The organism is Alteromonas sp. G4i35 (assembly GCF_054960375.1).
The window spans coordinates 57,672-115,342 of the sequence record NZ_JBHNZD010000006.1 but is presented as its reverse complement, the minus strand read 5'-3'; the positions used below and the strand labels follow the sequence as shown (position 1 = coordinate 115,342).

Annotated in this window: 55 protein-coding genes and 1 pseudogene (2 of these 56 cut by a window edge); 33 read left to right on the top strand and 23 right to left on the bottom strand. The window is 46.0% G+C overall.

Going from position 1 to position 57,671, the window contains the following annotated elements; all coding sequences use genetic code 11:
• From ACFI6L_RS05135 to ACFI6L_RS05055, 17 genes and pseudogenes are all read left to right on the top strand, one after another.
• Positions 1–766, top strand: partial view of a DUF3450 family protein gene (locus ACFI6L_RS05135; protein WP_427270401.1) — the 3' portion only. It extends 11 nt beyond the left edge of the window; only the last 766 of its 777 coding nucleotides appear in the window; its start codon lies beyond the left edge, outside the window; the stop codon is at positions 764–766.
• Positions 763–2,139: a MotA/TolQ/ExbB proton channel family protein gene (locus ACFI6L_RS05130; protein ID WP_427270400.1), complete on the top strand. Its 1,377-nt coding sequence runs from the start codon at positions 763–765 to the stop codon at positions 2,137–2,139. Before ACFI6L_RS05135 ends, ACFI6L_RS05130 begins: the two co-directional genes overlap by 4 nt.
• Positions 2,139–2,525, top strand: coding sequence for a MotA/TolQ/ExbB proton channel family protein (locus ACFI6L_RS05125; protein WP_014951025.1), 387 nt, complete (start codon positions 2,139–2,141; stop codon positions 2,523–2,525). Before ACFI6L_RS05130 ends, ACFI6L_RS05125 begins: the two co-directional genes overlap by 1 nt.
• Positions 2,526–2,527: 2 nt before the next feature.
• Complete coding sequence (locus ACFI6L_RS05120; RefSeq protein WP_014951024.1) at positions 2,528–2,935, top strand: ExbD/TolR family protein; 408 nt, start codon at positions 2,528–2,530, stop codon at positions 2,933–2,935.
• Between the two features lie 18 nt (positions 2,936–2,953).
• Positions 2,954–3,574 (top strand): energy transducer TonB, encoded by a 621-nt coding sequence (locus tag ACFI6L_RS05115; protein ID WP_462573546.1) that lies wholly within the window; start codon positions 2,954–2,956, stop codon positions 3,572–3,574.
• An 88-nt stretch (positions 3,575–3,662) separates the two neighbouring features.
• Positions 3,663–5,036 carry a tetratricopeptide repeat protein gene (locus ACFI6L_RS05110; RefSeq protein ID WP_156087048.1) on the top strand — a complete coding sequence of 458 codons (1,374 nt, stop codon included), beginning with the start codon at positions 3,663–3,665 and terminating at the stop codon, positions 5,034–5,036.
• Positions 5,033–5,335 carry a hypothetical protein gene (locus ACFI6L_RS05105; protein ID WP_049589007.1) on the top strand — a complete coding sequence of 101 codons (303 nt, stop codon included), beginning with the start codon at positions 5,033–5,035 and terminating at the stop codon, positions 5,333–5,335. Before ACFI6L_RS05110 ends, ACFI6L_RS05105 begins: the two co-directional genes overlap by 4 nt.
• A gap of 1 nt (position 5,336) precedes the next feature.
• Positions 5,337–6,953 (top strand): PepSY-associated TM helix domain-containing protein, encoded by a 1,617-nt coding sequence (locus tag ACFI6L_RS05100; protein WP_348670751.1) that lies wholly within the window; start codon positions 5,337–5,339, stop codon positions 6,951–6,953.
• Entirely contained in the window at positions 6,950–7,300 is a 351-nt protein-coding gene (locus ACFI6L_RS05095; RefSeq protein WP_462573545.1) for a DUF3325 domain-containing protein, read from the top strand. The genes ACFI6L_RS05100 and ACFI6L_RS05095 overlap by 4 nt, the downstream gene beginning before the upstream one ends.
• Positions 7,301–7,444: 144 nt before the next feature.
• A complete protein-coding gene (locus ACFI6L_RS05090) occupies positions 7,445–8,044 on the top strand; it encodes a PepSY-associated TM helix domain-containing protein (protein ID WP_039227019.1) in 600 nt (199 codons plus the stop codon).
• 46 nt (positions 8,045–8,090) lie between these two features.
• The gene (locus tag ACFI6L_RS05085; protein ID WP_014977604.1) at positions 8,091–8,621 is read left to right on the top strand and encodes a DUF2271 domain-containing protein; all 531 of its coding nucleotides are present in this window, start codon (positions 8,091–8,093) and stop codon (positions 8,619–8,621) included.
• A gap of 55 nt (positions 8,622–8,676) precedes the next feature.
• Positions 8,677–9,510: a DUF4198 domain-containing protein gene (locus ACFI6L_RS05080; RefSeq protein ID WP_014951017.1), complete on the top strand. Its 834-nt coding sequence runs from the start codon at positions 8,677–8,679 to the stop codon at positions 9,508–9,510.
• A gap of 112 nt (positions 9,511–9,622) precedes the next feature.
• The gene (locus ACFI6L_RS05075) at positions 9,623–11,020 is read left to right on the top strand and encodes a flavodoxin domain-containing protein (protein ID WP_462573544.1); all 1,398 of its coding nucleotides are present in this window, start codon (positions 9,623–9,625) and stop codon (positions 11,018–11,020) included.
• 370 nt (positions 11,021–11,390) lie between these two features.
• Positions 11,391–13,082 carry a carbon starvation CstA family protein gene (locus ACFI6L_RS05070; protein ID WP_014951015.1) on the top strand — a complete coding sequence of 564 codons (1,692 nt, stop codon included), beginning with the start codon at positions 11,391–11,393 and terminating at the stop codon, positions 13,080–13,082.
• A 271-nt stretch (positions 13,083–13,353) separates the two neighbouring features.
• Positions 13,354–14,523, top strand: a pseudogene (locus ACFI6L_RS05065) (SO_0444 family Cu/Zn efflux transporter).
• A 147-nt stretch (positions 14,524–14,670) separates the two neighbouring features.
• Positions 14,671–15,750, top strand: coding sequence for a CNNM domain-containing protein (locus ACFI6L_RS05060; protein ID WP_014951013.1), 1,080 nt, complete (start codon positions 14,671–14,673; stop codon positions 15,748–15,750).
• A gap of 51 nt (positions 15,751–15,801) precedes the next feature.
• Positions 15,802–16,980, top strand: coding sequence for an energy transducer TonB (locus tag ACFI6L_RS05055; protein ID WP_462573543.1), 1,179 nt, complete (start codon positions 15,802–15,804; stop codon positions 16,978–16,980).
• A 21-nt stretch (positions 16,981–17,001) separates the two neighbouring features.
• Here the strand turns inward: ACFI6L_RS05055 and ACFI6L_RS05050 are convergent, their stop codons facing one another.
• From ACFI6L_RS05050 to pdsR, 4 genes are all read right to left on the bottom strand, one after another.
• Entirely contained in the window at positions 17,002–18,135 is a 1,134-nt protein-coding gene (locus ACFI6L_RS05050) for an outer membrane beta-barrel protein (RefSeq protein WP_462573542.1), read from the bottom strand.
• A 95-nt stretch (positions 18,136–18,230) separates the two neighbouring features.
• A complete protein-coding gene (locus ACFI6L_RS05045) occupies positions 18,231–18,998 on the bottom strand; it encodes a methylamine utilization protein (protein ID WP_069945077.1) in 768 nt (255 codons plus the stop codon).
• Positions 18,999–19,225: 227 nt separating this feature from the next.
• On the bottom strand, positions 19,226–21,394 hold the full coding sequence (pdsS, locus tag ACFI6L_RS05040) for a proteobacterial dedicated sortase system histidine kinase (protein ID WP_462573541.1): 2,169 nt from the start codon (positions 21,392–21,394) through the stop codon (positions 19,226–19,228).
• 61 nt (positions 21,395–21,455) lie between these two features.
• Positions 21,456–22,145 (bottom strand): proteobacterial dedicated sortase system response regulator, encoded by a 690-nt coding sequence (gene pdsR, locus ACFI6L_RS05035; RefSeq protein ID WP_014951008.1) that lies wholly within the window; start codon positions 22,143–22,145, stop codon positions 21,456–21,458.
• 741 nt (positions 22,146–22,886) lie between these two features.
• Here pdsR and ACFI6L_RS05030 point away from each other — a divergent pair.
• Genes ACFI6L_RS05030 through trmB form a run of 3 tightly spaced genes read left to right on the top strand, consistent with a single transcriptional unit; the run spans position 22,887 to position 25,329 of the window.
• Positions 22,887–23,819 (top strand): ABC transporter ATP-binding protein, encoded by a 933-nt coding sequence (locus tag ACFI6L_RS05030; RefSeq protein WP_014951007.1) that lies wholly within the window; start codon positions 22,887–22,889, stop codon positions 23,817–23,819.
• Between the two features lie 26 nt (positions 23,820–23,845).
• On the top strand, positions 23,846–24,661 hold the full coding sequence (locus ACFI6L_RS05025; RefSeq protein ID WP_014951006.1) for an ABC transporter permease: 816 nt from the start codon (positions 23,846–23,848) through the stop codon (positions 24,659–24,661).
• Positions 24,661–25,329 carry a tRNA (guanine(46)-N(7))-methyltransferase TrmB gene (gene trmB / locus ACFI6L_RS05020; RefSeq protein ID WP_014977596.1) on the top strand — a complete coding sequence of 223 codons (669 nt, stop codon included), beginning with the start codon at positions 24,661–24,663 and terminating at the stop codon, positions 25,327–25,329. Before ACFI6L_RS05025 ends, trmB begins: the two co-directional genes overlap by 1 nt.
• 96 nt (positions 25,330–25,425) lie before the next feature.
• Here the strand turns inward: trmB and ACFI6L_RS05015 are convergent, their stop codons facing one another.
• Positions 25,426–26,157, bottom strand: coding sequence for an EAL domain-containing protein (locus ACFI6L_RS05015; RefSeq protein WP_014951004.1), 732 nt, complete (start codon positions 26,155–26,157; stop codon positions 25,426–25,428).
• Between the two features lie 563 nt (positions 26,158–26,720).
• Between ACFI6L_RS05015 and panP the strand changes: the two genes are divergently transcribed.
• The gene (panP, locus tag ACFI6L_RS05010) at positions 26,721–28,355 is read left to right on the top strand and encodes a pyridoxal-dependent aspartate 1-decarboxylase PanP (protein WP_014977595.1); all 1,635 of its coding nucleotides are present in this window, start codon (positions 26,721–26,723) and stop codon (positions 28,353–28,355) included.
• Between the two features lie 115 nt (positions 28,356–28,470).
• Here panP and panC read toward each other — a convergent pair whose 3' ends face one another.
• The 7 genes from panC to sfsA all read right to left on the bottom strand — a co-directional run bounded on the left by panC (position 28,471) and on the right by sfsA (position 34,498).
• Complete coding sequence (panC, locus tag ACFI6L_RS05005) at positions 28,471–29,322, bottom strand: pantoate--beta-alanine ligase (protein WP_462573540.1); 852 nt, start codon at positions 29,320–29,322, stop codon at positions 28,471–28,473.
• 11 nt (positions 29,323–29,333) lie between these two features.
• Positions 29,334–30,128, bottom strand: a complete 795-nt coding sequence (gene panB, locus ACFI6L_RS05000) for a 3-methyl-2-oxobutanoate hydroxymethyltransferase (RefSeq protein WP_014977593.1) — start codon at positions 30,126–30,128, stop codon at positions 29,334–29,336.
• Positions 30,129–30,185: 57 nt separating this feature from the next.
• Positions 30,186–30,683 (bottom strand): 2-amino-4-hydroxy-6-hydroxymethyldihydropteridine diphosphokinase, encoded by a 498-nt coding sequence (folK, locus tag ACFI6L_RS04995; RefSeq protein ID WP_049588998.1) that lies wholly within the window; start codon positions 30,681–30,683, stop codon positions 30,186–30,188.
• Entirely contained in the window at positions 30,676–31,995 is a 1,320-nt protein-coding gene (gene pcnB / locus ACFI6L_RS04990; protein ID WP_014977591.1) for a polynucleotide adenylyltransferase PcnB, read from the bottom strand. The genes folK and pcnB overlap by 8 nt, the downstream gene beginning before the upstream one ends.
• A gap of 98 nt (positions 31,996–32,093) precedes the next feature.
• Entirely contained in the window at positions 32,094–33,017 is a 924-nt protein-coding gene (gene gluQRS / locus ACFI6L_RS04985; RefSeq protein ID WP_131138234.1) for a tRNA glutamyl-Q(34) synthetase GluQRS, read from the bottom strand.
• A gap of 73 nt (positions 33,018–33,090) precedes the next feature.
• Positions 33,091–33,540, bottom strand: coding sequence for an RNA polymerase-binding protein DksA (gene dksA, locus ACFI6L_RS04980; RefSeq protein WP_014950997.1), 450 nt, complete (start codon positions 33,538–33,540; stop codon positions 33,091–33,093).
• A 241-nt stretch (positions 33,541–33,781) separates the two neighbouring features.
• A complete protein-coding gene (gene sfsA / locus ACFI6L_RS04975) occupies positions 33,782–34,498 on the bottom strand; it encodes a DNA/RNA nuclease SfsA (protein WP_202285987.1) in 717 nt (238 codons plus the stop codon).
• Between the two features lie 224 nt (positions 34,499–34,722).
• Between sfsA and pepB the strand changes: the two genes are divergently transcribed.
• Positions 34,723–36,006, top strand: coding sequence for an aminopeptidase PepB (gene pepB / locus ACFI6L_RS04970; protein ID WP_061486687.1), 1,284 nt, complete (start codon positions 34,723–34,725; stop codon positions 36,004–36,006).
• Between the two features lie 184 nt (positions 36,007–36,190).
• Here the strand turns inward: pepB and ACFI6L_RS04965 are convergent, their stop codons facing one another.
• Complete coding sequence (locus ACFI6L_RS04965) at positions 36,191–36,373, bottom strand: hypothetical protein (protein WP_014950994.1); 183 nt, start codon at positions 36,371–36,373, stop codon at positions 36,191–36,193.
• Positions 36,374–36,810: 437 nt separating this feature from the next.
• Here ACFI6L_RS04965 and ACFI6L_RS04960 point away from each other — a divergent pair, with 437 nt between their 5' ends.
• Positions 36,811–37,413, top strand: coding sequence for a YhgN family NAAT transporter (locus ACFI6L_RS04960; protein WP_014977587.1), 603 nt, complete (start codon positions 36,811–36,813; stop codon positions 37,411–37,413).
• Positions 37,414–37,992, top strand: coding sequence for a YjaG family protein (locus ACFI6L_RS04955; RefSeq protein ID WP_014977586.1), 579 nt, complete (start codon positions 37,414–37,416; stop codon positions 37,990–37,992). It abuts the gene before it with no gap.
• Positions 37,993–38,125: 133 nt separating this feature from the next.
• On the opposite strand, the gene rsmD is transcribed toward ACFI6L_RS04955, so the two are convergent.
• On the bottom strand, positions 38,126–38,809 hold the full coding sequence (rsmD, locus tag ACFI6L_RS04950) for a 16S rRNA (guanine(966)-N(2))-methyltransferase RsmD (protein ID WP_462573539.1): 684 nt from the start codon (positions 38,807–38,809) through the stop codon (positions 38,126–38,128).
• Between the two features lie 66 nt (positions 38,810–38,875).
• Between rsmD and ftsY the strand changes: the two genes are divergently transcribed.
• From ftsY to ftsX, 3 genes are read left to right on the top strand one after another with little or no spacing between them, the layout of a single operon-like run.
• A complete protein-coding gene (gene ftsY, locus ACFI6L_RS04945) occupies positions 38,876–40,657 on the top strand; it encodes a signal recognition particle-docking protein FtsY (protein WP_462573538.1) in 1,782 nt (593 codons plus the stop codon).
• A 26-nt stretch (positions 40,658–40,683) separates the two neighbouring features.
• A complete protein-coding gene (gene ftsE / locus ACFI6L_RS04940; protein ID WP_049589056.1) occupies positions 40,684–41,397 on the top strand; it encodes a cell division ATP-binding protein FtsE in 714 nt (237 codons plus the stop codon).
• Positions 41,394–42,374 carry a permease-like cell division protein FtsX gene (gene ftsX / locus ACFI6L_RS04935; protein ID WP_061096014.1) on the top strand — a complete coding sequence of 327 codons (981 nt, stop codon included), beginning with the start codon at positions 41,394–41,396 and terminating at the stop codon, positions 42,372–42,374. The genes ftsE and ftsX overlap by 4 nt, the downstream gene beginning before the upstream one ends.
• 97 nt (positions 42,375–42,471) lie before the next feature.
• Here the strand turns inward: ftsX and ACFI6L_RS04930 are convergent, their stop codons facing one another.
• Both ACFI6L_RS04930 and ACFI6L_RS04925 read right to left on the bottom strand, forming a co-directional pair.
• Entirely contained in the window at positions 42,472–43,707 is a 1,236-nt protein-coding gene (locus ACFI6L_RS04930; protein ID WP_462573537.1) for an EAL and HDOD domain-containing protein, read from the bottom strand.
• Between the two features lie 196 nt (positions 43,708–43,903).
• A complete protein-coding gene (locus ACFI6L_RS04925) occupies positions 43,904–45,130 on the bottom strand; it encodes an EAL and HDOD domain-containing protein (protein ID WP_239247420.1) in 1,227 nt (408 codons plus the stop codon).
• A 604-nt stretch (positions 45,131–45,734) separates the two neighbouring features.
• Here ACFI6L_RS04925 and rpoH point away from each other — a divergent pair.
• Positions 45,735–46,589 carry an RNA polymerase sigma factor RpoH gene (gene rpoH, locus ACFI6L_RS04920; RefSeq protein WP_014950987.1) on the top strand — a complete coding sequence of 285 codons (855 nt, stop codon included), beginning with the start codon at positions 45,735–45,737 and terminating at the stop codon, positions 46,587–46,589.
• A 129-nt stretch (positions 46,590–46,718) separates the two neighbouring features.
• Here rpoH and ACFI6L_RS04915 read toward each other — a convergent pair whose 3' ends face one another.
• The 3 genes from ACFI6L_RS04915 to pip form a co-directional block, all read right to left on the bottom strand.
• Positions 46,719–47,633 (bottom strand): bifunctional GNAT family N-acetyltransferase/hotdog fold thioesterase, encoded by a 915-nt coding sequence (locus ACFI6L_RS04915; protein WP_014950986.1) that lies wholly within the window; start codon positions 47,631–47,633, stop codon positions 46,719–46,721.
• A gap of 115 nt (positions 47,634–47,748) precedes the next feature.
• Positions 47,749–48,186: a D-aminoacyl-tRNA deacylase gene (dtd, locus tag ACFI6L_RS04910; RefSeq protein WP_456251827.1), complete on the bottom strand. Its 438-nt coding sequence runs from the start codon at positions 48,184–48,186 to the stop codon at positions 47,749–47,751.
• Positions 48,183–49,160 carry a prolyl aminopeptidase gene (pip, locus tag ACFI6L_RS04905; protein WP_371342321.1) on the bottom strand — a complete coding sequence of 326 codons (978 nt, stop codon included), beginning with the start codon at positions 49,158–49,160 and terminating at the stop codon, positions 48,183–48,185. The genes dtd and pip overlap by 4 nt, the downstream gene beginning before the upstream one ends.
• A gap of 188 nt (positions 49,161–49,348) precedes the next feature.
• Here pip and ACFI6L_RS04900 point away from each other — a divergent pair, with 188 nt between their 5' ends.
• Both ACFI6L_RS04900 and ACFI6L_RS04895 read left to right on the top strand, forming a co-directional pair.
• The gene (locus ACFI6L_RS04900) at positions 49,349–49,591 is read left to right on the top strand and encodes a hypothetical protein (RefSeq protein WP_014950983.1); all 243 of its coding nucleotides are present in this window, start codon (positions 49,349–49,351) and stop codon (positions 49,589–49,591) included.
• Complete coding sequence (locus tag ACFI6L_RS04895; protein WP_014950982.1) at positions 49,588–50,226, top strand: DUF2959 domain-containing protein; 639 nt, start codon at positions 49,588–49,590, stop codon at positions 50,224–50,226. The genes ACFI6L_RS04900 and ACFI6L_RS04895 overlap by 4 nt, the downstream gene beginning before the upstream one ends.
• Before the next feature lie 67 nt (positions 50,227–50,293).
• Here ACFI6L_RS04895 and ACFI6L_RS04890 read toward each other — a convergent pair whose 3' ends face one another.
• Together ACFI6L_RS04890 and metF are read right to left on the bottom strand one after the other, a co-directional pair.
• Complete coding sequence (locus ACFI6L_RS04890; RefSeq protein WP_171337430.1) at positions 50,294–51,178, bottom strand: virulence factor BrkB family protein; 885 nt, start codon at positions 51,176–51,178, stop codon at positions 50,294–50,296.
• A gap of 225 nt (positions 51,179–51,403) precedes the next feature.
• Complete coding sequence (gene metF / locus ACFI6L_RS04885) at positions 51,404–52,291, bottom strand: methylenetetrahydrofolate reductase (RefSeq protein ID WP_171337429.1); 888 nt, start codon at positions 52,289–52,291, stop codon at positions 51,404–51,406.
• Between the two features lie 161 nt (positions 52,292–52,452).
• Between metF and metJ the strand changes: the two genes are divergently transcribed.
• Positions 52,453–52,785: a met regulon transcriptional regulator MetJ gene (gene metJ / locus ACFI6L_RS04880; protein ID WP_014950979.1), complete on the top strand. Its 333-nt coding sequence runs from the start codon at positions 52,453–52,455 to the stop codon at positions 52,783–52,785.
• 163 nt (positions 52,786–52,948) lie between these two features.
• Here the strand turns inward: metJ and ACFI6L_RS04875 are convergent, their stop codons facing one another.
• Positions 52,949–54,184 (bottom strand): malic enzyme-like NAD(P)-binding protein, encoded by a 1,236-nt coding sequence (locus ACFI6L_RS04875; protein ID WP_014950978.1) that lies wholly within the window; start codon positions 54,182–54,184, stop codon positions 52,949–52,951.
• A gap of 679 nt (positions 54,185–54,863) precedes the next feature.
• Here ACFI6L_RS04875 and ACFI6L_RS04870 point away from each other — a divergent pair.
• Positions 54,864–55,181, top strand: coding sequence for a hypothetical protein (locus ACFI6L_RS04870; RefSeq protein WP_287498598.1), 318 nt, complete (start codon positions 54,864–54,866; stop codon positions 55,179–55,181).
• Between the two features lie 206 nt (positions 55,182–55,387).
• Here ACFI6L_RS04870 and rpmE read toward each other — a convergent pair whose 3' ends face one another.
• Positions 55,388–55,600 carry a 50S ribosomal protein L31 gene (gene rpmE / locus ACFI6L_RS04865; protein ID WP_014977577.1) on the bottom strand — a complete coding sequence of 71 codons (213 nt, stop codon included), beginning with the start codon at positions 55,598–55,600 and terminating at the stop codon, positions 55,388–55,390.
• Positions 55,601–56,050: 450 nt separating this feature from the next.
• On the opposite strand from rpmE, the gene priA reads away from it, so the two are divergent.
• Positions 56,051–57,671, top strand: the 5' portion of a protein-coding gene (gene priA / locus ACFI6L_RS04860) for a primosomal protein N' (RefSeq protein WP_462573536.1). 569 nt of this gene lie beyond the right edge of the window; the window shows 1,621 of its 2,190 coding nt (coding positions 1–1,621); it begins with the start codon at positions 56,051–56,053; its stop codon lies off the right edge, out of view.

Sequence of the window (57,671 nt, the reverse complement as noted above, 5' to 3'; positions counted from 1 at the left end):
AAGAAGTGCAGCGCTTTCTTTTTTACTGGTATCACTTGCCGTGGCCTCATCAGGTATTGTGATGGCAGCAACAAAAGCCAGCGATATCGACGGGCTCACTGAAAAGTGGATTAGCATTGAGCGCCAGACGCAAAAGCTAGAAAACGAGTGGCGTGAATCAGAGCCTGCATTGCGTCAGCGTATTCAACTGCTTAAAGCTGAACGTACTCAGCTGCAGAGTATGATTGACGAAAGTAAGGCTGCAACCACCGACGTAGAAGCCCAGCGAGAAGCACTGCTTTCTGAGCAAAGTGAGCTTGAAGCACAACAGGGTGGGGTAGAGCGTGCATTGACTGGAGTAATAGGTCAAGTAGACAGCCTTTACTCGTCGCTGCCTGAAATTATTCGCCAGACGTGGGATAAAGAGCAAGCCGAATTAGCGGCTGACGCCGACACGTCAAATAAGCTTCAGGTCACCCTTGCAAAACTTTCATCCCTTGCGCAATTCAATAGCAAACTTCTGGTTAACGAAACCGTAATGCGTGCTCCCGATGACAAAGATGTATTAGTTAAGCAGTTCTTTGTTGGCAGCAGCTATGCGTGGTTTACCAACGCCGATGGTCAATATCAGGGGGTCGGTCACGTTAAAAATGGCGAGTGGCAGTGGCAATTTAGTGACAATGTCGATAGCGAATCGGTAGCGCTTGCCGTCGCTATTTTTGAGAAAAAGCATGAACCTGATTTTGTTTCTTTACCACTTACGCTGGCTAAAGGAGAAAGCGAATGAAATGCTTATCTCACGTTCTCACAGCATTTAATCCAATGTTGAGATCCTCTCTCATCGCAGCATGTGTTGCTTTGTGTGCTGCTGTGGTTTGTGTACCGGCAGTGGCAGCGCCTGAAGATAGCATGCTGGCCAATATTAAAGAGGCGAAAGCGCGTCTGGATCGCACCGAAAGCAAAATTAGTAAAGAGCGGGTAGCGCTGGCTAATGAATTGCGTGCGCTTGAACAGCAGGTAATGAAACTACGCAATGAAACCACGGTAGCCCGCCGTAAAATGGACGAAAGAACCCTTAGTCTTTCACAGTTAGAAAATCGCCTATCGAGCTGGAGCGAGCAACAAGAGTTCCAACAAAATTTGTTGAGCCGTTTCCTGCTTCAAACTGGTGTAGACAGTCTGTCATTAAGCGAAATGAGCTTGTCTGACAAAGTCCAGAAACTGGGTGAAAAAGCGAAAGAGTTTGCCAATCAACAAACCCCTAGTTTCAGCGCAGGAAAGGTTGTACTGGCGAATGGCGAAGTGACCCAAGCAAAAGTGCTTACCCTTGGCCCGGTGACGTGGTATCTGGCGCAAGCACAAAACGTTGCGGGTACGGCAGAGCGTAAGCAAGACCTGTTTACCTCTACGTCCACTTTTTCAGATACGGATACCGAAAGCCTTGCAAGCTTGGCAAGCAGCGGCAATGGCAGCATTAAAATAGATCCTACCCTTGGCCGCGCAGCAACGCGCGAGCAAGCGTCAGAAGGGGTAATTGAACATGTTGTGAAAGGCGGAGTGTGGGTGATCCCTATCGTTTTGTTTGCCCTTCTCGCTACGCTTATCGCACTGTTTAAAGTTATTCAGCTATGGCGCTTGCCGAAGGTTAAGCAAGTAGCATCAGGCAAAGCTCTGGTGAACATGGTGGGCAGTTCAGGTGTGGGCTTCTTTGATGGCATGCAGCGCGAGCTGTATGACATAACTAAGCGTGCAAGCACGCCAACTGAACGCGACGATGAACTGTTTTCTGCACTCCAGCAAGACAAAATCAAGCTAGAAAAATACAACGGTACCATTGCTGTAACTGCTGCCGTTGCACCCTTGCTAGGTCTTCTAGGTACGGTAAGCGGCATGATTGAAACCTTTAGAATGATGACGGCATTTGGCTCAAGCGACCCCGAAGTTATTTCTGGCGGGATCGCTAAAGCCTTGGTTACGACAGAGTTAGGCTTAGTTGTGGCCATACCGGCATTAATTCTAAATGCCGTACTCTCTCGCAAAGCGCGACATTACTACGAAGAGCTCGAAAGTTTCGCGCTTGTACTTAGCAATGACGAGCCTGACGTTGCTGAGAAAAGCGACCAAAAGAGTGATGGTCAAAAGCAAGCGAGCGCAAGCTAATGATTGAACAGCTAGCGGGGAATGCATTGTGTTGGTTAATGCTGCTGGTGGCATGGTTTGCTTACCAGCAAATCTTTGTGTTGTTTACTACACGCAAAGAGATAGCCCAAGTGCGTGATGGAGAGAAAGAGCTAACAAAGCGAGAAATGGTACCTGCCGTGCTGGTTAGTGCTCTTCCCTTGATGGGCCTGCTAGGAACAATAGCAGGCCTACAAGTGAGCTTCACCGGAATGATGTCGTTAGGTGTCGATAGTCAAGTCGTCACTGGTGGCATTGCCGATGCACTTTTTACCACTCAGCTTGGCTTAACCTTGGCTATTCCTGGCTGGCTTTTGTTGATGTTTGTTAATGGTGCGGTAAAGCGTGCCGTAGCAAGGGAGGCGTAAACATGGCAAGTCGATTACAGCGACGCCTTGAAAACCAGCAAGCGCAAGGCATTGATATGTCTCCGCTACTAGACGTGGTTTTTATACTTTTAATTTTCTTTATCGTTTCAACAGTGTTTGTAAAAGAGACTGGGGTAGAGGTAGATAAACCACAGGCAATATCAGCACAAAAGCTCGATCAAATGGCCATTATGCTGGCAATTACCCGAACCGGTGAAGTGGTGTATGACAGTGCCAATATCGGTGTGAGCGGTGTGCGCTCTACCGTTGAGCAATTGTTGATGAAAGAACAACGCCCAGTAGTCATTCAGGTAGATAAAGCCGTTCGCTCTGAATTACTGGTAGAAGTCATAGATGAAGCCAAACTGGCGGGTGCCGACACGGTAAATATCGCCACTTTGAAGCCATAGCGAACGAGGCAAAATTCAATGAAATACAATCTTCAACCTTCTCTACTTAGCGGTGCGGTGCTCGTTTGTGCGCTCGGCGTTATGTGGCTAGGACACTTTTTGTCTAATCTGCAGCCCGACACTATGGTTGTGCGCAAGTTAGACATTGCGGTAACGCCTCCACCGCCGCCGCCCCCTAAAACGCAAAATGTAGTGGAAGAGACTGAACTTGTTATGCAGGTAGAGGGCAGTGGCGCAGCCATGACCATGGCGGATTTAAGTGTTGAGCCAGATATTCAAGTGCCAAAGCCCGACATGCCAAATGTCAAAGTGACCCAAACCCAATGGGATATGCCTGATATTGAATTGGACGCCTTTGGGCTAAGCGAACTGGATTCAAAGCCTACCTTGCTGACACCGGTCAAAATACGTTTCCCCAAGCGACTTAAAAAGCAAGGTATCAAGCGGGTGATTGTAAAGCTCGACGTCATTATTGACGAACACGGCAACGTAAAGCTGATGGACATTGTCGAGAACCCGCATCACGAGCTCAATAAAGAAATAATGCGTTTTGTTAAAGCCAGCAAATTTACATCGCCCTACAAAGAAGATGAAGCGGTGAAGGCGCGTTTTATTTGGCCTGTAGTTATAGAGGCCTAATAGAAGCTTAATAGAGGCTTTATAAAGGCCTGGTTTTATCGCAATAAAGCGAAATAGAAGCTAAAGAATTTAGAGGTTGATTGAGACAATGTTAAACAAGATTACAGCCGTAACTGTCCTCAGCTGTGTAGTGAGCGCGCTGGCTTTTGTTAAGCCGGTAAGTGCGAAAATAACGGTGGAATTGGAAGAACCCGATTGGCAGTTTGTCATGCGTCAGCATCATAGAGATGATCATCGTGAACGTATATCCCGTGAAGAAGGTGAGTTTATCGGGCGCATTCAGGCCGACTTGCAAGCAGGCAATTATTCAAACGTTGCCAGCGCATTTGCAACCCAGGATATTTCTCAATTTAGTCCACGCTTGCGTGAGCTTTACGGACAAGTGCTATTGAATGAGAAAAACTACTCACTTGCCGAAAAAGTGCTGTTGGACGTTATCGATGCTATGCCAAACCTTCCATCGGCGCACAGAAGTTTGAGCATGGCGTATTTAATGACAGATAAATTGGCCAAAGCACGCACTCATTTAACGAAAAGCGTAGAGCTAGGTATTCAAGATGCCCAACTTTTCGGGCAGCTAGCCTATACCAATGTTCAGCTTGGCAAACCTGTCACCGCTATTGGTGCTTATCAAAATGCGTTAATGCTCGAACCTGAAAACAAGCAATGGTATCAAGGCTTATTGTTCGCGCTTATTGAAAGTAATGCACTTGCACAGGCGGAAAGCTTGCTAAGCGAAATGTTGGTAGATGATGAAAGTGATCAGCAGCTTTGGCTCCAACGGGGACAAATAGCGTTAAAGCAGGGTGACATGGTAAAGGCGCTGAGCAGCTTAGAGACTGCCCTTTCTTTAGGTGACCGCTCGCTGTCGAACTTGATTTCAGTGGCTAAATTGCACGTATCTGACGGCAGTCCGCGGCGCGCAGCAGACATACTGGCTACCCATGCGAAGACTTTCATTACCGACAAAGATGGGGAAGGCTTCGACGCTTACTCCAAAATAGCGGCTTACTTAGCGGCTAATGAGCAGTGGTCTGATTTAGGTAAATTAACGCAAGCTGCTGACAACAATGTGAAAAAGCTCACGACCACTCAAGCAGCTACGCTTAATGTACTTAAAGCTCAGTTGGCTATGGGCAAAGGGCAAAGCAAAACGGCAATTTCCCTTTTGACCAAAGCCATTGCTGACGCCCCTGACAATGGAGAGGCGCTGTTGTCTCTTGCTTCACTTTATCGTCAACAGAACAACGTCGAACGTGCCAAAATGACCTATCTACGAGCTGAGTCACTCGCCGACGTTAAACAGCGCGCCATGCTCGGGCGTGCGCAAATTGCCATAGATCAGCGTCAGTACCAAGATGCACTTACGCTTTTACGACAAGTCTATAAATCGTACCCATCCCGTTCTGATTTACTTGGCAACATCCAGTCACTAGAAAACCTAGTGAAGAACACAATATGAAAAGCCAAACGGTGAACCGCGTCGCCATAAATCGTGAACGATTGGATGTCGCACTTAGAACGCTGATCGCTGTGGCACTGGGCTACGCTTTTTCAGCGTGGCTAAGCAGTGCTATCGCCAATTTTATAGGGGCTGACGGACGAGAGCACGAAGTGCTGGTAAGAATGCTGTTCTTTTGTGTTTACTGCACCTTCATCCTTTTTACGTTCATCTTTGATACGACGAAAAAGGCGTCCATCATAATGACAGCGCTCTCTGCGTTAGCCTTATGTCTTTATTCAATCAGTACAGGGCTTTAACATGAAAGGGAATGTCAGAAAGTCTATGACGTGGCTTCATACTTGGAGCTCGATACTTGTTGGTTGGTTACTCTTTGCGATTTTTTTTACCGGTACGCTGTCGTTTTTTAGAACCGAAATAACCTATTGGATGCAGCCAGAACAACACGCCGCAGTACCCAGCGAAAAGGCGCTAGAGCACGGTTTACGTTATCTTGCGATCAATGCGCCCAATGCAAGTGAATGGCAACTCTCACTACCAGATGCGCGCTCGAATACACTCGACTTGTCGTGGCGCGACGCTAATGCAGGTAACGAGCGTCGTCGAGGTCCACGGGTCATGTTGAACCCGTCCACGGGTGAAGAGATAAAAGTAAGGGAAACGGCCGGTGGCAACTTCCTTTATCGTTTTCATTTCGAGTTATACGGTATCGACAGAACCATTGGACGCTGGATAGTAGGCGTAGTCAGTATGATGATGTTTGTTGCTATTATCAGCGGCGTCATCATGCACAGAAAAATCTTTGCCGATTTCTTTATGTTCAGGCCAAAGAAGAAGCTGCTGAGCTGGATAGATGGGCACGCCATAAGTGCGGTATTAGCACTACCATTTCATATCATGATCACCTTTTCTGGTTTGATTCTATTAGGCGCCACGCTATTGCCTTTTAACAGCGAGGAGCGCGTGCGGCACCGTCCTCAAGGTACAGAAGTACGCCAGAATGCGCAGCAGCAAAATCTAGCTTCGCCAGACATTAATGCCTTATTGGCCTTACCCATCTCTTCGATGATTGCTCACGCTGAGCGCACATGGCAGGTGCCGGTTGAAAGCCTATCTATTACTCACCCGGGTAAAGCTAACGCTCAGTTTACGCTAAGTGGGAACAACAGAACGCAGTTAAGTGCGGGGCGTGGAGGAAGTAGTGCGCTGGTATTTAACGCACAAGGCGAAGTCATTAACGAGCGCCCAGCCTCAGTAGCCGCTAACGCCAGCCAGGCGACGTATAACTATTTGGATATGCTACATCAAGCGCGCTTCGCCGATACCCTCACTCGCTGGTTACTATATTTTGCCGGTATTCTGGGTACCATTATGGTGGGAACGGGCTCTGTTTTGTGGGTAGTGAAACGGGCAAAGCAGCAGCTTGGAGAGTTTGGTTTTGAATTGGTCAGAGGCAGTAATATAGGCAGCATTGCAGGATTAATGTGTGCGACCGGTGGCTACTTTTGGGTAAATAGACTACTTCCTGCTGATCTAACGTCTCGAAGCTTATGGGAAATTAAGGTTTTTTTCGCAATATGGCTGGTGTGTGTGGTTGCAGGGTTTATTTGGCGAGACAAAAAAGGGTGGGTAATTCAACTTGGCTTTGCAGCAGTGTTGTTTGCGCTTGTCCCTTTGCTTGACCACCTCACCTCAGCAACAGGCTTAGATTTCGCGGTTGCAAATGGTGATAGCCTGAGAGTGGGTTTTGACCTTATGTGCATAACACTTGCGGCAGTACTTGGCTATGCTGCTTACCACGTCACAAAAGCCAAAGCCGTGAAAGCAAAACGGGTAAACAGCGCACCTTCACCAAAGCGAAAAGACACAGCTCGCCAAAATAAGCCGCAAGGTGACAACAGCGAGGCATTAATATGAGTGTCATTCTGGATGTGGTGTTCGCATTTGTGCTTACTTATTTGAGTTTCTTACTACTCTCGCTTGGCAACAAGAAGCATGCCGGTATCACTCGACTAACCAGTACACCTTCACCACTACTTTTAATTGTGCTTCATAGTTTGGCGTATTTGCTTATGGCAATAAGCCTCATGAACTGCATAGACGTGTGGAAGACCGAAATTGGCGTGGTGGTATGGATAGGGCTTTTACAGCTTGCAAGCGTGATGGTTTCAGCAACGTTTACCTATTTACCTTCCCTTTACACCGTGATGTGTAATTACCTATTGCTTGTCGCTTTTTGGGGGCCTCGTTTACGCGAAAAGTGAAGCAATACTTAAAGGTTGTTGAGCAAAAAATACAATAATGAGAATAAATCTCATTTACATTGAAAAGGGTGGAAATATCTGTATTATCTAGCCCGTTGAATTAATCAATATCACCGAGTAGTACAGAGAGTTAGCAACGAAATTATGAGTTTTTCTTTAGGCGGCATCCGCCAATGGCACTGGATTAGTGGCGCAGTCTGTCTGGTCGGGATGATGTTATTTGCCCTAACGGGGATTACGCTAAATCACGCTGCAGACATTCCGGCGAACAGAACTGTAACGTCAGCTGAATCAAGCCTACCACCGTTGGTTGTCGAACAATTGGTTTCTCTGGACACCGGTGACATAGCCATTCCAAGCGAACTCGTCGCGTTTATGCAGTCGCAAGAGGGCATTTCACTACCTTCATCGGTGACGGGAGAGTGGGATGGTATTGAATTTTATGCCGCTTGGCCTGGACCCGGTGCTGACAGTTGGATAGCAGTAGACGCTGAACTTGGCACAGTAACTTATGAAAACGTTGATAGAGGATGGATATCTTATTTCAATGACCTGCATAAAGGGCGGAACACGGGAAATGCCTGGCGCTGGTTTATCGATATCTTCGCTGTTGCCTGTATTATTTTTAGCGTAACTGGGCTGCAACTATTAATGCGTCACTCGAAAACGCGCGCGTCTACTTGGCCCATTACTACGCTCGGTGTGCTCATCCCGTTTGTCATTATTTTACTGTTTGTGCACTAGCGCGACGCTAGTGGCACTTACCTACACAATTTTAAGGAGTGTTTACATGAAAATGCGAAAAGGCGCAGTTATCGCATCGACTTTATTAAGTATGACATTTGCCTCTGGCGCTATTCACGCTGCAAGCCAAGCCAAGCTTGACGTGGCCTTACCGCAACTTGATGTGGCTGAATATCACAAACCTTATCTTGCCGTGTGGATTGAAGACAGTAAACGCAAGGCTACTCAAGTCGCCGTATGGTACGACGTTGAAATGCGTGAAGACAAAGGGAAAGAGTGGCTTAAAGACTTGCGCCAATGGTGGCGTCGTGGTGGACGAAGCCTTGATTTGCCTTATGACGGACTTACCAGTGCAACAAAAGGCCCAGGCGATTACAGTCTTGATTCGCAGCTAAATAAAGCGTTAGCAGAACTGCCAGAGGGCGATTACACGCTTCGCGTTGAGGCATCACGAGAAGTAGGCGGAAGAGAAGTACTGTCTCTGCCATTTTCATTACCGCTATCTGCTGCGTCACTACCGGTAGAGGTGAAAGGAAATTCAGAACTTGGGCGTGTAGTACTGCGTCTGGAAGACTAATCTGCTGAGGCGCTAATTCAACGCTCACTCAGTAGAGAGCCAATAAGAGGACATTATGAAAAAACTATCAGTAAAAGCTTCAGCCATTGCGCTAGCAGCAACACTTGCCGTGTCATTTTCAGCCAGTGCGCATCGCGCGTGGTTACTTCCAAGCTCTACCGTACTATCAGGTGAAGAAGCTTACGTGACGTTTGATGCTGCTATTTCAAATACTATTTTTCACCCTGACCACTTCGCAATGAACGCCAGTAACTTAGTGGTTCAATCACCAGAAGGTGAAGCCGTAGACGTAGAAAATATGGCACGCGGTAAGTACCGAACTACGTTTGATTTGAAATTAAACAAAGAAGGTACATACAAACTGACGTCTGCTAGCAATGGTATTCGCGCATTTTGGCGAGATGAAGAAGGCAAGCGCAAGATGTGGCCCGGCCGTGGTGAAGAATATAAGCCGGAAGAGTTCGCAACAGCCGTGCCTAAGAAAGCAAAAGATCTTCGCGTAATGCAAAGCTCTCGCCGTGTAGAAACGTTTGTTACTCTTGGTGCACCATCGAATAAGGTGTTCACGCCTGATAACGTGGGTTTGGAGCTAGTGCCAGTGACTCACCCTAATGATTTATTCGCCACCGAAACGGCAACCTTCAAGTTACTTATTGACGGTGAGCCTGCGGTTGGCGCCGAGGTGGAAGTTGTGCGCGGTGGTATGCGCTACAGAAATGATCAGGAAACGATTAAAGTCACGTCTGACAAAAATGGTCAGATTGAAATTACATGGCCGCAAGCCGGTATGTACTTTGTAGAAATTGGCTATGAAGACGATAAAGCGCAAAAGCCTGCAACGTCTCGTAACGGTAGCTACTCAGGCACATTTGAAGTACTTCCGCTGTAATAACCGCACGTTATTGCGCAGCTAGGGGCTGTAAACGTTCTTTGAATACTCACAGAACAACAGCCTCTTAAGTTTCTAGCTATTTCAATACAACGGCATAAAAGTTAAGCACATGACAGAAACACACCGTCTACTCATAGCAATAGTAAGCATTGGCATGTATATGCTGTGGGTAGCGGTGTTATTTTTTAAACATCGAAAGCAATACAACTATGCGGTATCAGGCGAGGAGACCCTTGTCGTATACGCAAGCCAAACCGGTACGGCCGAAAAAATTGCCCGCGCAAAGGCCGCGGCGCTATCACAGCAAGAGCAAACGTCGGTAGTGTCCATGGCATCTTTGAAACTCAACACGTTAAGTAGTGTGTCGAAAGTCATTTTTGTTGTGAGTACCTACGGTGAAGGCGAACCCCCTGATGCGGGTAGAACCTTTAGTAAAGCGCTAAAAAAAGCGTCGTCGAATCAATCTGATTACCTTTCCCACCTGTCTTTTGAAGTGGTGGGATTAGGCGATAAGCAATACGCCGCGTTTTGCCAATTCGCAGTCACGTTGTTTGATAATATCAGTGCACTAGGCGCACGTGCGCTTTCTCCGCTAACGACATTAGATTCAGGGAAAGGTGAGCATTTGTCTTTGCTTGGTTCGTTGCCACAGGATAAGCAGCACCCTACCCATGCTTTCACACTGAAAAACCGAGTTCAATTAAATGAAATAAGTCTAGCTTCTGGCGTGACTTCAAACGAACCCTCTGACCACTCTGAGGGCAAACCTTCAAACCCAGCGTCGCCAGGCCTGTTCGGCTTGTCTTTGAACGTTGACCATTCTAATCAGACACAAGAATTACATGAACAATGGGAAGCGGGAGACGTGTTGGAAGTCCTTATTCCTCAGCAAGGGCAGTCACCGATTGTAAGCCGAAGCTACACCATTGCGTCGGTACCACAAGAACACGACGTAAAGCTTGTAGTTCGACAGCTGGTTAAAGACAACGGCCAACTTGGGCTAGGTTCTGGATTACTTACCCGTTATTTACCTGTATCTCAGTTAGTACAGGCCTACATTCGGAAAAATACCAGCGCTATTATTACTAATACTCAGTGCCCATTGTTATTAATTGCTGCGGGTAGCGGCATTGCGGGGGTACGAGCTCAACTTGCAAAACGCGCATTGCTTGAGAACGCTGGGCCAGTTTGGATATTTTTTGGCGAACGTCATCCCATGCAAGATGATGTGCTTGATAAAACGCTATCGCCTTTCCAGGATAGTGACTGTATTTTCAAAAAGTCAGTGATTTTCTCCCGACAGAAAGGTGGTGGCTATGTTCAACAGCGTCTTGTTGAGCAGCGAGATGAGGTCAAATCCTTCTTAGGCGATACCGGACAAGTATACGTTTGTGGGCATTTTGAGGGAATGGGCCAAGGCGTTGACATGGCTTTGCAGTCCATACTTGAAGCGCAAGCCTACAATGCGCTAGCTGACGAAGGACGTTATCACCGCGACCTTTACTAATGTGGAGAACAGCAGGCAATTAATGTCTGTTTTGCACTTTCCTGTTTCACCGCTGAATCATCGCTAATAAACCTCAAAAGCCTTACAGCTAAATCCCAAACTTTAAGTTAGACTTTAGTCTAATGTGTCAGGCCCTTGCCTTGTCGCATGTTTAAATATGCGCAACAGTACGTTGGGCATACCTTAAATAGGTGTTTTCTTATTCAGGTATGACCTTTCGCCACCGATAATTGGTGTAATGTTTGAACTGAAAATAAGAAAATCAACAGGCTAGGGGCTGCTGACCTTTGTTGTACGTTTAAACCAAAATTCGTACACCAAAGAACAATAGGCCCTAGGGCCTGTCGAAAAAACAAATTAGGACGACAGTATGCAGTCTATTGCCATTGTTATACTGGGCATCATCGGAATGTTGCTCGGTTGGTTCGTATATTCGAAGTTTATTGCGAGCCGTATATTTAAGTTGGATGATAGTTTTGTAACACCAGCCCATACAATGAAAGATGGGGTGGACTATGTTCCCACCAATAAAGTTGTATTGTGGGGGCACCATTTCACTTCCGTGGCGGGGGCAGCACCCATCGTAGGTCCAGCTATTGCTGTCTACTGGGGATGGGTTCCTGCGGTACTTTGGGTTGTGTTCGGTACGATATTATTTGCCGGTGTGCACGATATGGGCGCCTTATGGGCCAGCGCACGCCACAAAGGCAAATCAATGGGCGCGCTGTCTGAGACCGTCATCGGAAAACGCTCTCGTTCACTATTTATGATAGTGATCTTCCTAGTACTCTTAATGGTTAATGCGGTATTTGGCGTGGTTATCGCGAACTCTTTTGTCTCCCAACCCAATGCGGTATTCCCAGCTTGGATGGCAATCGCAGTTGCATTAGTCATAGGTCAATTGCTTAAACGTAATTTCAGCCTCATACCCTTGTGTATTGTGGGGATTATTGTGCTTTACGCATCGGTGTATGCGGGCAGTTATATCCCACTAAGTCTGCCGGAAACCATGTTTGGTTTAGCAGATAAAGCAAACTGGATCATTATCTTATTTATTTACGCCGCTATTGCATCGCTGTTACCAGTTTGGATGCTGTTACAGCCTCGTGATTTCATTAACGGTATGCAGTTACTTGTTGGCTTGTTCCTGCTTTATGGTGCAGTGTTCTTTGCTATGCCGGATATCACGGCGCCAGCGTTTAACGCTCAAACCGCTGTCGATTCTCCAAGTCTAATCCCGCTGTTGTTCGTTACTATAGCGTGTGGCGCTGTTTCTGGTTTTCACGGTATTGTGTCTTCAGGTACCAGCTCTAAGCAGCTAGACAAAGAGACCGATGCACGCTTTGTTGGTTACCTAGGCGCGGTCGGTGAAGGTTCACTGGCACTTATTACCATTGTTGCTGTGAGCGGCGTTGCGTTTGCAGCTTCTCCCGAAGAATGGCACGAAGTATACAGCCACTTGGGTGCGGGTAGCGTGGGTGCATTTATCACTGGTGGTGCGAACCTAATTCAGCAGGGTTGGGGGTTGCCGGTAGATTTCTCGTCAACGATCCTTGCGGTAATGGTTGTTCTATTTGCTGGCACCACCATGGATTCGGGCGTGCGTCTGCAGCGCTACATAATCCAAGAATGGGGCGATATCTATTCAATTGGTGCACTTAAGAACGGCGTGGTTGCAACGCTCGTAGCTGTTGGATGTTGTTTATTGCTGGCCTTCGGTGCAGGTGGTGCGTCAGGCAGTGGCGGTATGATTATTTGGCCGTTATTCGGTTCTACTAACCAGATACTAGCCAGTTTAACCCTGTTAGTAATCTCGGTTATGCTGATTAAATTAGGTCGACCAGCGAAATATACGCTGATTCCAATGGTGTTTGTACTGATTATGGCCTTCTTTGCTGGGCTTATTAAACTTAAAGAATACTACGTTGAAGGTAACTATCTATTGGTATTCTTAGACGCAGTAGTACTTATTGTGTCTGTGCTTGTTATGCTTGAAGCTTTTTCTGTGGTGTCAAAACTCAAAAAGGAATCGAAGCTTAAAAAAGAGCAAGCCAACGGATAAGTCACTAGCGACAAAAACTTTCATGGTTGACCTCGTGGTTTAAAATTACACTTTCGAGACAGTCAACATTCGGCCAGTGCATTTGTACTGGCCATTTTTCTTTCCTTTAAAAGCAAAACGCACTCGCATAAATCAGGTTAATCAGTTTTGCTGATTTTCTGTCATACAGCATATCTGTTATTATACTTACCGTTCTAAAACACCGTTATTTTTGTTGTCAAAAGCCGCGTTCTTCAACGTGACCTTTCAACAAAATAACCTGTGAGGCTTTGTGTCAGATATCATTTTACTTGGACAAAATTTCCTAGCACTTTTCGTTGAATCCGCGCCTTGGTTACTTCTCGGTTTGCTGGTGGCGGGTATCATGCACGAATTGGTACCCGTTTCGTTTTTGGAAAAGCACATGGGCAGCTCATCGTTTGGCTCAATTACAAAGGCCGCGGTTATTGGTGCGCCTTTACCTCTGTGCTCTTGCGGCGTTATCCCAGCGGCACTTGGGCTTAGGCGTAGCGGTGCATCCAAATCTTCCACTATCTCGTTTTTAGTGTCTACGCCCGAGACTGGCGTAGACAGTGTTTCTGTGTCCTACGCATTGCTTGGACCGTTGTATGCCATTGTTAGACCCATCGCGGCCATTACAAGCGCTATTTATGCTGGATTGATGGTGCGTTTTTTCGCAGAAGCAGAAGAGGCTCAACAACGACAATCTGAGGCGACGCAGTCATCGTGCTGTGGTTCAAAGCAAGCACCTAAACCAGAGCCGCAAATACAGGCCAGCACGTCCTGTTGTGCAAGCGAAAAAACACATGCTCATAACCACGAAAGCACAGACAAGCCCAAACAAGAGTCTTCGCCTTCGAAAATCACAAGCGTGCTTTCATATGCCAGTGGCAAGTTACTTGAAGACATTGTGATATGGTTATTAATTGGATTAGCACTTGCCGCGGCAATTAAAACGTGGGTACCCACCGACTTTTTAACGCAATGGGGTGATGGCGTGGTCGCCATGCTAGTGATGGCGCTAATCGGCATTCCTATGTACATATGTGCTACAGCATCAACGCCACTCGCGGTTGGGTTTCTTGCGGCGGGGCTATCGCCCGGTGCTGTTTTAGTGTTTTTAATGGCGGGACCCGCCACTAACGTATCAACGATGGGAATGATCAAACAAGAAATGGGCACGCGAACGTTAGTGCTTTACCTTTTCAGTGTTATCTCTGCGAGTATTGGTTTTGGTTACGCACTGAACTACCTAGTAGCTTCGTTTTCTTAAGCCTCTATGATCAAAACCCAAAGCCATGTTCATGAGCACGGTGCAGACGTTCAGGTGATTTATGGGCTATGCGCGATTTTATTGGCGGGGTTAATGTTAAGGCTGGGTCTGAAAAAGCTGCAGCAACACCGTCATAACCAAGAGCAACATTCGGCGTGCTGCGGCTAACAGTAGCCCAGCGAATGCCTTTCATAATAAAGCGCTCAAATGATATTCATAGAGCGCTTGTATATCCCGCTCTATTATCCATAATAGTCGTTCAACTTATTAAAATTAAAACGCGTTTAAACCTACAAGGACGCTTGGAATAACTACATGCTTTTACTTATTGTGTACGTCTTCATTGCACTGGGCTTTTCTTTTTTGTGCTCCATTGCAGAGGCTGTGATTCTGAGTGTTTCGTCCGCTTATATCTCTGTGTTAGAGAAAGAGGGCAAAGCCAGTGGTGCGCTACTACGTAAACAAACCGATAATATAAATACGCCTTTATCAGCAATATTAACGCTGAACACTATTGCTCATACTATGGGGGCTGCCGGGGCAGGTGCGCAAGCGGCAGCAGTATTTGGTGACGCCTATCTAGGCGTTATTTCAGCAGTCCTTACACTCCTTATTCTTATTTTTTCTGAGATTATCCCTAAAACACTTGGTGCAACCTATTGGCGTACACTAGCGCCAGTAACTGCATATTTTCTTAAATACCTTTCAATTGTACTTATGCCGTTCGTTAAAATGTCTGAGCTAATGACGAAAGGCTTTAAAGAAGACAGTCCACTTCGCGGGTTAAGCCGCAGTGAGCTACACGCCATGGCAGAGTTGTCGGGGCAAGAAGGTCAGCTAGCGAATCACGAAGCGGCGTTTCTGCAAAGCTTGTTAAGTTTGCACGAGCTGAAAGTGAAAGATGCGATTACCCACCGCACGGCGCTATTTAAAGTGTCGGAGTCGATGACGGTAGAAGGCTTTTTCCACAAACACGCCAATATAGAATTTTCTCGTATCCCTGTGTTTGAAGACAGCGACTCAGAAAACATTACCGGCTTTGTTATGCGTTCTGATTTATTGGTGGCACAAGCCAGAGGTAACACTGATAAGCCGCTTTCTGAATACGCAAAAGATATGGTTACCGTGTTAAACACTATGCCGCTGTCAGTCACCTTCGAGCACTTCATCAATAAGCACGTGCATATGTTACTGGTGGTTGACGAGTACGGCGGTTTAGAAGGGGTGCTTACGCTAGAAGACCTGCTCGAACGCTTGTTAGGTGTCGATATCGTAGATGAAAAAGACACCACGGTGAGCATGCGTAGGCTTGCCAAGATGATGATGAAACGCAAAGAACAAATGATGATCAAAAACGTACCCGATGCGTCGCTTGAGAGTTCGTCTAAAAAATAGAATTAGCGCTAATTCGCTCGTAATGTTTAGCCATTATTAAGGATGATGAATATGAAACAGGATTTATGGAAAAAAGCATTGAGAACAGAATATTCAGCCCAGGAAAGTATTGTTAAGCAAACCCAATCGTCGCTCGTTTTAGCGGCTTTGCTCGCTACAGGTTTCACGGCAAGTGCAGCTGCACAGGAACTGAGTATCCCATGTGATGATCTTGAAGAAAAAGCGCTCGCTGAATCGAAAGCTGATGAAGTAGAGCGCATAAGCGCATTTACACCAGCGACGCCTTTGAAACGTGTCGATCCTAAATACCCATCTCAAGCCATTAGAAAAGGCCGAGAAGGTTGGGTTAGGCTAAGCTACGTTATCGACGAAGAAGGCAGAGTGAAAGACCCTGTTGTAGAAGACTTCTTTGGAAGCCCTTCTTTCAAACGCAGTGCACTGTCAGCGGTTAAAAAATGGCAGTATAACCCCGCGATCAAAGATGGCGAACCTACCCAGCAGTGTCATCAAGCAGTCCAAATGGATTTCGCTATAAGCGGAAAAAGCGGTGCCACACGCAAATTTATTAAAGCTTATAAAGACGCAGACGAGCGCTTTAATGCGGGTGATGTTGACGCGGCTGATGAAGCACTTAAAGAGCTTCTAGGCTGGGATACGCTAAACCGCTATGAAAATACGTGGTTGCTAAACTTGGAGTCTCATATAGCGAGCAAACAAGGTGACGTAGAGAGGGAAGCGCAAAGCCTAACGCGATTACTTGCCAGCAACGGTAGTAAGCGCTTCAATAACATGGTGTTTGATGAAGATTATGTGGCATACGCCCTTCAAAGAAAAATCATACTCGATGCTCAGCGCGGGTATTATGCAGAAGCATTAAAATCCTACACCACACTTCAAGACATGGAAGCGCAAGAAACGCGTATTGGCGAGATCGCGCCGCTAATTAGTCAGATTGAAGAATCTATTGCATCTGAGCAAAACTTAACCGTGCCCGTAACGATAGGAAGTGATGGGAATTGGTTCCACACTCTCGTGCGAAGTAAGTTTGCTTTTGGCAACATCCAAGGAGAACTTGATACCGTTGAAGTCCGTTGTGATACTCATCGAGAAAAATTCACGGTTGCCGAAGCGCATGTTTGGCAAATTCCAAGCTCTTGGGGACAGTGTCAGGTGATGGTGAAAGGTGACAGCGAAACAAAATTTGATTTAATTGAAGTGGCGAAAGGGTAGGACTGAACACCAGTCGCGTCGCTACAGAGTTACAGTGAATGCCAGTTGAAATAGTTGTTCTCTATAGTCCTCGTCGGATTGGAAAAAACGCAAATTCTCCTGATGCCCTGAATTTAATTGCCATTCTGCGCTAACGGATAAATAAGCGGTAATGTCGTACCTTACGCTAACGGTAAAGGCGTTACCTCTGCTTCCATTCGGGTCATACATAACATCATCGTTATCTACCACCTGATACCAGTCCCCACGCATGGCTAACGTTAAATCTTCCCAGCCTAATTGCTTTAGGTTGTATGCCGCACCGATATACGCACTGGAAAAATCGTTGTCTACGATATGCTCCCCCATCAAAGTGTCACCTAGTAGCACTTGAGAAAACACCGTTAACTCAGGTCGTGGTAAATATCGCAGTGTTAACGAATGAAAGCGCGTATGCCAGGCATAAATGCGGTCTGGGTCAACAATGTTCGGGTCTGCATTATTGTCGTAATAGTAATAACGCAACTCGGCCTTTCTAGCATAGGCTAAGTGAGCTCCTACGTAGTACCCAAACCGATTGTCAATTTCCCTGAAGGGTTCAGTCCATGCCGGTGCGTTTAACTTATCTTCATCGACGACGCCGGGAATGGGGAGGAAGTTTACGCGATCATTATAAACGGACTGCCTGTCGTGAAGGGCAAACCCTCGCCAAGAAAGCAGAGTGCCGGTGGAATCGTTACCTTTGAATACGCTGCCTAATACTTTCCATGACCAGTGGCTTCTTAATTGCCTGCCATTTTGTCGTAGACTTACTTCGATGCCGCCCGTTCTTAGTTCTTCACCCACCCAACTATTAATTGCTGAGTTGCTTAGAAAGTGAGGCGATAACCAACCCGCGTCGGTATTTTCCGCTGAGAGAGCAGGAAAAAATGCCCCTATTTTTACTTCAGGTTTTATGCTGGATGCGACTAACGGGCGATATTTTAAATAAAGTTCGGAGAATCCAACCTTTTGTTCCCCATCGCTATAACCATTGATGACGCCAACTGCCGACCAACTATCCGCTAACATAAAGTCAGCTATCACTACAGCATGAGAGAGCTGTATGCCGTTACTTTCATAACGCTGATGGCCGGCCCCCATTTGCTGAAAGCTTCGCGAATCATCTTTTGCCACAAAGCTTGTTCTTACTAGGGCCTTGGTTTCTCCGTGAGCCTGAAGTGTCAAACCCGTGCAAAGCAAACAGACGGTTAAGGCAAAGACATTACGCATTAATAATCGCCAAATCCTTCGTCGAAGTCATCGTCACTGAAAACTGCATCAAGAACAAATTTGTATTCTTGTGAGTTGGTGATATGCAATGTTGCGCTGTTAAATAGTTTCACATCAGGTTGCTGCGGGTGCCAGGTCATAACACTGTACTCGCCTACCGGAAGTGAAACATTCATTAGGCCTTCTTCATTGGTTTTTGCGAAAAATGGGCTGTCGGTTACCACAATATAGCCCAGCATCCAGTCGTGAATATTGCAGCCAATATCTACAATACCAGCTTGCTCAAAGCGAAGCGGTTCAGCGGTAAACTCTTTATAGAGTTTTAGCTCAAACTGTTTTGTAGGGGAAAAAGAATACACGTGATGAAAAAGATTATCTGCGTTTGGAAACGAAATATCTGTGCCTGATTGAACAACAAGCACGTGAGGTGCAAATTGTTTATCGATTTGATTCATTATGGCGGGCTCTTCTTCACGCTGTGGTGTTGACGCGAGCGTAAAGTTAGGCGTTAGGGTTAACACCATATCTTTCACAGGCTCCCCATTGGCGTCGCTAACGTATATCGAAATGCTTGGCGTTGCTGATAAGGATGTCTCAGCGGCATGTGCCCATGAAAGAGTAGCGCCGGCTAGTAAGAGAGCGCTCGAAGTGAATGTACCTGTGATAAAACTAGTTATGTTGAACGTGCTCGCCCTTCGATGAGAAGTAAAGAAAATAGAAAGCGCAAATGACATGGATTTAATCAATAACGTGTTGTTTTTTTGCATTGTGATTCATTCTTTATAATGGCTTTAGCCTTAGACAGAAAGACAAAGCGCTATGCGTCCATTGTTGACACGAAAGCATATGACTACGTATAGCCTATTCAATACCAATCCGTATAGATAATAACCTATGTGGACTGGTATAAGGTATGTGCTCGGCTTTCGCTATCTATGTAGCAAAGTTTATTAGACTTTAACTATAGACCGAGTTGGACGTTTTTTTCATTCATTTACATCAAAGGAAAGCGCGCGCTGACGACTACACCTGTACTATCCTTCCGATTGAATAAAGATAACTGACCTTTGTGGAAGGTCATTATGATGTTGGCAATGTAAAGCCCTAGCCCCAAGTGCGGTGAAGAGGCATTTTGCACATCGCTTTCTTTTCTCACCGACACCATAGACTGAAGCAACTGAGACCTCATTCCTTCAGGAAGAAGCGGCCCGGTATTACTAATGGTTAACTCAGCTTGCTTGTCCTTAACCGTAATACTGACTTGGATTTCACTTTCTTTTTCACTGAAATCTACGGCGTTAGCGATAACTTTATCGAACATTTGAGCCGTAAGTTCAGGGGAGCCAAGTATGCGCGCAGTATCAGCATTGTGGGTAAAACTAAAGCGTCGATGGCTATAGGCATGTTCGTAACCAGCAATACACCCAGATATCACCTTAACTAAGTCGAATGGTTCTAAATCTTCTTGTTGAATGGCCTGCTCTAATCGGGTGGCTTCACTCATACTGTTTAATATTGTACTTAGGCGGTTCACCCCTGATTGCGCCCTCTCAACAAAAACGGCTTGTTGGTCGGCGTCATTCACCTGAGTCAGCATATCCAGCGACGATTTTACCACGGCAATGGGCGTTCTAAGTTCGTGAGATAAGCGGGATGCCATGTTTTCTAAATAGGAGTTGTACTGCTGTAACCGTGAAAGCACATCCGCAAATGAACGGGATAAATCACCAATTTCATCACGCTGATTTGAAACCGGAAGGGTGCCAATGATTTTGCCATTATCATCTATCACCGCTTCGGTGTTATCGCGAAGGGAGCGAATGCGGTTTGAAATTCGCGTAGCGAACAGCAGTAACCCTAAAGTACCTATGGTCATCACTGCTAAAATCACGTGAAAGAGCTGTTCCAACGCCCGGTTCCGCAACGTACGAATACCATTGGTGGTTTGCTCTACAATAACCGCCCCCATTACGTTGCCTTCAATAAAAATAGGGTAGGCAGCGGAAAGTACTATGGCTTTGTTATCGGGTGACAAACGCCATAGTGAATCGGGTTGGCCATTCAGCGCAGTGCCTAAATCCTGCCCTACCAATGCATAAGCATCGTCTAGCTCGTCAATGAAGTCGGCCGGTGGCCGTGTAAGAATTTGATAATAAAGTGGAAGTAACCACTCACTTTCAACCCAGTGCCAAATTGCATTTGAAGAGGTTTCTTTTTCATCTACTTCAATACCAGTGGCCGATTGAATGTCACCAGCGCGGGCGAGTACCCGCTTGTGTTTATCTACGACCCACACCCGTGAATCGGCATATTTTAAACCTGCCAGAATGCGCTCAATTTCAGGGGAAGGAGTGATAACAGTACCTAATTCAGCGAGCTCTTTTGTATTAGCCGTACCTAACGCGTACTGCTTCAATCGACTTGCCCTGTCGTCCACATCGACAATTGAAAATGCTAAGCCGCCTGTGGTCATTGATAGCGGAAAGCGCAGTTCAATGTTGTAGCCCGTGGCAGTCTCTTGCCATCGGCCTTGAATAGAGAGCGCGTTCTCTACCGCCCGAGTTGTCGTTGTGTTTTCTGCAAGCTTGTACGCATTTACCCAGCCACTTTCATAAGGGGCGACAACATACCTTGCTAATTCTCCCTGTGGAGTTTCCATGCCCACAAGCAAGTGGTCGCCAGTCTCCACGCTTAAACTATTGGGTTGTCGCCACAGCAGTACGTCATCACTGACTTCAAACATGGCATACAGAAATTGACCGTAGCGCCCCACCATATGCTTGAACGATAAGCTGGTAGGTTCTCCCGCGTAGCCATTGTAGTACTCAATAACTTCGCCACTGCCATACTCACTCATTAACTCGCTGACTTGCTGCCAGTCGTTAAGTTCGCCATCAAGTCGAATGGGGGACGGGATAGGTGGCGCGTAAAGATCTGTTCCAGGGCGCACGTCTTGAAGATACGCCGATTGGCTATCAAACAAAGCGGGACGCTCGTGAAGGGCAGTGGCAACAGCTCGCGCCGTGCCAATCATGGTTTGTTCTTGACCGTTTCGCAGATACTGTTCAAGTTCCCACACATAGTTATAACCTAAGTAGGGTATGGTGAATAAGAACAGCGACAGCACCATAAGCTGCAGGCGTATTGAAAAGCGAAATCCCATGTTTTTAGTCGGTTGCCCTTATCATTTAATCAGATGAAACGTGGTCTTTGTCGAAAGCCCGCTATAGCTGCCAGCGATATCCCATGCCGTACACGGTGTCGATATGATCGAAGTTTGGGTCAAGCTGCACAAACTTTTTACGCATACGTTTGATATGCGAAGTAATGGTGGTGTCGTCTACCACCATTCTGGACTCATCCATTAGCTGTTGGCGGCTTTTCACATGACCAGGGCGCTTAATGAGCGCATGCAGCATCCAAAACTCTGTTACCGTCAACAAAACGGGCTGGTTCTGCCAGCTTACCGTCATTCTCGACACGTCTACTTTTAAGTCGCCAACTTTTAGTTCATCTTTTTGCTCTGTGGGGGCAGCAAGTAAGTCTGTACGTCTGAACAAAGCGGCAATTCGCGCAAGCAGGTGAGCCATGCTGATATCTTTAGTCAGGTAATCGTCCGCGCCCATTCTAAGGCCGCTGATAGTATCTACGTCGTTATCTCGTGCAGTAAAAAAGATGATAGGTAGGGTTTGTGATAGGCCTCGCAGTTGCTGACACAGCATAAAGCCCCCTTCAATTTCATCTTTCAAACCAATATCGATAATGGCTAAGTCGGGTAAGGTGTGGTTAAACGCTTCAGCAGCAGAAGGCCTGTCCTCATAGGCATTCACGCTATAGCCCTGCGCTTTAAGCGCCATAATGTAATTTTCGCGAATGGCCGCGTCATCTTCCACTAATGCAATTGTCTTTGGCATACATTAACCCGCAAATATAATTCTGATAGAGCGCACACTATACCTATGAATGACAGCTATTGCCTAAGTTCGGCATAAAATCCTCAAGCCTGCCTCATTTACGCCATATTTGAGGGGCTTATCGTGGACTTTATCTTTGGCGGCAGCCCCACACAACGTCCCGAAGCGCGGATTAATAAAACGCTTGGCGTGCAGCTTCACGTGCTAAATCTACAGGAAAGCTAAATCACCACCACATTTCCACAATTACGCGCTTTTTTTGCCATGAATAACGGGTTTAATAGTATTTGTCCGTCGAGTTTAGTGCACTGCTTTTTTTAAGTGCCAAGCAAGATAGACGGATTGCACTGTAGAAGCCTCTTCAAAGACTAGGAGAGGGGAAACAGTGCCGTGGAAGCGGTAAGGCTGAACTTCTACGTAAAAGTCTTAATTATCTATTCAGACTGGTATTAAGCTACCCTTTGCGCTGCGTACTACCCCAACGGTACGCAGCGCTTTTTTATTGGGGTTGAAAAAAGGCGTTTTCGCTCTCATTTAGAAGACGAAAGCTTAAACTGTTTAAAGCAACCACTAAACGCGAGTGTATTCATTTAATGGCATGAACTAGGTTACACTTCGTTGGTTGTAAGTTGTTAGCGACAGATAACGGCATCTCACTAAAGTTAATTAGGGCGTGCTGACCTTTGGTTTGCATCAAAGGTCAATACGTCTTAGTGATCACACTCTCACTACGGGCAAATCATGAAAGCGTTGGACATTAAAGGGTTAACCAAAACCTACAAAGGTGGCGTACAGGCACTAAAAGGCGTCGACCTTACAGTGCAAGAAGGAGACTTCTTTGCATTACTTGGCCCAAATGGGGCGGGTAAATCTACCACTATTGGTATTATCAGTTCACTTGTAAACCAAACCAATGGCAGTGTGTCGGTGTTTGGTTATGACCTCACAACGCAAAAAGAGCAAGCCAAAGCCTGCATTGGTCTGGTGCCACAAGAGTTCAATTTCAACCAATTTGAAACTGTACTGCAAATTGTATTGAATCAGGCAGGTTACTACGGCGTACCGCGCAGTATTGCGAAAGAGCGTGCTAAAAAATACCTTGCTCAGCTCGACCTGTGGGAAAAACGCGATGCCCGCGCGCGTGAGCTATCGGGTGGTATGAAGCGAAGACTGATGATTGCTCGAGCACTCATGCATGAGCCGAAATTGCTTATTTTAGATGAGCCAACCGCGGGCGTAGATATTGAAATTCGCCGCTCTATGTGGGGTTTCTTAGAAGAGATTAACCGTCAGGGGATCACGATTATCCTCACTACCCACTATCTTGAAGAAGCAGAAATGCTGTGTCGCAATATCGCCATTATTAACAAGGGCACCATTGTCGAGAACACCAGCATGAAAGCTTTATTGTCTAAACTAAGCCTAGAAACCTTTGTGTTGGATATCAAAATTCCAGATGGCATGACGACGACAGATGACCTACTAACGGGCTTTGAACACCGTTTGATTGACGACCATACCCTTGAAGTTGATGTTGAGAAAACGGAAGGATTGAACCCGGTTTTCACCCAGCTAAGTGAAAAGGGTATTCAAGTAATGAGCATGCGCAATAAATCAAATCGCCTTGAAGAGCTATTTGTGCGTTTAGTTGAATCAGCGAAGCAAGCTGGCTAAACCCACAGCAGGTAAAGGTGAAAAACATGAAAACTGAAAGTACACAAATGAACACAGAAGAAAACGTGGGTTGGTTTAAGCAAAACTATGTGGCGCTAACCACTATTTGGATAAAAGAATGCACGCGCTTTTTGCGCATATGGGTACAAACCCTTGTGCCGCCAGCTATTACAATGAGTTTGTACTTCGTGATATTCGGTAGCCTCATCGGCAACCGCATTGGCGAAATGGGCGGCTTTACTTACATGGAGTTTATTGTGCCCGGCCTTATTATGATGTCGGTAATCACAAACTCCTACGCCAACGTGTCCTCTTCATTTTTTAGTGCTAAATTTCAGCGCAATATTGAAGAGCTGTTGGTGTCACCAGTACCCACTTCGGTCATCATTCTTGGGTATGTGGGCGGCGGCGTGGCCCGCGCCATACTGATAGGTATTATCGTTACCTTAGTGTCGTTGTTTTTCGTTGATGTTCAAATACACAATTTGGGCATTATTGCGCTCACGTTGTTACTCACTTCTACCTTGTTTGCGACTGCGGGTTTAATTAATGCGGTATTTGCGAAGACCTTTGATGATATTAGCGTGGTTCCAACGTTTGTATTAACACCGTTAACTTACTTAGGTGGTGTGTTTTATTCACTTACCCTATTGCCTGAGTTCTGGCAGTGGGTGAGTAAGGCGAACCCTGTTGTGTATATGGTTAACGGGTTTCGTTATGGGTTCTTAGGGGTCTCTGACGTAAATGTAACCTTGTCGCTTGCCTTGTTAGTGGGCTTTAATGCACTGCTATTTGGTGTGGCGTACTACCTACTTAAAACGGGTAAAGGTATTCGTAGCTAATGGCCAGCGGTAATTCTAGAGAAATCACAACATCGCAGGTAGGTATTCACGATAAGTTAGACGACTTAGTGAAAAAGTACCAAGCGAGTGAAAATAAGCGACCGATTAGCGACCATACACAAGCCGCGTTTGACGAAGTCAGTGCGTGGCTTGATGGCTTTAGCGGCGAGATCATTTTAGATTCATGCTGCGGCGTTGGCGAAAGTACGGCGAATATTGCAAGAGCAAACCCCGATGCGCGTGTTATCGGTATCGATAAGTCGGCGCTGCGGGTGGATAAACACGAGCATTACAGTGCACAGCAAGATAACTATCGGGTCATTCGTGCCGATGTGAACGACTTTTGGCGCTTAGTAAAGCAGTCTAGTTGGAACGTGACTCAGCACTTTCTGCTGTATCCCAACCCCTATCCTAAAAAGACGCAGGTTCAAAAGCGCTGGCACGGTAGTGCGGCCATGGTGGACCTGATGGCGATCACACCTAATATTGAGGTGCGTAGCAACTGGCTTATTTATCTAATGGAATTTGCGCAAGCGGCTAAACATTACGGCATGGTATCTGATTTATCTGAAGTTACTGGCGATGATCACATGACGCCGTTTGAGCGAAAGTACCGAGGGAGCGGTCAATCGTGCTGGCTGCTTAACTGCCGTAGCGAAGAAAGCTGAGTCTGCTATAGCAGCAAGAAATACTGAAAGCTGATAAAAGTGGGGTGAGATGAAAATCTCGCCCCGTTTGTTATTCAAATTCGTATAATTCGCTTGTTAATGGCGCGCAGTGGCACTTCGCACATTCGCCATGGGCGGACTAAACACATATCCCTGTGCATAACGAATGGGCAGGCGTTTTACGCGTTCTAGATGCGCCTCATCTTCTACGTGCTCGGCAATAGTGCTTACTCCATGGCGTTCACATAGCGACAGCAGATAGTCTACATATTCCCTCACTGCCTCTTGTTCGTCATAGTGTTTAATTAGCCCGCCAGCGAGCTTAATCCCTCGAACCGGCAAGTTCATAAGCGCTCGTATGTTACCTGGGCATGATCCAACGTTGTCGATGAAAACGCCCAGCCCCACATGCATGCTTTTTTCGATAAATGCGGTAAGGCTTTTCGGATTGGATAGGGCAGTAGAAGCACTCACTTCTATACTTACACGCTCCGGCGTGGGATAGCTTGCTAAATGGGTGATGAGGGTATTAGTAAGCTCTACATTGTGAAGGTCATTGGCAGTTATATTGATGTTCCAAGGGATATTAACGTCGTGAAAATAGCTGGCACATTGCACAAACATGCTCGCTGCAAGCGTATTTACGTGTTGTTCGCGCTCTATAAGGTAGAGAAATTCGCTAGGTAAAAAAGTCTTATCACCTCGGGTTATCAAGCGTGCCAGGCACTCGTAGCGCCATACTCCTTGGCTTTGTAAGTCAACAATGGGTTGAAAATAAGGCACGATATCATCGATAGAGAAATCCTCGGAAATTTCACGAATGGGCATAAACAGACCCCCTTGCTTTGAAGCAGTACTTTATCGCAGCGATGAATGCTTGAATGTGAGTTCAATGGCTACTTAGGCTCGCAATTAGAAGATGGAAAACCAATACGAGAGACTCGTGTTGGTACTATTCATAAATTAAATATAGTAGAGACTGATAAAATTTGCGGTACAAAATTCGGGGGAATTCGTTTAAATACGTGTGCAGAGTTAACCGCTTCATAAGTTTTTTGCATGTAATAAAACGTTAATAGTCGCTTAAATGCCGTGCGCTAACCCTTGGCGAGCATTGCAATCTGATGTAAAGTGCGACACCCTGAAAGTATTGTGATAAGTTTTCAGGTTTGGCAACGAATGGACCGCGTCAACGCGCATTAGCCCAGCCGATGTACCGTTAAGGGATATGTTGGATAAATAGCTGCACCAGTCGCAAAGTAATTGTGTCGAATGCTATTTGGCTAAAAGGAAAAGTAAGTGTCAGGCCGGTGTCCTACAAAACCGCCTGTTGATTTCGCCCAATAAATGTAAGCGAAATGTGTGATTGTTTTAAGTATGAGGTGTGTTGAGTGGGTGAAGCGCAAGTTAGTTTAGAGCACCTGTTTAGGGTCTTTACCAAGCCTGAACACAAAGACTCAAAGCTGGCTCAAATCGAGCAGCATTTATCTGACAATATCTTAGATTTTTTGTCGCAGCACGTAGTGACAAAAAAGACGTCGTTAGAAGAAATTGAAAAAGACTTTTCAGACTCCAAGGTGCCTGAGTCACCCGAGTTTGTGTCTACTCATGCTGAAAGCTTGTTAGATAAGCTTGTTGCGCATTCAGTTAATACTTACTCGCCTACCTTTATTGGTCACATGACCTCAGCGTTGCCCTATTTTCACCTGCCGCTTTCTAAGTTAATGGTCGGGCTTAACCAGAACTTGGTTAAAATAGAAACGTCTAAAGCTTTCACGCCGCTAGAACGTCAAGTATTGGGTATGATGCACAACCTTGTGTACGATCAGCCTCAAAGCTTTTACGACAACCATCTACACAGTGCGGCCCATTCTTTGGGGGCATTTTGCTCTGGCGGAACCATTGCCAACATCACTGCCTTATGGGTGGCTCGCAACAAATTACTAGGCCCACAAAAAGGGTTTTCTGGCGTGGCAAAAGCAGGGCTTGCCGCTGCCTATCGTCACTACGACATTAACAATTTAGGCGTGATGTGCAGTAAACGTGGGCACTACTCGCTGTCAAAGGCTGTGGATGTATTGGGGTTAGGTCGCGAACAATTATTAACTGTGCCCGCGCCAAAGCAAACCCTAGACCCAGCAAAAGCCCTTCGCATTGGTAAACGTTATCAAGAGGAAGGCAATAAGCTTCTTGCTATCGTTGGGGTAGGCGGCACCACCGAAACAGGGCACGTAGACCCGCTAGACGAGCTTGCTGACGTAGCCAAAGAATTAGGCTGCTGGTTCCATGTAGACGCAGCCTGGGGCGGCGCTACGCTGTTCTCGGCGCGCTATCGCGACAGACTAAAAGGTATTGAACGCGCAGACTCAGTGACTATTGATGCACATAAGCAAATGTACGTGCCAATGGGCGCAGGAATGGCGCTTTTCAAAGACCCACAAAATGCCAATGCGGTAAGACATCACGCGCAATATATTTTGCGTGCAGGCTCTAAAGACTTAGGTGCTACCACGCTTGAAGGCTCCCGAAACGGTATGGCCATGATGGTGTACTCGGCGCTGCATATATTCGGTCGCAAAGGGTACGAGCTACTTATTGATCGCAGCATTGATAAAGCCAAAGACTTTGCGCAGATGATTGATAAAGCCCAAGACTTTGAATTGACGACCACACCTATTCTATCACTGTTGACCTATCGCGTTTGTCCCGCTGAAGTGCAGGAAAAGCTAAAGCATGTGAATGCTAAAACCCGCAACGCTATTAATGAGAAGGTTGACGCCCTTGTTGTTGCGGTACAAAAGCAGCAGCGTGAAGCAGGTAAGTCTTTTGTGTCTCGTACTCGCCTGGAAGCGCCTGATTACCCTTCCCAGTGTATTACCGTGTTTCGCGTAGTGTTAGCGAATCCGCTTACTAGCCATAACGACTTGGCCGCAATTTTGGCTGAGCAACACTTAATTGCGAAAGAGACACAGGCTTGGAAAGAGCTAATGGATTTCGTTCGCGAAACAGAAACCGTTGCATCTTAACTGCGGACTTTAACAGCTACATATAAAAAACGCCCGATACAGGCTCTGTTTAGGAGTCATGCATCGGGCGTTTTCTTTTGTAGTTCGAGTCTATCCGCGAGGATTGGTATTACGCTTAATCTCGCGTGATTTGCATATTATCAATTAAGCGTGTCTTGCCCATAAACATAGCAACAAGCAGAACTAATTCTTTGTCGCTATCGCTAGCTGGTTCAAAGGTGGCGGCGTTAACTACCTGACAGTAGTCTCTCTTAAAGCCTTTTGCTTCAAGGTTACTGGCCATGGCATTTTCAAGCTCAACAAAGTCGGTGTTACCACTTTCTATGCCCGCTTTTAAGCGCTGCATTTCTGCAAAAATAGCACTCGCCGTCGCTTTTTCAGTGTCCGTCAGGTAGCCATTTCTAGAGCTCATTGCTAGGCCTGACGTCTCGCGTTCAGTAGAAACCCCGTGAACCTTCACTGCCATTGATAAATCGCGAGCTAACGCGCGAATAACTTGTAGCTGCTGGAAGTCTTTTTCACCAAAAAACGCATCGTCGGGCTGTACCATGTTGAAAAGCTTGGTCACCACGGTAGCGACGCCGCGAAAATGGCCAGGGCGACTGGCGCCACAGTGCGAGTCTGAAATACCGGGCACTTCAACGAACGTCTGCGCATCCAGACCTGCCGGATACATTTCCGCTACGCTAGGTAAAAACACCGCGTCAGCACCCACAGAAATAAGCTTAGCTTTATCTTCTTCGATAGTGCGTGGATAGGCGTCTAAATCTTCGTTCGCACCAAATTGCATGGGATTAACAAAAATGCTAACCACCACTTTGTCGTTGTGCGCTTTCGCTTTTTTAACTAGTTTGAGATGACCATCGTGCAGGTTGCCCATAGTGGGTACAAAACCTATGGTTTCACCATTACGTCGCCATGCGTTCACCGTGCTGCGTAATGCTGAAATACTATCAACCACCTTCATAATTTACCTCGTTACTCGAAGCTGTGTTCAGCCGATGGGAACGCACCGCTTTGCACATCTTCAATATATTTTGATACGGCTTTGCGCATATCGCCGGTTTCTACAAGGTAGTTCTTTGAGAACTTCGGCATATAGTTTGCGCTGATGCCAAACATGTCGTGCATCACCAGAATTTGACCGTCGGTATCTTTGCCTGCGCCTATACCGATTACCGGTATGGTTAGGGCTTCGCTAACCGCTTTGCCTAGCGATGAAGGCACGCACTCAAGCACTAATAACTGAATACCGGCTTCTTCCAACGCTTTCGCTTCGCTAAGCAGTTTTTCAGCCTGGCTCGCTTCGCGGCCTTGTACTTTAAAACCACCGAATACGTGCACTGACTGAGGCGTTAAGCCTAAATGGCCACACACAGGGACGCCGCGCAGGTTTAAGCCTTTGATGGTGTCGCACAACCAGCTTCCACCTTCCATCTTAACCATACTTGCACCTGCAGCCATAAGCTTTGCTGCATTGGCGTAGGTTTGCTCAGGAGTGGCGTAAGACATAAACGGCATATCGGCTAATACGAAGGCGCGTTCAGTGCCGCGACGCACACTTTTCGTGTGGTAGGCAATGTCATCGATGGTTACCGGTAGGGTGTCGTCTTCACCTTGAAGGACCATGCCTAAAGAGTCGCCAATAAGAAGGGCGTCAACGCCTTGTTCGTCGAACATTTTGGCGAAGCTGGCGTCGTAAGCGGTTAAAGAGGTGATCTTTTCCCCGGCCTGCTTTTTCTTAAGCAAGCCCGATACAGTTACTTTCTTCATGACATGTCTCAGATTGATATTGTTGGTATCGTGTGGCGAACTATACGGATTTTGCCGCTAATTGGAAGAGCGCAGGCGACGAAGTCCATCCAGCGAGCAGTTAGCGACCCATGCCGAGATGGGTTTGCCATCGTGCATAACCATATTGGGCGCAATTTCAAACAGCGGCACCATAACGAACTCGCGCTCTGCCATGCCGTAATGGGGAATGATTAAGTCTGCGGTGTCGATAGTTTCGCTGCCGTACAACAAAATATCCAAATCCAACGTGCGTGGACCCCAGCGCTCACCTTTGCGCTCACGGCCTTCTTCCAGCTCAATGCGTTGCAGCTGCTTCAATAAGCCGTGGGGCTTTAACGAGGTCTCAATTAAGCACACCGCGTTAATATAGTCAGGTTGGTCTTGCGGCCCCATCGGTTTACTAGAATAAAGTGAAGAGGTTTTAAGTACGCGGGTGTCTTCGATTTGACCTATCGCATCAAACGCGCGCTGGGCTTTTCCCCGGCTATCGCCGAGGTTGCTACCTACACCAATGTAAACGTGCTCTTTATGCATCAGGACCTCGCTTCGCTGGTTTACGCTTGCGCTTACGCGGGGCACCTTTTGCGCCGCCTTCGCTTTTGCGAAGGGCGTTAAGCATGCCTTTCTGCTTACCGTTGTCAGCGTGCTGGAAGTGCGTCCACCACTGAGCTAGCTCTAATAGATCGCCTCCTTCAATTTGGCCGCGGGCAAGTAAAAAGTCATAGCCTGCTCTAAATTTAGGGTGCGTGAGCAATTGGAAAGCGCGACGGCCAAAGCGCTTAGGTAGGCGTTGCTGTAAAATCCAGATGTCCCGAACCACGGTAGAGAAGCGTTTAGGGATCATAATACGTTGTGTTTGACGTGCGATAACCTCGCCTGACGCAATATTAAATGCATCGTGAGCATTTAAGCCAGACTCACTTTGTAAGCGTTGTGACTCTTCTTCAACCGGATACCAGAGTAGTGCGGCGTAAAGGAACGCTGGCGTAACTCGCTGGTCGCTATTAATACGCTCGTCGGTATTGGCAAGTACGCGACGTACAAACTGCATTTCACGGCTGTTTTCATCTTTCAAAAACGGCGTTAGCTGAGGGAACAAAGGCTCGATTAAGCCGTATTCGTGCAGCATTAAGAAGGTTTCTTCTCCCTTACCCGATAAAAACAGTTTAAGGGTTTCTTCAAACAAGCGCGCTGGTGGAATGTTCTGTAAAAGGTTGGCCAGAGATTTTATCGGTGCAGCGGTTTTTGCTTCAATGCGCATGCCAAGCTTAACGGCAAAGCGCACCGCACGTAGCATGCGTACCGGATCTTCACGGTAGCGTGTTTCCGGGTCGCCAATAAGCTCAACTTCTCGCTTTTCTATAGCGGCTAGGCCATTCGCGAAGTCTTTTACCGTAAAGTCTGCCACGCTGTAATACATGGCGTTAAAGGTAAAGTCACGGCGTTCAGCATCTTCTTCAATGGTGCCAAATACGTTATCGCGTACTAATTGACCGTGAGCGTCGCGCTTTGCAACCGCTTTGCCTTTAGGAAGGTTTTCGTCTTCGTCTGACTCTTGGTGATGCCCGCGGAACGTGGCTACTTCAATGATTTCGCGGCCAAATACAATATGGGCTAAGCGAAAGCGCCTGCCTATAAGGCGGCAATTTCTGAACAAGCCTTTAATCTGTTCAGGTGTGGCGTTCGTCACCACATCGAAATCTTTTGGTTCGTGACCCATCAAAATGTCGCGTACACAGCCTCCTACCAAATAGGATTCGAAGCCAGCTCCATTAAGGCGATACATTACTTTCAATGCATTTGCGCTTACGTCTTCGCGAGATATACCGTGTTCTCCACGGGTCATAGTCCTTGGCTTTAAAGCGTTAGGAGACGAACTCTCTTTTGAAAAAGCGCGCTTAACAGATTTAAAAACACGATGAATGATGATGGTATCTCCGCAGACTATAAAGGTTCGCTATAATAAGTGGATTCATGCTGTGGAACAATAATTTCGGGTGTTTTCACTACTTTTTTCCTATTCCACATTGAAATAGCCGTCTTAAGCGCCGAATCAATATCACCAAATTCTGACGCATTTGGAAAGGAAAAGCCTAAAAAGTGCATCACACGCACGAGATTATCTAAAGCTGTTTCGTTTTTAACTGGCGCTGCACGGTTTTGTTTACTTAGTTTTCTGCCTGGTGCCACGGCAGCGACCGGCACGTGACCGTATTCAGGAGTAGAATAGCCCAGCGTGTGATATACGGCGCGCTGTAAAGGCGTGACATCAATTAAATCACACCCTCTAATGACATGGTTAACTTGCTGAAATACGTCATCTAAAATCACGACAAGGTTATACGAAAATAAGCCATCTCGACGTTTCAGTACTACGTCTTCGGCTATTAAATCAGAGCTTGAATTAGAGGGCATAACTTTGCCCATAAGCACGTCATCAAAGGCTTCAAGTTGAGTATCTACTTTTAAACGAACTGCACAGTCCTGTGTGTTGGAGTGTACTGGCTCAGTCCGACAGTGGCCGTTATAAACACCGCCCATGGCTTTAATTTGCTTACGTGTGCAGGTACAAAAATAGGCTTTTTGTTGTGTAAGTAAGTCATCGAGAACCGCTTGATAACGGGCATGTTGTTGGCTTTGATAGATGACGTCGCCGTCCCAATACAGGCCGTGGGCTTCTAGGGTAGTGAGTATGTCTTTATCTACACCTTTAATACAGCGCGGCTCGTCTATATCTTCCATACGTAGCAGCCATTTTCCGTTATGGCTTTTGGCATCTAGGTAGCTGGCAACAGCGGTAACTAACGAACCGAAGTGAAGTTGGCCGGATGGAGAGGGAGCAAAGCGCCCTACATAGTGGTTATGCATAATAAAGGCTTAACAAAAAGCCCCATCTTTTCGGGATGAGGCTTTCTATATCAACGTAATCGAGGCTAGTAACTTAACCTTGAAGTTGTTTTTCTTTAATTTCAGCCATGGTCTTACAGTCGATACATAAATCTGCTGTAGGACGAGCTTCTAAGCGACGAATACCAATTTCGATACCACACTGGTCACAGAAGCCGAAATCGTCTTCTTCAATTCGCTTAAGCGTTTTTTCAATTTTCTTTATTAGCTTACGCTCACGGTCACGTGTACGTAACTCAAGGCTGAACTCTTCTTCTTGAGCTGCACGGTCTACAGGATCAGGGAAGTTTGCTGCTTCATCCTTCATGTGCGTTACTGTACGGTCAACTTCTTCACGAAGTTGGTTGCGCCATGCTTTAAGCAATAGACGGAAGTGCTCCATTTGGGGCTCGCCCATGTACTCTTCGTCAGCTTTTGGCTCGTACGGCTGTAAACCTGCCAGCGCTAATAGTCCTAGGGATTTTGTTTCTTTTCCTGTTGGCATCTGCCACATCTCCTACACTACGACATCCATCTTGTCCTGATTGGACCGATATCTATATCAGACTCGACAACTTCAGGCAATCAATCGTGTCTATGTAATTATTATGCTGGTGTATTGCTTTCATAAATTAGCCAGGTGTTTTTTCATTTAGCCCGCTGGCTACCAGCAAACGCATTAGTGCGTTCTCCCACTAAAACAAGGCGCAAATATGAAGGCGAAATGAAAAAAATCAACCTATTTTTTATAAAATCAAAGGGAGTGTTTGATTTAATAGGATTTTTTGTTCGTCTATTATACAGCTTGCCGCCAAAACCGTTACGCCAGCGTTTGCGGCAATCTTTACGCTTTCTGCATAAGTTGGATCAATATGCTCGGCCACTTGTACACTTTCGATGGCGGTGTGTTGTACGCAGAATAATAGATTGGTTTTTATACCACTGTCAGATAAACGCGCAAGTTCTAAACAGTGCTTCGCGCCGCGTTGAGTGACTGCGTCGGGGAAGAACCCTTTGTTTTCATCCGCTAAGGTGACGGATTTAACTTCCATATACTCAGTAACACTCTGATGTTCAACATTTTTTCGGGTTAATGCAAAGTCGAACCGGCTATTGGCGGTTGGCGGTGTTACTTCTGCTTTCCAATCTGTGATGTCTGAAAATTCGCTTAGCACCTTGTTATCTAGCGCTTCCGCCACCAGTTTATTAGCATTGTGCGTATTAATGCCGATGAAGTGACCATCAAATGTTTGGGCTAGCTCCCATGTATACTTGAGTTTTCGATTTGGGTTGGTGGATTCACTTAAAAAGACAGTGTATCCAGGAACAGCACAGCCAGTCATAGCGCCAGTATTTGGGCAATGTGCAGTTACAATAGTGCCGTCGTCTAACTCAACATCGGCAAGAAATCGCTTGTACCTTTTTATAAGGGTGCCGCGTAATAAGGAAGGTGAAAACTTCATGTGTCGCCTTTTTTAGAATGTAGGTGAAAACACGTTAGTGTGATTCGCTAATTGATATGTGTGCTTTTGAACGAGCACGTATAGCGTATGCGCTTAGCGAACAAAGCGTATGTGGTTAGCGAACAACAAGCGCAGTAAACAAGGCGCCAAAGAGTAACAAACATTTGTGCAAGCGCAAAAAGCGCTTTGCAATAATATAACGATGTAATAAGGAATAAAACGCGATGGCAGAATTTACCGTTAGCCTTTCTAGAAACAGTGCTGAAGCAGTGTGGGGCGAGAGTGCTAAGCTTTCTTTCACTGAATCAGGTGCAGTTATTCACCTGCCTGACGACAAGCTTAATGAGCGTTTAATTCAGCAAGCGGCAAGAAAGCTAGATGGCTTAAGCCTGCCAGCAGTTACGCTAAGCGGCGATTGGCACAAAGAGCAGCAGTGGGCTTTTGCACTTAGCTTCACGCGTGCGCGCAAACCAGCGTTAATAAAATGGGCCGAAACGGCTGACAAAGAAGCGCTAGAGCAAGAATATGCGGCGTTACTATTTACCCGTCAGCTGGTAAACGAAACACCTGAAGATCTAAGCCCTGAAACCTTAGCAACCCGAGCAGCACAGTGGCTTAAGTCACTGGGTGGTGACAAGGTAACCTACTCAATGACGGTAGGTGAAGATCTTAAAGAGCAGGGCTGGATTGGCATTTATAATGTGGGCCGCGGTAGTGAACGTCCGCCTGCAATGCTGGTACTTGATTACAACCCAACAGGTAATACGGATGCGCCAGTTGATGCCGTGCTAGTTGGAAAAGGCATCACCTTCGACAGCGGTGGCTACAGCATTAAATCAAGCGAAGGCATGTTAGATATGAAATGTGACATGGGCGGCGCAGCGACGGTAACAGGGGCATTAGGGCTATCTATTTCTCAAGGCAGTGAAAAGCGTATTCAGCTTATTTTGTGCTGTGCAGAAAACCTTATTAGCGGTCACGCTTATAAGTTAGGTGATGTGCTTACCTATAAAAATGGGGTAACCGTTGAAGTGGTTAATACCGATGCTGAAGGACGTTTAGTGTTGGCTGATGGCCTTATGGCGGCAACAGAGACGGGCGCACCGCTAATTATTGATGCAGCAACACTAACCGGTGCTGCTGTGGTTGCACTGGGTTCTGACTACCATGGCGTATTCTCGTTAGATGATAATGCCCGCGAACAAATGCTTAAAGCAGCAAAGGCAGAAAACGAACGTTTTTGGCCGCTACCACTTGAAGATTTCCACGCAGAGCGCTGTCCATCGGCGTTCGCAGATACAGCAAACAGTCGCCCAATGAAAGGTGGCGGTGGTGGCGGTGCATCAAACGCTGCGGGCTTCTTATCACGCTTTGTTAAGCCAGAAGGCTGGGTACATTTGGATTTAGCCGCTGCTTACCATGGCGGGGCAACATCTGAAATGCCGGTAGGGGCAACAGCGAAAGGTATTCGCTCAATTGCGAGAATGCTGAAAGACTTCAGTGCATAAATAAAATAGCGTTCGACGCCTCCAATGGCTGTCGAACGCTACTCTACTCTATTTTTAAACGTCGCACGTTGTGCCACGTGGATGAGTAGAGGCAAAGCGAATAGCGTTACTTGAAATAACATCGCTTCGCGCAAAAGATAAAAAGGGCGTGACTTTGTAAAAAATAACGCCCTTTTTCTGTAAATTAGATCCCGCCTAAACGCTCGGCTAGCGTTTTATAGCGTTCAACGTCGCCACTGTCGAAAAGTGGGTTACCGTCGGTGTCTTTATCTTTCGAAACCAAAAGGCTTTCACGCTCAAGGCGCTCTACGCGCACTTCTTGTACGCCAAGAAAAGCAGCCACTTCTTTAACAGTCATCAAACTCATTGCAATATTTCCTATTTTTGGTTGTTCTTATTGAGGATTAACAGGTTCCAACGCCGAACAATGCGCAGAACAAAACGTTAAACAAAATGATGTTACCCACTATTACATCAAAAGCTCTGGAGATAAGACATTATCCAAAAGGTGTAGAAAAAGCCAATTGGGCTGTTTGAATTCTGACCGTGAATAAGGCGAAAACACCACTTAGAAATGACAAACACTTCTCCCTACGCTTTAGTAAAGCGCACTTTCGTTATTTTTCGAGTATTTTTTGCAGGCTCTAGATAAATGAAAAACAATCATGCCTTAAAAGGTGTTTTTAACTAAGTCAGCTTGGTTTACCATTGCGCGCCTAAAACGACCATCTGTAAGAACTTTGAGTTATACTCAATGGTTTACGCGCAAACGGGCTTAGCCTCACAACCGGAGACAGTAAAAAAATGGATACTTGGTCTGCTGCCATCATGCTCTTTTTGATCATGGATCCCTTAGGTAACCTCCCTGTGTTCATGTCGGTACTCAAATCGATAGAACCAAAGCGTCGTCAAGTCATCCTAATTCGAGAATTATTATTCGCTCTTGGCATCCTGTTTCTCTTTTTGTTCAGTGGCCAATCGGTTCTCAACTTTCTGAACGTGGAACAAGAGACAGTAAGTATCGCTGGGGGAATTATTCTGTTCCTTATTGCGCTTAAAATGATTTTTCCATCATCTGGCAACCCCAGTGGATTAGCTGTAGGTGAAGAACCTTTTCTAGTACCTCTAGCTATTCCTATGATAGCGGGCCCTTCAACGCTGGCTGCGCTTATTCTTCTTGCCAACCAAGCGCCAGACAGAATGGCTGACTGGTCGATTGCGCTTGCGGCTTCATGGTCGATAAGCGCAGTGATCTTACTATTTTCAAATGTGTTCCATAAAATTCTGGGGGAGCGCGGTCTAGTTGCGATGGAGCGATTAATGGGTATGATCCTAGTTATGATTGCTATCCAAATGTTGCTGGATGGCGTTACCCAATATTTCATGCATGCCACTGGAGCCCTTTAAATGGCAAAGCAAAAACTTAATACCTTTGGGCGCGTTCGCGCCTTGGAAGGCTGGAAAGCCGTTGCATTCGGTGCTGCATTACTTGAGCGTATGCTACCCAACTACACGCTTTTCTGTGAATTAACGGAAAGTGGTGATGCAAGCGCATTGCGCAACTGTTTGAATTTGGTGTGGGAAACGTTGAAATCACCCAAGAGCAAATTCAACATTGCGGTACAGCTTGAGAAAGTTGAAGTGGCTACACCTGATACCAGTGAGCATGACAACTATGGCGTTTATCCAGCAATTGATGCAGCTATTGGTCTAGCTGGTTTGCTAAATTTGATGGCAGGCGACGATCCGCAAGGCGCAGTGGTCATCAGCAAGTTATCGCAAGGCAGCGTAGAAGCCTATTTGCTAGAAAGCGAAGAAGCCGATGACGAGACTGTAAAAGGGCACCCGCTGATGGAGTTTGAAGTTGAGGTACAAAACGAATTGCTTGATTATGTAGAGCAAGCCAAATACCCAGCGAAAGCGGCAGATGAAATGAAAGCACTTGCCTTGGAAGCTGGAATCTCCAATATTGGTCTTGAGCTTTAATGACAACGCAACTTGATCTTGCTTAGGTAAAACGAGCAACAGATCCTTAGCTCTTATGCTCAATAAAAGCCGTGTACTTAGTTAAAGGTCACGGCTTATCTCTCCTCAATTGAGGCACTTCAATCGTTATCAATCAACATATCTCAATTAGCATATAGCGCAGCGCGCTAGTTTGTTTGTCTTTAATAATTTGCCAATGGGCGGGGAGAGCGGGCGTTGTTAGCGCACTTTCGTGCTCTAAATACACCACGCTACCACTATGAACAAGTTTGTTATCTTCTAGCGCAGCCAGCGTAGGTGCTACCAATGATTTCGCAAAAGGCGGATCGACAAAAACAATATCGTAAGGCGCTTGGCTGATGCCTTTTAAAATACCTAGTGCGTCCCCTTGATGAACGGTTGCTGACGCCAGTTCATTTGCTTTTAATAAGGTAAGATTACTTTTAAGCTGGCTTGCTGCCTGTTTATCCAGCTCTATAAAATCACAATGTGCTGCATAGCGAGACAGAGCTTCTAAACCTAGTCCACCAGAACCCGCAAATACATCCAAGCAGCGTGCATCGTTTATGTACGGCATTAACCAGTTAAACAAGGTTTCTTTGTTTCTGTCTGTAGTTGGCCTTAACCCTTCTGCATTTAGTACGGGTAACTTTCTACCACGCCATTGGCCACCGATAATGCGTATTTGCCCAGGACTATTTGTGCTTTGGGTTTTCCCTGATTGTTTCCCTTTTTGGGATGAATAAGATTTTTTTGCAGAAGATGGTGCCCGAGTAGGGCGAGAAACTCGCTTCATAGTGGCTGACAATGGTATCATGCGTTCATACATTAGGCGGCAAGTGTAGCCGAAATTGCTAAGAATTTATAAGGATTTGTCCTAACGATGTCGAAACTTTTTGGCTGGTTCAGTAAGAACAAAAAAGCAGAGAAACAAAAAGCCCAAGCGGAAGAAGAAGCTCGCTTAAAGGCAGAGGCTGAAGCAGAGGCGAAAGCCAAAGCGGAAGAAGAGGCCCGCGCAAAGGCGGAGGCTGAAGCGCAGGCGAAGGCGCAAGCGGAAGAAGAAGCCCGCGCTAAGGCAGAAGCTGAAGCACAGGCGAAGGCTAAAGCGGAAGAAGAGGCCCGCGCTGAGGCAGAGGCTGAAGCAAAGGCGAAGGCACAAGCGGAAGAAGAGGCCCGCGCTAAGGCAGAAGCTGAAGCAAAGGCGAAGGCGCAAGCGGAAGAAGAGGCTCGCGCTAAGGCAGAAGCTGAAGCGCAGGCGAAGGCTAAAGCGGAAGAAGAGGCCCGCGCAAAGGCAGAGGCTGAAGCAAAGGCGAAGGCGCAAGCGGAAGAAGAGGCTCGCGCAAAGGCAGAAGCTGAAGCACAGGCGAAGGCTAAAGCCGAAGAAGAAGCGCGTGCAAAGGCAGAGGCTGAAGCACAGGCGAAGGCGCAAGCGGAAGAAGAGGCTCGCGCTAAGTCAGAAGCTGAAGCGCAGGCGAAGGCTAAAGCGGAAGAAGAAGCGCGTGCAAAGGCAGAGGCTGAAGCGCAGGCGAGGGCGCAAGCGGAAGAAGAAGCGCGTGCAAAGGCAGAGGCTGAAGCACAGGCGAAAGCCCAAGCGGAAGAAGAGGCTCGCGCAAAGGCAGAAGCTGAAGCACAGGCGAAGGCTAAAGCGGAAGAAGAGGCTCGCGCTAAAGCAGAAGCCCAGGCTAAAGCCAAAGCCGAAGAAAAGCCTAAAGAGAAAAAGTCGTTATTTGCACGTTTAAAAGAAAGCCTATCTCGTACAAAAGAAAACCTAGGCAGTGGTATTGTTAGCCTGTTTAAAGGCAAAACCATCGATGACGAGCTGTACGAAGATCTTGAAACACAACTGTTAGTTGCTGACGTGGGCATGGATACTACGCAAAAAATCATCGATCACCTAACCGATAGTGCTTCTCGAAAAGATTTAAAAGATGCCGAAGCCTTGCTGGAGATCATGAAGCAGCAAATGTCTGGCATGTTGTCTCAAGTGAATCAGCCTCTGTCAGAAGTGATGCAGGCCCATGATTCCAGTGAAGGTCCGTTCGTTATCTTAATGGTTGGCGTAAATGGCGTAGGTAAAACCACGACTATTGGTAAGCTGGCTAAGCAGTTCCAGCAAGAAGGTAAGAAAGTGATGCTTGCTGCGGGTGATACCTTTAGAGCGGCGGCGGTTGAACAGCTTCAAGTATGGGGCGAGCGCAACGATATTCCGGTTATCGCACAGCACACTGGCGCTGACAGTGCATCGGTACTTTACGATGCATTAGAAGCAGCGAAGTCGCGCGGCACAGATATCCTTATTGCCGACACGGCAGGGCGCTTGCAAAATAAGAACAACTTGATGGAAGAGCTTAAGAAAGTGGTTCGCGTAATGAAGAAAATTAATCCGAATGCGCCTCACGAAGTTATGCTTACATTGGATGCAGGTACAGGCCAAAACGCCATTAGCCAAGCCAAGTTGTTTAATGAAGCCGTGGGCTTAACAGGCATCACGCTTACCAAGTTAGACGGCACAGCGAAAGGCGGTGTTATATTCTCTATTGCCGATAAGTTCAAAATTCCTATAAGGTATATAGGTGTTGGCGAAAGCATTGATGATTTACGCCAGTTTGACGGACAAGAATTTATTGATGCGTTGTTTAGCGAAATGGACACACCTGAAAGCTAAAACCAGCAAAGCGGTAGGGAAAAATAATGATAAAGTTTGAGCAGGTAAGCAAAACCTATCCGGGCGGACAACGTGCGCTGAGCAAGGTGAATTTTCATATTGCGCCGGGTGAAATGGCCTTTTTAACAGGGCATTCTGGCGCAGGAAAAAGCACGCTACTTAAACTTATCAGCCTAATGGAGCGCCCAACAGTAGGGCGCGTTCTTATTAATGGCCACGACCTTAACGCTATTACCCGTCGAGATATTGCCTATATACGCCGCGATATCGGCATGATCTTCCAAAGTCACCAGCTGCTGATGGACAAGTCGGTTTTTGACAACGTGGCGTTACCGCTAGTCATTGAGGGTTACACCCACAAAGAAATTCGCAAGCGCGTAGAAGCTGCGCTTGAAATGGTAGGGCTAAGAGATAAAGCGCGTTGCCTGCCTATTACGTTGTCTGGTGGTGAGCAGCAGCGAGTGGGGATCGCGCGAGCAGTAGTAAATAAACCCCCGTTACTGCTGGCAGACGAACCGACCGGTAACCTCGACCCCAAGCTTTCCATGGAAATCATTCGCCTTTTTGAAGACTTCAATCAAGCGGGCGTGTCAGTACTTATTGCAACCCATGATTTAGGGCTGATTGCTCGCATGCGTTATCGCACGTTGACCCTCAAAAATGGTCAAATGATCACCGATGGCCTTACTGACGACCTTGATGGCACAAGTTCAGCCAGCAGTGAAGGAGACTGGTCATGAGCATTTTGTTTAAAGGGCGTGCAAAAGGGGCGTCTTCTGCCAAAGTAGGCTTTGTCCAATCTATTGTGATGTTCTTTGTCAGCCATGTGCGCCAAGCGCTGGCGAGTCTTGGAGAGCTGTGGCGTCAGCCGCTGGCATCTTTAATGACTATTGGGGTACTAGGCCTGAGTATTACGCTACCTAGTACGCTTTATATCATGGTGAAAAATACTGAGAAAATTACAGCAGGCTGGGATCAGGCGTCAGAAATATCTCTGTTTTTAAAGCCAGATATCAACGCGGCAAGTTCGCAACAGCTGGTGGCACGATTAAACAGCTGGTCTGAAATAGACAGCGTTGTTTATATTCCAGCGGATGATGCGCTTAAAGAATTTCAGCACTTGTCAGGGTTGGGCGATGCCATCGCCTATCTAGAGAAAAACCCACTGCCTGATGTAGTGCTAGTAACGCCAAACGAAAAACACGCGTCGCCGACGGCAGCGAAAGCACTGCTAGATAAACTGCGACAGCAGCGTGAAGTTGATATAGGTAAACTGGATATCGAATGGTTAGAGCGTTTATATGCCGTTATCGATATTGCCAGAGACTTGGTTACGCTAATAGGATTACTACTTTTCATCGCCGTTGTACTAATTATTGGTAACACCATTCGTCTGAATATTTTGAACAAGTATGACGAAATCGTAGTGATGAAGCTGGTTGGCGCAACCGATGCGTTTATCCATCGCCCGTTTTTATATACAGGCTTCTGGTATGGCCTATTGGGCGGACTAATGGCGTGGTTTGCCGTTATTATCATACTATGGTGGATGGATAGCAGCATCACTACGTTTGCCGCTATGTATCAGAAGGATTTCAACATTACTGGATTAACCGGTTCTGCATTGCTGACTATGCTGGGACTATCGGTGCTGCTCGGTTTACTGGGCTCACTTATCTCTGTGCAGCGTCATGTAAGGGAAATAGAGCCCAAGTAGTCGTAGACGTGAGTATACTTACACGCCTACAGTGCGAAATATATAAGTCACTGTATGACGTTATTGGCGGTAAGTAGGCGTGTTCTTAGTTTTGTACTTAAGCTATCGCACGGGGATAGTGTGAGGAGATAGCGCTGCGCACTCCATTGCCCCAAATGATGGCTTGGTTATACAGCATATGCAGCTGCTTCTGGTCAATATTAAGCACTTTAGCTTGTTTTATGACATTCATCCAAAGGGCGCTTTCAAAGGCGCGAACCAAAGTCATATAGCTGTTCATTTCTAAGTTCTTGCCAAGTAGTGCATCGTTAACCTCATCGGAAAGCGGCAGCTGCTTTACAATGTCTGTCATAGACTGATCAAGTAACCCTTCAAGAAGCGAAAATAAACCAACCAAAAAGGAGATGGGCGGATTATTTCTAAGACCTCTACGCTCAGCAAGTAAGTCGAAAAACTTAGCGCGAACTAAAGACATATGAATGATTTCAAGGGGCTTTTCATCGCCTAAGTTCGTTAAACTTAATAAAGCGATGAATTTCTTAATCTCTACTTCACCCATGTAATTAAGCGCGTGCTTTAGTGATGTAATTTTGTAACGCTTATTAATAGTGGGGTTATTGATAAACTTCAGCAATAAGAAGCTTAAGGTGGCGTCTCGCTCTATAATTTGGCTGATACGGTCTATGTCAAAGTCGCTGCTAGAGCTTTCGCCCATCAAATCAACAATGTTCATTTTAGACGCAGGAAGCTGTCGTAGAATACGTGCTTCCGGTTGCGAGAAAAAATAACCCTGGAAGAAGTCGAAACCCAAATCTACGCACGTTGAAAAATTATCTTGCGTATCAACCTGTTCCGCCACTAATTGCACGTTCGCATCGTGATAGCGCGGAATGTGCTTTTCAATGGTTTCAAAGCGGGTTTTTGTCACATCGACTTTCACAATATCGATAAGAGGAAATATGTCGTGTTTTGAACCCACCATCATGGGATCATCGATAGCTAGCTTAAAGCCAAGTTGCTTTATGTGCTGGCATGCTTCGAATAGTCCGTTGGTGTTGTCGGATGGATCAGCCAGTTCAACCACTACCGACTCAGGGTTAAGCGATGTAGGAAAGCGCGAAATAATTGTATCTGACGAGAACGTGATAAAAGACGTTTTTTCGCCGCTGATATCATCAAGCCCAAGTGGATGGAAGTGCTCAGAAATATACTTAGCTTTCTCTTCGTTATGTTCCGGATAAGCACCAGACTTGCCATCTCTGAACAGAAGCTCATAGGCGAAAACACTTTTGCTTTTATCTAAAATAGGCTGGCGAGCTATAAACGCGAACATAATCTATTCCTGATACAACACGGTTAAGGTTATTTTTATTGTTATATTTAGAGGCTTAGCTAGCGCTACGTCACACGCTAAGGTTAGGTGTTCTTTAATGTGTAATCCAAAAGAACTGACCCTAGTCTATGATATGTAAGCGCAATCTAACAACTATTCAACGATTAATTTCACATCAACTGGCGTAATCGTAGGCTTAGTTGTCGTTCAAAGCGGCCTTATGAATGTGTTTAGCCCACTTTATCGCTTCGTTGTAATAACTATGCAGAAGACTCTGTTTAACACCATACTTTGTTGCGAATTGCTGAATGCCCGTCCATTTAGCTCTTTCAAAGAATTGTGACAGCGTCAGGCAGTTGCGAAGCACACCAGGGCTTCCGCACAGGGCATCTTTAACGTCGTCACTAATTGGAACCTTGCTGACCAAATCGTCAATTCGCTGTTCCATCATGGCATCAAGCAAAGAAAGCAGGCCAATAAGAAAACCTTTTAACGGGTCATCGGCACCTTTAAGCTGGGTGTAGACCAGTTCACAGAACTTTGCGCGAACAAGCGCCATTTGCATTAGCTCAGTAGGCTGACCATCGCTTAGGTTTGCAAGAGCCAGCAATGATATGAACTTCTTCACTTCTACTTCGCCCATAAAGGTTAACGCGTGTTTAAGTGACGTTATTTTATGTCGCTTGTTGACCAGAGGATTGTTGATAAACCGCAGCAGCAAGTAAGTAAGCGAGGGATCTCGTTCAATGATTTTGTTTACTTCATCGAAATTCAGCTTTGCCTGGCTACTTAGCGTAAGTAACTCCATCATGGTTAGGCTGCTGGGCCCTAACTTTCTGTGCCTTACAATTTCGGGTTTAGCTAGAAAGTATCCTTGGAAATAGTCGAAACCCATATCTTTGAATTTATTGAATTCTTCATAGGTCTCAATTTTTTCTGCAACCAACTGTATTTTGTTCGATTTGAAGCGTTCGACAAGGGCGGGAATTTTTTCGTGGGGGATCTCTGTAATGTCAATTTTGACTATGCTGGTAAATGGAATGAATGCTTCCCACTTGCCTTTCATGTCATAGTCGTCAAGAGCAATAGGATAGCCAAGACCTCGAATATGTTTGCAAGCGGCTACCAGCGCATCATCAACGTCAACGGTTTCTACAATCTCAATGACCACTTTGCTTGCATCCAGAGAGGTCGGAAAACGAAACATAAGTGTGTCGCGGTGAAAGTTGATGAAGGCTTTCTTATCTCCGGTTATCTCCTCAATACCTAAGCTTAAATGGGTAGAGGTAAGAATTTTCGAGGTAGCCTCGTCAGGAGGTATATCGGGAAAGCAGTTATCTTCTCCAACACGAAAAAGTAGTTCGTAGGCGTAAACTTCTCTGTTTACATTAAATATGGGCTGTCTAGCGACGTAAGCAAACATCAAGATCCTCTTTGCTTCACTTGCCTTACTCCTTTCCTTAAGTATTTCCCTTCCAGTCTTTTATAATTGTTGTCTGGAAAATGCTGTACAGCGGTTGTAGTGCAAAATCGATTAATTCAATCTATTATTTTCAGTTTCCAGCCAGAAAAGCAAGGTATAAGATGACATATACAAGGTTTATATACTGTATTGACGCGCAGGCACCTTGCTGACTTATCTTAGAGATAGTGGAAATCTTATGTTTCGGATAACTAGCGTGTAATAAATAAGCGTTGGATTTCATACCAGTGAGATTAGGCTTCACTTTGGTATGTGTAATTAAAGTATAATGATGTAGTGGTTAAATGACCGACCCAAAGGCACGATGGCAGAAAGTGCAGCGTGTCATTCGATGTGAAGTCGATAGTCTAGGCTTAGTGTTTGCGGTGAATGCATTCGTAAATGGACCGCAAGCTTTAAAGTTGAACTTTTTTTCTTAATTTAGGTCTTGATATTGTAGAAATAGTCACTATACCTACATATCGGTTAGACTTCATATCTTAATTAGGTCTCGCGCAGCTTCGGTTACTTTGCTAATATGAAGCGGCAATAAATGAGGTGAACAATGAGCAACAATTTGCAATCTATGGCCCTGTCAGTGCCACACAGCGGTAGCATTGAAGGCTACATCCAAGCTGTAAGCAGCATTGATATGCTTAGCGCTGAGGAAGAGCGCGAGTTGGCAGTGCGCCTTCGCGAAGACGAAGACTTACAAGCCGCTCGTAAGCTAGTAATGTCACATCTTCGTTTTGTAGTGCACATTGCAAAATCTTACTCAGGTTATGGCTTACCACAAGCCGACTTAATTCAAGAAGGTAACATCGGTCTGATGAAAGCCGTTAAGCGTTTCGACCCAACGGTGGGCGTACGTTTGGTTTCTTTCGCGGTACATTGGATCAAAGCAGAAATTCATGAGTTTGTACTTAAAAACTGGCGAATAGTGAAAGTTGCGACAACCAAAGCGCAGCGCAAACTATTCTTTAACCTTCGTAAGGCGAAGAAGCGTCTTGGTTGGTTTACTCATGACGAAGTGCAAACAGTAGCGAACGAATTAGGCGTGAGTACAAAAGAAGTGCTTCAAATGGAAGCGCGTATGAGTTCTCAAGACCAAGCGTTCGATTTAACTGCGGACGAAGATGAAACAGGCAATTTTGCGCCAGTTCAGTATTTAGAAGACAAATCTTCAGATGTTGAAACTGACGTAATCAACAACGACTGGGATACAGCGGCGAGCAAGCGCTTGTACTCAGCGATTAAAACGCTAGACGAGCGTAGCCAAGATATCATCGAAACTCGTTGGTTAGCAGACAACAAGATTACTCTGCAAGACTTAGCTGATAAATATCAGGTTTCTGCAGAGCGTGTTCGTCAAATTGAAAAGAACGCGATGAAAAAGCTTCAAGCAGCTATGGTCGCGTAGTACACGCAGTGCATAGCTTACAAATAGCTTAACGACGAAAAAAGCGCCTTAACGGCGCTTTTTTTATGAGTGGATTTTTGTTCTTAATGACGGCTCGTACGAATTAGTGATGATCGCTAATCCGTAACGCTACTCTTCTTCATTTTTAGAGGGAGGAAGTACGTAGAATACCCCTTCAAATTCCGCCACAGGGGTGTCGCCATCTAAAATTGCCACACTCAGCTCAAACCTTGCCTTGTTGTCGTTCTCTAGCGGCTTGAACTTTCCAGACAAGGTTTCAATATTACAGATTGCCCTTGGCTTCATCGTGATGGGTTTATGGTAATGAATATCACCATCGCCCAATACAATGTCACCGTCTAATCCACGCTCTTTAAGCTGCAAGTAAATCATGCCCCAGCCAGTTAGTGTAGCTAAAGAAAAAATACTGCCAGCAAACATAGTGCCGTGAATATTGATGTTTTTGTTTAATGATGCACGGGTTTCAAGCGTGCGGCCTGTGTACTGGTAAAGCTTAATTCCCATGTGCTCGGTAATGGGAATGGTCTCAGACCATGTCTCTTGCAGCGATTTACACCACTTAGGGTGAAGTACCAATGTGTTGTTTTCAGTGAACTTCTTGACCATTTGTTGACGTTTAAGCATGCCTAGCTCATTAGGCGCTTCACGCTCAACTTCAAAGCCACATGCGCTAAAAAAGTCGATAGATATTTCGCGGCTGTTCGTTACAGCGCGCTCGGCGCCCAAGTCTTTCGCAACGTTTTCGAGTGCGGCCATGATCATTTGGCCTAAGCCCTTGCGTTGATGGCCTGGGTGAACCGCAATATGACGAATTTGTGCCTCTTCGGCTGTGTTCAAATGCACACGGCCGCAAGCTACAATTTCGCCATTTCGGTTAGTAATAATACGGTGCTCTGCGACTTGTTCATATTCGTCTTTTTCAGAGCCTGGAGGGAAATTCCATGGCTGGCGTAAGTGTTCCCACCGAAAATGAAAATAGGCTTCAAACTCGGCATCGCTTTTTGGTGTGACTACCTTGTACACAATAAACCGGCCTTCTTAAATGAATGAACGAGTATTTAAACGTAAGAATACATGCGGTACAAGCTTAATTATGTAAGCAAGTTTGGGATGCTGACGAAGCGTACGATTTTACCCGCTAAACGCTAAATTGAAAGGTGACGGGGCCGTCATTAATTAGGCCTACTTGCATATCAGCGCCGAACTCGCCGGTGGCCACCACCATACCTTTATTTTTTAGAGACTGAACGAACTTTTCATAAATGGCTTGGCCGTGTTCTGGCGATGCACCGCGTGAAAAACCAGGACGATTACCTTTCTGCGTATCGGCTACGAGTGTGAACTGAGAGACCACCAGTATTTCGCCTCCCACTTGCTCAACATTTAGGTTCATTTTTCCGTCTTCGTCACTGAACATGCGATATCGACAGAGCTTATTTGCTAACTTCTCTATCTCCGCGTCACCGTCTCCTTTCTCAACACCCAAGAGCACCAGCATGCCTTTACCAATTTCGCCGATAACATTACCGGCAACGGTGACATTGGCTTCCGATACGCGTTGAATTAGTCCTATCACTTTGACGACTCCTGAATAAAGCGAGACATGTCGCGGGTAGCACGGCAGAGCGCGTAACCTATACTAGGCTCGGAAGTACTGTGCCCCGCGTCGGGGATAATTTGTAGCTGACTTTGAGGCCACGCTTTGTGAAGTGCCTCCGCCGCTTCTGTTTTGCAGATCATGTCGTTACGACCATGTACAATTGTTCCAGGAATATGACTTATTTTGCTAATGTTTTCAAGAATATAGTTTTCATCTAGGAAACATTGATTAGATAGGAAATGGCATTCCAATGTGGCTAAACAGGTGACCAGCTGCATAGGGTAATTAGTTGTCGAATCACCCACACCAGGTGGTAGAGTTATACGAGAAAGTCTCTCTTCCCATTGGTACCATCTTTTAAGCGCTGAATGTCTTAGTACATCATTGCTAGAACGCACCATTGCGCTATAGAAATCACACACTGAATTAGAGGTCACAGGCTTAGGCACATCTTTTGTAAATTTCCGGTAATACTCGGGAAATAACTGAGCTGCACAGCCATTTGGCGATAAAAACCAATCCCTGTCTTCCTGTCGAGCTAAAAATACGCCACGTAGAATGAGTCCTGTCACTCGCGGCGTGTACTTTAACGCGTAGAGCAGGGCGAGTGTCGAACCCCACGAACCGCCAAACAAGAGAAATTTTGGAATTGAAAGGTGTGTACGTAATGCTTCGATATCTTCAACATTCGACCATGTGTCGTTATTTAGCGTGTCAGCTATAGGCGTAGAGCGGCCGCAACCACGTTGCTCATAGCCGACAATGCGATACTTATTGCTGTCAAAAAAGCATTTGTAATTAGGGGGTAAGCCTGCACCTGGGCCTCCGTGAATAAAGAGCACGGGGATGCCGTTTGGATTACCACTTTGCTCGAAGTAAAGCGAATGCCCACTTCCCACTTCGATAAATCCATTTTCATAGTAGGTAACATCGGGGTAAAGTCGTTTCATTTTGTTTCTGCGCGTTGTGTGAGTGCCTGTTTTAGTTTAGTTTATTGTTATACAAACGGTTGCGTGCTGACTGCTTCAACGCTGTTTATGCTTGTAAAATAAGCGATAAATCTTAAGTGTATACTATAGAACAAGTGTCATTACGTGCTAGCTAATCATATTATAGTCATAAATGCGAGGATGTTTATATGGCAGGTCAAGGATCGGGCGGTAATGTAATCGCCGCAATTTGTAACTTCTTTATTCCTGGTTTAGGTCATTTGGTTCAAGGCAGAATACTGGGCGCGCTGTTCTATTTCATTACCGTAGGCGTGTGCTATGCCCTGGCTGCGACCGTCGTTCTTGCTATCGTATTCTGGCCATTAGGTGCCATTTTGCATCTAATCAGTATTATAAGCGCAGCGCGCTTTAGAGGTGGAGTAACCGCATGAAGCTACTTGCATCAGCATTTGTTGCTATGCTTGCCCTTAGTGGGTGTCAGTCTGCATATTACGCAGCATGGGAAAAGGTGGGCGTTGAAAAGCGTGATATCTTAGTAGACCGCGTTGAAAACGCGAAAGAATCACAAGAAGACGCTCAAGAGCAGTTTAATTCGGCGCTGGAGGCATTCAGCGCGGCCGTTGCATTTGATGGCGGTGAACTTGAAGATGTTTACAATCGATTAAACGGTCAGTACGAAGATAGTGTTGCCGCCTCGGAAGAAGTGAGTTCACGTATAGACAAGGTGGAAAGTGTAGCTGAGGCTTTATTCGATGAATGGTCTGAAGAGCTAGAGAAGTATGAGAACGCATCGCTGAAGCGAGATAGTGCGGCGAAGCTTCGCGAAACTAAACGTCGTTACGCTTCACTAATGACGGCTATGCGCAAAGCGGAAAGTAAAATGCCGCCGGTATTAAGCGCGCTTCAAGATAATGTGCTGTACTTGAAGCACAATTTAAATGCCAGCGCGATAGGCGCGCTGCAGGGCGAGCTCTCTACTATCGAGAACAACGTCGCTCAGCTTATCAGACAAATGAATTCTGCTATTGCAGAGTCTGATGCGTTTATTTCTTCAATGAAAAACTAGCTTTTAAGCAGTAATATATAGAGAGGGAGCGAGAAGCTCCCTTTTTTATTTTAAACATGTGGGCTAATTATTCTTGAGGGACTTTGCGCGGTTCGTTTTCTGCTTTACGGTTTTCGAAAGCTTCGCCTAGACTGCACGTAAACTCTGCACCAAACAGCACAATTATCCACGACAAATACACCCATAAAAACAGAATAGGCACCACTGCAAGCGCGCCATAAATAAGTTCGTACGAGGGGAAGTTTGTAACATAAAGTGCAAAACCTGACTTAGTAATTTCAAAAGCAATAGTGGCTACAATGGCACCTACGAAAGCATGACGAGCAAACACTCGTCTATTCGGCACCACCATGTATAAAATGGTGAATGCAAGCATGGCTGCACCGCTGGGTACAAGGCTGAGTAAGAAAGTACCAAGACCTGGTGTGTATTCTTCAGTGAACGCCGCTAATCCAGTCAAATAAGAACTGACCACTACACTAGAGCCAATCAACATAGGGCCAAGCGTGATTACCATCCAGTAAATAGCAAAGGTATACACAATAGGTCTGTCACTTTGCGTGCGCCAAATTCTATTTAAGGTTTTATCTACGTTTGATATGAGCATTAACGCAACGACAAGAAGCGACAAAATACCAATGGCACTCATTTGTGAGGCATTGCCCACAAAATCGGTCATGTATTTATGCACCACATCACTGGCGGTAGGTACAAAGTTGCTAAAAACAAAATGCTCTAGCTTACTTCTTACAGACGCGAAGGCAGGAAAAGCCGACATAATGGTAAAGGTCACCATGATAAATGGTACTAAAGATAACAACGTTACATAGGCTAAGTGCCCAGCAGAGATAGTAATATTGTCTTCTCTACAGCGCTTTATGAAGATGCTAAAGAGATCTCTAACCTGAGGAGTAACATTGTTATATAAGGCTTTAACCTTGTCTAAATCCACTCAATTTCTCCTGACGATACCGTGTAAATGGTAAACAGCGCGGTCTTATCTATGCGGACTGTTATAAAGCATCGATAGTTCATTACATGTTATATCAGATGGTAACTGCGGGCGGCCTTGGTGGCAAAGTTTAATGCAGGCTTTATACAACAAAGGCGCATTGACTGCGCCTATTGAGGAGTGCTTCATTCAAAAATGTCAGCACGATCCTGATTGTTGTATGTATTAAGTGCCTGAGCGCACACCTAGCATGTGACAGATGGCGTAGCTTAATTCACTGCGGTTCAACGTATAGAAATGGAAGTGTTTTACCCCTTCTTTAGCCAATACCTTTACCTGATCCATGGCGATGTTAGCACCTATTAGGTTACGTGTGGCTTGGTCGTCGGCATCAAGGCCGTCGAACATTTTGTGTAACCATCCCGGCACATGAACATTTGTGAACCCCGCAAATTTCACCAGTGTTTGGTAGTTGGTTACCGGCAAAATACCCGGAACGATATCTAAGTCGACACCCGCTGCGGCTGCACGGTCTCTAAATCGAAGGTACACACTCGTATCGAAAAAGAACTGGGTTATCGCTTCTGTGGCACCTGCTTCTGCTTTGCGCTTGAGGTTTAGTAAATCAAACTGCGCATTTGGTGCTTCAGGGTGCTTCTCTGGATAGGCAGCAACAGAAATATCAAAATCGGCAACGTCTTTTAGCAAGGCAACAAGATCAGAGGCATACATCTCTGTTTTTTCTACTCCTGGCGGTAAATCGCCACGAAGCGCAACAATACGGCGAATACCTGAGTCCCAGTAGTCTTTTGCAATTTGCTTAAGCTCATCACGGCTAGCATCAACACAGGTCAAGTGAGGAACCGCCGCGACACCGGTTTGCTGCTGAATGCGTTTTACAACGTCGTGGGTTCTGTCACGCTCACCGCTATTCGCGCCGTAGGTTACCGACATGTAGCTTGGCTTTAGTGGCGCGAGACGTTCAACTGACTTCCACAGGGTCTGTTCCATGGCTTCCGTTTTAGGCGGAAAGAATTCAAAAGATACATCAATATCACGCAGTTCCGACAGGGACTGGTTTAATGCATCGATACCTTGTGCGTAAGAAACCATGGCTTTTTCTCTCAAAAATGTATTCTTATAGACGTTTAGACGTCTAAATTAAAGAATATATGTCTAGACGTCAAGAGGTTTACACTGCTCAATTGACCTTTTCGTGAACTTGTTTAGAATTTCTCTTCATAACATAAAAAAGAGTAGACCGAGTTAGTACAATGGCAGAATGGAACGGTAAATATATTCACCCCTACGCAGAGCATGGCAAGAAGAGCGAACAGGTAAAGAAAGTCACTGTCTCTATACCTATTAATGTGCTTAAGGCGCTTACTGATGAGCGTACTCGCCGCCAAATCAATAATTTGCGTCACGCCACTAATTCAGAACTGTTGTGTGAAGCATTTTTGCATGCGTTTACCGGTCAACCATTGCCTAACGATGATGACCTGCGCAAAGACAATCCTAATCGCGTACCGGCTGAAGCAAGACGCATTATGGAAGAAATGGGCATTGATCCAAGCTTCGAAAACGATGTGTCGGAAGACGACTGATATTTGGTATTAAAGAGAAACGGCGCTTTGTTGTAAGTTATTGCTAGTTGATAACCTACAACACGGCGCCGTTTTTTATGTACTTGTATTCTCTAAGCGCACTTTTTAGCAAATAAAGGTTGAGCACTAGCCCCTCCATTTTTTTGCCTTATGCGCCAGAATTTTATTCTTCTGGGCTTTCAGGCACGCGTGCAACGCCAGATTCAATCGCAGCCTTAGATACGGCGGTAGCAATACGCTCGCATAAACGCGGATCCATAGGTTTAGGAATAATGTATTCCTTACCAAATGTCAGACTAGTACTCTTACTGGCAGCTAGTACTTCTTCTGGTACAGGCTCTTTCGTGATAGCACGAAGGGCTTCTACTGCCGCTACTTTCATTTCATCGTTAATGGCCGTTGCACGAACATCTAGTGCTCCACGGAAAATAAACGGGAAACACAGTACGTTGTTAACCTGGTTAGGGTAGTCCGAGCGTCCGGTAGCCATAATAAGATCTTTACGTACTTCGTGAGCAAGTTCAGGCTTTATCTCAGGGTCTGGGTTAGAACATGCAAATACAATTGGGTTTTCAGCCATCAAGGCCAGTGTTTCTGGTGGTAAAACATCCGGTCCTGACACACCAACAAAAATATCCGCGCCTTCCATTACATCTTCAAGCGTACGCTTGTCAGTATTGTTAGCAAATAGCTTTTTGTGTTCAGTTAAGTCTTCGCGACGAGTATGGATAACGCCTTTTCTGTCTAGCATATAAATACGCTCACGCTGGGCACCACACTTTATAAGCAGTTCCATACAAGCGACCGCTGCTGCACCGGCACCCATACACACAATTTTAGCGCTCTCTATGCTTTTACCCTGAATTTCCAGAGCATTAAGCATGCCCGCTGCAGTTACAATAGCGGTACCGTGCTGATCATCATGAAATACCGGAATTTTACAGCGCTTAATTAGCTCTTGTTCAATTTCAAAGCATTCAGGCGCTTTAATGTCTTCTAAGTTAATGCCGCCAAATGTGTCAGCGATATTCGCTACTGTATTAATGAACTCTTCGGTTGTACGATGCTTCACTTCAATGTCAATGGCATCCAAGCCAGCAAAGCGTTTAAACAGAAGGGCTTTTCCTTCCATAACAGGTTTCGATGCCAGTGGGCCTAGGTTACCCAATCCTAAAATCGCGGTTCCGTTACTGATAACGGCAACCAGGTTTCCTTTACCCGTGTATTTATAGGCGTTATCTGCGTCTTCGGCAATTTCTCTGACCGGTTCGGCAACGCCTGGGCTATAGGCAAGAGCAAGGTCATCGACGCTGTCGGCTGGTTTAGATAACTCTACGCGGATTTTTCCAGGTGTGGGTTTGGCGTGATAGTCGAGTGCGCGTTGTCTAAAATCTGACATGTAAAAAGGTATCCTTAGATGTAGGGTTCATCGGTGTTTTCGTTCACGCTCTGTAGCTATTTTATTGTCGTTATAGTTATAGGTAGATAAACGTAAGCGCGTTACAACCAAGTAATGACAAAAGTGATTATAAATAGTTGTTAGCACTAGGGCTTGTTGATCTTTGTTTTACAGCAATCATCAATACGCCCTAAGGTGGCATGTGGAAAAGCAGACTAGGCGTTAACCGTTACTGATTTTGTTCACATACCTTAATGGATACAAGCCTCAGGTTTATGTACCCAAAAGCGCCACAAGTCTTGAAAGTCATGCATTATTCACAGAATTAATGCTCACTATCAAAGTGCCGATCGCAACTCTAACACAGCCAATCACTGTGTACATATCTGATCAGAATTCTCATATACCAATGTAGGTTAGGCATACTAATTAGACCAGTAAAATGGGGCTATAATTGCCATTCATGCTATTTATTTTGACTTGTTATAACATTCTGTAGGTCTATTGTGTGGAGGATGAAAACAAAGCTATCAAAGGGATCTTCGTTCTCATAAATGCATTGGACAGAAACCCAAATCAGGAAAATGGAACGCAGGGATATACCTCGTTAATTCTCCATCTAATATTTCTGATAAAATCCTGTGAAAGCCCACTCAAAATTCGCGCTGAAGGCGAGGATATGACAGAAAAAAAACTAATAACCGTGCTAACCGATGTGTGCGAAAGCGTAAAATCTGCCAATAATGGATTTGTTTGGCTAACTCACGTAGGGCATTGGAGAGCGCCGCAAGTGATTGCCGTGTTTAATACTGAGCAGGAGAAGCAGCGGGCGTTAACTAATGGTTGGGATATAGACTTCATAAGCCAAGTGAATATTGCTTTGGCGTCAATTAAGTCAGCACCCGTTGGTATTTATTTTGATAGCGAAGAACAATGTAAAAAAGTGAGTGGCGGCAATTGGGATAGGCATTTATCTAATGTTAAAAACCTTCACTGAGTTCAGGTCACACTGAATATTGTAAATTAAGCTAAAAACGTTTTTCAAAAAGGCGAGTTGCAGGGCTTGTTAAACTGGCTAGGTACTGGCCTGACGTAGGATAACGGCGGTAAAGCGCTGTTTGGCACACCATGTTTGTGTGAAGCGTGAATTTTAAGCAATAAAAAAGCGCCATAAAGGCGCTTTTTTCGAACTCGATATCAGGCTTACTTTTTGCCCAATGCACCGAAACGCTTCTTGAAGCGATCAACACGACCACCAGTGTCAACGTTACGTTGCTTACCAGTGTAGAATGGGTGACATGAAGAACATACGTCTAGGTTGATGTCTTTACCAAGCGTAGAGCGAATGTTCATTACGTTACCACATGAGCAAGTTGCTGTGATTGCTTCGTATTTTGGGTGGATATCTTGTTTCATTGGGTTACCTCACATAATAAGGCCGTATCGCTATACAACCCGAAGTCGCACACCATACGTTACTTAATTCAAATGATAAGTCGTTCAAAGAACAGCCTATCGCAAAAGAGCGGCGCATAATAAAGGATGGCAGGGCCTTGATCAAGCGGTTTTTGGCCAAATGCTAAACAAGAGAACTAGACAAGGCAGCCGTATAAAAAGGCCAAACTAAAAACATTCCTTTTATGCTTGCCTGTAAAGTATGTTTAAATATTTGTGTTTCAATGCTAGGCCATAGCTCTAGTAGCAAAATCATGCGCTAATAGCAAAATGTGTAGCTAGCTGTTAGCAGCGTAAATTGCTGTAACGTATAGGTCTGCAAGAAGCCTCAGTATAATTAGTTTCAACATAAGAAGCTTAGTAAGCGCATTACGCGCTGTAACAATCGTCAAATAAGGTAGAACCTTCGCAATGGCCTTTATCCAAGTTGCCGTGCCAGTGCCACTGCGCCAACTTTTCACGTATACCCACGGAAACGCGCTAAGTGCGGGTGTAAGAGTGGTTGTGCCTTTCGGTCCGCGCAAACTTGTGGGCGTAGTTGTTGAAACCCTACACAAAACTGAAAGCGACATTGAAAACTCCAATAAGCTAAAAGCTATTGAGTCGGTACTGGACGATAGCCCTATTATAGATGGGGTGTTGTTGAAAATGGCCCAATGGCTGTGGCAGTACTATCATCATGCGCCGGGTGAAGTGCTACACGCCATGCTGCCTGTCTTATTACGCAAAGGCGAGTCAGCAGCGCCAACACCCCAAGACATGTTAATGCTTACCGAAGAAGGTAAGCAAACGACTGCAGACACGTTATCGCGGGCGCCTAAACAACAAGCCTGTTTTACTGCAATGGCTGGTGGTGCCTTATTAGCATCCCAAGCGCGCAAGCAGTATGGCGCACCTGCGGTCAAAGCGCTCGTCGAAAAGTCATTGATAAGCATTGAAGAAGTCGCGCCTGAATTTAAGTCAGGCAGTTGGCTTGCCTCGTTATCGGTGTCTGAAAAGCCAATTCCAGATACTGAGCAGTCGGTTGCCATTGCCGCACTTAATCGTCAGCAGGGCAATTTCGCTGTAAGTTTGCTTGAAGGAGTTACCGGTAGCGGTAAAACGGAAGTGTACCTTCAAGCCATCGAACCCTTACTGTGCGACGGAAAACAAGTGCTTATACTTGTGCCAGAAATTGGGCTGACGCCGCAAACGGTGTCACGCTTTGAAAAGCGCTTTGGTATTGCAGTGGGCGTTTTACACTCTCAGCTTTCTGATAAAGAACGGCTACAGGTGTGGCAGCGAGCAAGAGCTGGTGAACTCGGGATAATCATCGGTACCCGTTCAGCTATTTTCACTCCGCTGCACAACCCCGGCATGCTGATTGTGGATGAAGAGCACGACGAGTCTTTTAAACAACAAGATGGGCTTCGCTATCACGCCCGTGACCTAGCAGCCATGCGGGCTAAGCAGCACAATATTCCTCTTTTATTAGGCAGCGCCACGCCCGCACTCGAAACACTTAATAATGCGCTAAGCGGTCGCTATGCCCATTTGCAGTTAACTAAGCGAGCGGGAGGTGCGAAAAGCACGCATCAGCGTGTGTTGGACGCGCGTGACCAACCCATTCACTACGGTATTTCGCAAGGCTTGCTAACGATAATGCGCCAGCATATCAACGCGGGAAATCAGGTATTGGTGTTTGTGAATCGCAGAGGCTATGCGCCAGCGCTGCTTTGCCATCACTGCGGCGAAACCGTCATGTGTAAGCGTTGTGACCGCCCGTATACGGTGCATAAAGCGCAGAACCGTTTACAGTGTCATCACTGCGGCGGCATGCGCTCAATGCCATCAAACTGCGAAGCGTGCCATCACAATGAATTAGTTACGGCGGGCACAGGGACCGAGCAAGTCGAGCAAGGGCTTGCAAGTTTATTTCCCGGTGTTAAACAGGTACGAATAGACAGCGATACCGTGCGGGGCAAAGATAAACTGCACCAAACACTGGATGCAATAAACCGCCAAGAGTACCAGCTTTTGGTCGGTACCCAAA

Coding starts and splice junctions, on each gene's coding strand:
- ACFI6L_RS05130 (WP_427270400.1), top strand. CDS start 763: ATGAAATGCTTATCTCACGTTCTCACAGCATTTAATCCAATGTTGAGA.
- ACFI6L_RS05125 (WP_014951025.1), top strand. CDS start 2,139: ATGATTGAACAGCTAGCGGGGAATGCATTGTGTTGGTTAATGCTGCTG.
- ACFI6L_RS05120 (WP_014951024.1), top strand. CDS start 2,528: ATGGCAAGTCGATTACAGCGACGCCTTGAAAACCAGCAAGCGCAAGGC.
- ACFI6L_RS05115 (WP_462573546.1), top strand. CDS start 2,954: ATGAAATACAATCTTCAACCTTCTCTACTTAGCGGTGCGGTGCTCGTT.
- ACFI6L_RS05110 (WP_156087048.1), top strand. CDS start 3,663: ATGTTAAACAAGATTACAGCCGTAACTGTCCTCAGCTGTGTAGTGAGC.
- ACFI6L_RS05105 (WP_049589007.1), top strand. CDS start 5,033: ATGAAAAGCCAAACGGTGAACCGCGTCGCCATAAATCGTGAACGATTG.
- ACFI6L_RS05100 (WP_348670751.1), top strand. CDS start 5,337: ATGAAAGGGAATGTCAGAAAGTCTATGACGTGGCTTCATACTTGGAGC.
- ACFI6L_RS05095 (WP_462573545.1), top strand. CDS start 6,950: ATGAGTGTCATTCTGGATGTGGTGTTCGCATTTGTGCTTACTTATTTG.
- ACFI6L_RS05090 (WP_039227019.1), top strand. CDS start 7,445: ATGAGTTTTTCTTTAGGCGGCATCCGCCAATGGCACTGGATTAGTGGC.
- ACFI6L_RS05085 (WP_014977604.1), top strand. CDS start 8,091: ATGAAAATGCGAAAAGGCGCAGTTATCGCATCGACTTTATTAAGTATG.
- ACFI6L_RS05080 (WP_014951017.1), top strand. CDS start 8,677: ATGAAAAAACTATCAGTAAAAGCTTCAGCCATTGCGCTAGCAGCAACA.
- ACFI6L_RS05075 (WP_462573544.1), top strand. CDS start 9,623: ATGACAGAAACACACCGTCTACTCATAGCAATAGTAAGCATTGGCATG.
- ACFI6L_RS05070 (WP_014951015.1), top strand. CDS start 11,391: ATGCAGTCTATTGCCATTGTTATACTGGGCATCATCGGAATGTTGCTC.
- ACFI6L_RS05060 (WP_014951013.1), top strand. CDS start 14,671: ATGCTTTTACTTATTGTGTACGTCTTCATTGCACTGGGCTTTTCTTTT.
- ACFI6L_RS05055 (WP_462573543.1), top strand. CDS start 15,802: ATGAAACAGGATTTATGGAAAAAAGCATTGAGAACAGAATATTCAGCC.
- ACFI6L_RS05045 (WP_069945077.1), bottom strand. CDS start 18,998: ATGCAAAAAAACAACACGTTATTGATTAAATCCATGTCATTTGCGCTT.
- pdsS (WP_462573541.1), bottom strand. CDS start 21,394: ATGGGATTTCGCTTTTCAATACGCCTGCAGCTTATGGTGCTGTCGCTG.
- pdsR (WP_014951008.1), bottom strand. CDS start 22,145: ATGCCAAAGACAATTGCATTAGTGGAAGATGACGCGGCCATTCGCGAA.
- ACFI6L_RS05030 (WP_014951007.1), top strand. CDS start 22,887: ATGAAAGCGTTGGACATTAAAGGGTTAACCAAAACCTACAAAGGTGGC.
- ACFI6L_RS05025 (WP_014951006.1), top strand. CDS start 23,846: ATGAAAACTGAAAGTACACAAATGAACACAGAAGAAAACGTGGGTTGG.
- trmB (WP_014977596.1), top strand. CDS start 24,661: ATGGCCAGCGGTAATTCTAGAGAAATCACAACATCGCAGGTAGGTATT.
- ACFI6L_RS05015 (WP_014951004.1), bottom strand. CDS start 26,157: ATGCCCATTCGTGAAATTTCCGAGGATTTCTCTATCGATGATATCGTG.
- panC (WP_462573540.1), bottom strand. CDS start 29,322: ATGAAGGTGGTTGATAGTATTTCAGCATTACGCAGCACGGTGAACGCA.
- panB (WP_014977593.1), bottom strand. CDS start 30,128: ATGAAGAAAGTAACTGTATCGGGCTTGCTTAAGAAAAAGCAGGCCGGG.
- folK (WP_049588998.1), bottom strand. CDS start 30,683: ATGCATAAAGAGCACGTTTACATTGGTGTAGGTAGCAACCTCGGCGAT.
- pcnB (WP_014977591.1), bottom strand. CDS start 31,995: ATGACCCGTGGAGAACACGGTATATCTCGCGAAGACGTAAGCGCAAAT.
- gluQRS (WP_131138234.1), bottom strand. CDS start 33,017: ATGCATAACCACTATGTAGGGCGCTTTGCTCCCTCTCCATCCGGCCAA.
- dksA (WP_014950997.1), bottom strand. CDS start 33,540: ATGCCAACAGGAAAAGAAACAAAATCCCTAGGACTATTAGCGCTGGCA.
- sfsA (WP_202285987.1), bottom strand. CDS start 34,498: ATGAAGTTTTCACCTTCCTTATTACGCGGCACCCTTATAAAAAGGTAC.
- pepB (WP_061486687.1), top strand. CDS start 34,723: ATGGCAGAATTTACCGTTAGCCTTTCTAGAAACAGTGCTGAAGCAGTG.
- ACFI6L_RS04965 (WP_014950994.1), bottom strand. CDS start 36,373: ATGAGTTTGATGACTGTTAAAGAAGTGGCTGCTTTTCTTGGCGTACAA.
- ACFI6L_RS04960 (WP_014977587.1), top strand. CDS start 36,811: ATGGATACTTGGTCTGCTGCCATCATGCTCTTTTTGATCATGGATCCC.
- ACFI6L_RS04955 (WP_014977586.1), top strand. CDS start 37,414: ATGGCAAAGCAAAAACTTAATACCTTTGGGCGCGTTCGCGCCTTGGAA.
- rsmD (WP_462573539.1), bottom strand. CDS start 38,809: ATGATACCATTGTCAGCCACTATGAAGCGAGTTTCTCGCCCTACTCGG.
- ftsY (WP_462573538.1), top strand. CDS start 38,876: ATGTCGAAACTTTTTGGCTGGTTCAGTAAGAACAAAAAAGCAGAGAAA.
- ftsE (WP_049589056.1), top strand. CDS start 40,684: ATGATAAAGTTTGAGCAGGTAAGCAAAACCTATCCGGGCGGACAACGT.
- ftsX (WP_061096014.1), top strand. CDS start 41,394: ATGAGCATTTTGTTTAAAGGGCGTGCAAAAGGGGCGTCTTCTGCCAAA.
- ACFI6L_RS04930 (WP_462573537.1), bottom strand. CDS start 43,707: ATGTTCGCGTTTATAGCTCGCCAGCCTATTTTAGATAAAAGCAAAAGT.
- ACFI6L_RS04925 (WP_239247420.1), bottom strand. CDS start 45,130: ATGTTTGCTTACGTCGCTAGACAGCCCATATTTAATGTAAACAGAGAA.
- rpoH (WP_014950987.1), top strand. CDS start 45,735: ATGAGCAACAATTTGCAATCTATGGCCCTGTCAGTGCCACACAGCGGT.
- pip (WP_371342321.1), bottom strand. CDS start 49,160: ATGAAACGACTTTACCCCGATGTTACCTACTATGAAAATGGATTTATC.
- ACFI6L_RS04900 (WP_014950983.1), top strand. CDS start 49,349: ATGGCAGGTCAAGGATCGGGCGGTAATGTAATCGCCGCAATTTGTAAC.
- ACFI6L_RS04895 (WP_014950982.1), top strand. CDS start 49,588: ATGAAGCTACTTGCATCAGCATTTGTTGCTATGCTTGCCCTTAGTGGG.
- metF (WP_171337429.1), bottom strand. CDS start 52,291: ATGGTTTCTTACGCACAAGGTATCGATGCATTAAACCAGTCCCTGTCG.
- metJ (WP_014950979.1), top strand. CDS start 52,453: ATGGCAGAATGGAACGGTAAATATATTCACCCCTACGCAGAGCATGGC.
- ACFI6L_RS04875 (WP_014950978.1), bottom strand. CDS start 54,184: ATGTCAGATTTTAGACAACGCGCACTCGACTATCACGCCAAACCCACA.
- ACFI6L_RS04870 (WP_287498598.1), top strand. CDS start 54,864: ATGACAGAAAAAAAACTAATAACCGTGCTAACCGATGTGTGCGAAAGC.
- rpmE (WP_014977577.1), bottom strand. CDS start 55,600: ATGAAACAAGATATCCACCCAAAATACGAAGCAATCACAGCAACTTGC.